Genomic DNA, 57,671 nt, shown 5'->3' on the forward strand with positions numbered 1-57,671 from the left:
AGCGCGTCGACCGGGTACCCGAGCTCGGCGCACAGGGCGACGGTTCCCTCGGTGTCCAGGTCGCACAGGACCGAGGGGCGCAGCCGGTCCATGCGCGGCGTCTGGGCGAGCAGTGTGCGGGCGAACCCGCCCCGTGCCCCGGTGATCGCGTAGCGCACGGTCGGCAGGGGCGTGCCCGTGGTGCTGGTGGCTTGCATGGTTCTCCTTCTCTCACGTCACGGTGGACACGTTGTCCTCACCCGTAACGGCAACACGCCCTGTTTAACAGGAGAGGAACATGCGAGTCAACAATTATCACGCCTCGTATCATCTGGTAACACTCGCTAGCATGGATCTGTGAACGCACTCGAAGGAGGACGATGATCCCGGCGCAACGGCGCGAACTGCTCCTGAGAGAACTGCGCGGCACGGGTGTGCTGAGCGTGAAGGAGCTCTGCGACATCCTCGGTGTCTCGCACATGACGGTCCGCCGCGACATCATGACCTTGGAAGAGGAAGGGCGGGTCCGGTCGGTCCCCGGCGGCGTGGAACTCGCCTCACAGGTCCGCTCCGAGCCCTCCTACCTGGACAAGTCCCGTGTGGACCTGGACGAGAAGCGCGCGATGGCCCAGGCCGCCGCGGCCCTGGTCGAGGACGGCCACACAATCTACCTGGACGCCGGAACGACCCTGGGACACCTCGTGCCGTCCCTCTGGGGAGTGACCGGTCTCACCGTCATCACGAACGACCTCACCACGGCGGCCTCCCTGTCCGACCACCCCGACCTGTCCCTGTACTTCGTCGGGGGGCAGATCGACCGTGAGAACCGCTCCGCGGTGGGCGACATGGCCGCCGAGACCGTCGCGGAGTTCAACATCGACGTGGCCTTCATGTCGACCAGCTCGTGGGACATCGGACGCGGTTCGACCACGCCCTCACGGTCCAAGGTGGCGGTCAAGCGCGCGGCCATGGCGGCCGCGTCCTCGTCGGTGCTGGTCGCCGGGGCCGACAAGTACGGCGCGTTCGGAACCTTCAAGGTGGCAGCGTTGGAGAGCTTCTCCATGGTGATCACCGACGACCGCCTGGCCGAGTCGTCCGCGCGCGCCATACAGGAGGTCGGCGTCAGCCTGGAGATCGTGATCCCCCAGAGCGCCTCCGACGAGGTGGCGCGACTCGACCCCACCGTGTGAGCCGTGTGTCCGGGGGCCGCCCCCGGCCCCACGGAGGGTGCCCCGCGGGTTGAGGGGCGCACGCCGGAGTTCGCGGTCGGGCCGGTGTTGACACCGGCCCGTGCCCGGCTCGATGAGCGCGGCCCCCGCGCGCTCCGAGGGTGCGCGCTCCGAGGGCGCGCCCCCCGGGTCCGGGTGGAACCGCCACGCCGGGCTGGGGCCAGCTCAGGCGCGGGGTGTGCGGAAGTCGCGGGAGCCCGGAGCCAGGGCGGCCAACGCCGGGGCCAGGACGCACAGGGCGGCGCAGGTGAGCAGCACGTTCTGCGCCCCGAAGGCCTGGGCGGCGGGGGCGATCAGGGCCAGGCCGACCGGGGCCAAGCCGTAGGCGAACAGGAAGTCCAGCGACGACACCCGGGCCAGTTTGTCCGGGGCGACCTCGCGCTGGGCGGCGGTGAACCACGGGACGTTGAACAGCTCCACGCCGAGGCCCACCACGGCGTAGGCGGCGAACACCCAGAGCCCGCCGACGGGGAACACCAGGCTCAGCGGGGCGAGGGCGTACAGGCCGAGGCCGAACAGCGCCCACCAGCCCTGGGCGCGCGGCTTCCACCGGGCCACCAGCAGCGCTCCGACCAGTGCCCCGGCCGTGTAGGCAGTCAGCGCGCCGGCCAGGACGGCCTCGGTCCCGTAGTGGTCACGGCTGGCCAGGGGAAGCAGGACGTTGGTCGCCGAGTACCCCAGGGCGATGACCACAGTCAGCGCGCCCAGACCGGCGAGGAACCAGCTGTGGCGGCGAGCCTCGGTGAGCCCCTCGGCGAACTCCACGTGGAAGGGGGCCCGGGCGGGGCGCTCGGCGGGCGCGGCGTCGCCGCCACGGGGCAGCAGGGCGGCGGCCAGCCACAGGGCGGCCGTGACCAGCAGCAGTACCTGGGGGCTGGTGACCGTGGCCAGCAGGGCGGTCAGCCCGGGAGCCAGGAAGGTGACCCCGCGAACGGAGAAGGTCAGGGCCGCGTTGGCCTGCTGGCGGTCCTCGACCGGCACCACCTCGGCGGTCAGGGCCTGGAAGGCGGGGCGGCAGGCCCCCTGGCCGACGCCCACGACCGCGGCGGCCACGGTCATCAGCGCGATCGAACCGCCCAGCCCCGCCGCCAGGACGGGGCTGGCGACGGCTGCGGCGAGCCCGGACCAGAGGACCACCGCCCGGCGGGAGTGGCGGTCGGCGAACAGACCGCCCAGGGGGACCGCGACCAGGAAGCCGGCGGTGCGGGCGGCCAGGACCAGTCCGAGCCCCACCGCGCTGAGCGAACCGTGCAGGACCGCCAGGCCCAGGATGAACGGCATGGCCCAGGTGGCCAGGCCGGACGCGGTGGTCGCGCACCACAGGCGGACGAAGGTCGGCCGGAGCAGTGGTGCGCCGCGGCGCTCCTGGGGGCGGGTCGTGTTCGGCGTCGTGGACACGAGGAGTACTCATCTCGGTTCGGGGTGGGTAGGGTCTCACTCTATTGAAAACGATTATCAGTTGCGTCGCTCTTCGCGAAACTGGAGCGACGCGGCGGGGCGGTTTGCCTGCGGCGCGGTGGATGTCCGCTTCTGCGGGGGTTGGCGCTCGCGGTAACGGGGCAGCGACTCCCTGGAGTGAAGAGCTTCTGGTGACAACGATTATCGTTTTCGCTATGGTCGTCGGAACCGGTACCCCCCAGGACGTACCGACCGGTGCCCCCTGCCCGCAGACAGCCCGAAAGGCCCCGCGTGGACCCCCATCAGATCGCCCAGCTGCCCCCGCCCCTGCCGCCCGAACAGATCATCGGCCTCAACCAGCCCAAGGTCGACCTGCACACCCTGCGCTCCTACACCTGGAACGGGTGGGAGTTCGACGTCCCGCCCGAGGTGTTCCTGCCCGGCGCGACCAGCCGCATGATCCACCAGCGCATCCTCGACGACGACATCGACGTGCGCGGACGCGTCTACGCCGCCATGGGCGCCGGGCTCGGCGTGGAGGCCGCGGTGGCCGGACTGCGCGGCGCCGCCCGGATCCTGGCCGCGGACGTCCACCCGGCCAGCGTGAGGGCCACCGAGCACAACTACCGACGCGTCGTCGGAGCGGGGGAGTCCCACCAAGGGACCGAGTTCGTCCCGCTGGTCTCCGACCTGTTCGCCGAGTTCCCCTCCGAACCCCGGTTGGACGTCGTCACCTTCAACCCGCCAGCGGTCAGCCAGCCCGTCAGTGACGATCCCGACGTCGTCCGCAACGTCTGCGCCGGGCGCCCCGTCACCGACGCCTTCTTCACCCAGCTCGCCGAACGCGACCTGCTGGCCCCCGGCGGCCAGGTCTACTTCGTCGCCTCCAACACCGCGGACCTGCGCGGGATCATCGGCCACGCCGCCGACAGCGGGTTCACCGCACACGTCCACCACCTGCACGACTGGAACGACGGAGTCCTGACCTACCTGTTCCGCCTCACCCGGGAGAACGCCAAGTGAGCCACCCCCAGCGCACCCTCGACCTCCGGGCCCTGCACCAGTCGGTGCTCGACACACCCGACCTCCCCGTCGCCACCAGCGTGTTCTGGGTCCATCACGGAACCCGCCTGGCCGGAGGCGACGTCACCTACCTCAACCAGTACGTCCTGGTGCGGATCGGCCGGGCCTTCGGCGCGTGCTCCTTCGAACCGGGCCAGCTGGACCCCGGGATCTGCGCGGACCTGTCCGGCAGACCCCTGGCCGACCTCCTGAGAGCCCCGGCCCCGGTACGGCTGGCCGCGCTGGACGCCTACCTGGGCCATGCCCGACCCCACTCCGAGGACCCCCGCGCCGAACGGGTCGCCCTCCCGTACGGCACCCCGGAGGAGCGCGCCGTCGCCCGTGACCGCGCCATCGCCGGACTCCTGCCCGAACCCGACGGCAGGCGGATCGCCCTGATCGGGGTGGTCAACCCCCTCGTGGCCGCGATCCGGGAGCGGGGCGGCCGGTGCCTGCCCTGCGACCTCAACCTGCGCCGCACCCAGTGGGGCGACCCCGTCAACCCGGACATGGAGGAGGTCCTGGCCGAGGCCGACGCGGTCGTGGCCACCGGCATGACCCTGGGCAACGGCACCTTCGACCGCATCCTGGAGCGCTGCCGCGAACGGGACCTGCCGCTGGTCCTGTACGCCCAGAGCGGGAGCGCGGTCGCACGGGCCTTCCTCGGCTCCGGCGTCACCGCGGTCTCGGCCGAACCCTTCCCGTTCTCACAGTTCAGCGCCGAACCGACCCACCTCTACCGCTACCGAGAAGGAACCCGAGAGTGACCGTAGGAACTGGACAGGCGACCTGCCACCACGGCGAGATCCTCCAGGGCGTGTTCCTGGACGAGCGCGGACGCCCCACCCGTGGTCTGGTCACCCTGCCGATGGCCGAGCCCCGCACCCGGGCGGTGTTCACCCCGTTCTCCGCGAGGGCGCCCCGCCACGTCGTCGTGGACCCTCCCGACCGGGCCAAGGCGGCCCGCGCGGCCGAACTCGCCGTGCGGGAGTGCGCGCGTGTGGCCGGGGTCCCGTGGGTGGGCGGCTTCCTCAGCGTCCGGGGCGGGGCCCGGCCGGGCCTCGGCATGGGGTCGTCCACCAGTGACGTGACGGCGGCGGTGCGCGCGGTCGCGGCGGGGCTCGGCGTGGAGCTGCCGCCGGAGTCCGTGGCCAGGGTGGCGGTCGCGGCGGAGGGCGCCAGCGACCCGGTCATGTTCGGCGACCGCCCCCTGCTGTTCGCCCAGCGTGAGGGTCGGGTCCTGGAGGAGCTGGGCCCCGCGCTGCCGGAGATGGCGGTCGTGGGCTGCCTGACCGGAAGTGGCCAACCCGTCGACACCCTCTCCCTGAAGGGGAACGCACGACGGGGGGACATCGCCGTCTACGAGAGGTTGCGTGCCGCGCTGCGTACCGCGATCACCGAGGCAGACGTGGCCGGGGTCGGGCACGTCAGCACCGAGAGCGCCATCCTCAACCAGCGTGTGCTGCCCAAGGACGAGCTGGGCACGCTGCGGGAGGCCGCCCGCGAGTGCGGTGCGGTGGGCATCCAGGTGGCGCACAGCGGCAACGTGGCCGGTGTGCTCTTCGACGCGGCCGCTCCCGGTCTCGTGGAACGCCTCGAGGCGGCCGTCGACCGTCTCGAGGCCGCTGGGCTCACCCCCCACCGCGTGTTCTCCACGGCCACGGGGTCCGGCGCCCTGCCCGCCGTGGCGGACCCCTCCGCGCGGCCGGTCCTCACCGGGGTCACCTCGACCCCGACCCCCTCCACACCGGCCCCTCCACCCTCGATCACCTCGGAGCCACCTTGGACGACCACGTTTCCGAAGCCATCGCCAGACCCGACCTGATCGACCTCGGCGGGGGCCTGCTGTGCCTGCGCTTCGAGTCAATGAAGGTGGCCTCCGCGCTCGCGGCCGTGCGCCACCTGCTGGACACCGGGGTGGTCCGCCCCGGTGACACCCTGATGGACAGCTCCAGCGGCATCTACGCCTACGGCCTGGCCCTGGCCGCGCACCGGTTCGGCCTGCGCTGCCACATCATCGGCTCCACCACCGTCGACCAGCCCCTGCGTCTCCAGCTCGCGGTCCTGGGCGCCACCCTGGAGCAGATGCCGCCCTCGGACGACCTCCGGCTGGACCAGGACCGCCGGGTCCGACGGGTCAGACAGGTGCTCCGCGAGAATCCCAACTACCACTGGATGCGCCAGTACCACGACGTCGTCCACGGCCTCGGCTACCGCGCGGTGGCCGACCAGATCCGCAAGGAGGCCGGAGACGGTCCGCTCACCCTGGTGGGCGGGGTCGGATCCGGGGCCTCCACCGGGGCGCTCGCCCGCTACCTGAGGGGGGGCGCCCCCGACACCCCGCTCGTGGGGGTGCAGCCGTTCGGCAGCGTCACCTTCGGCAGTGACCACGTCACCGACCCGCAGATCATCATCGCGGGGATCGGCAGCTCGATCCCGTTCGGCAACGTCGACCACACCCTCTACGACACCGTGCACTGGACCGGCTTCGACGCCGCCCTGGCCGGGAGTACGGACCTCCTGCGCCGCCACGCGGTCTTCGCCGGGCTCTCCACGGGCGCCGCCTACCTGGTGGCGCGCTGGGAGGCGGCGGCAGCCCCGGACCGGCGGGTGGTGTTCGTGGCCCCCGACACCGGGCACCGGTACGTGGACACCGTCTTCGCCCGTCACGAGGAGGCCGCCGACGTCGCCGACCTCTCCCCCCGGGAGATCGGTGACCTCAAGGAGCTGTCGCCGCCCTGGTGCCGGATGGACTGGGGGCGTCAGCCCGCACCGGATCAGGCCGTCCACCGCGACGACTGAGCCAGAGGCCACGCAAGGCAGGGGCCGCCGCTCACAGAAAGGGCAGGGCCCCTGCCTTCCGGGCTCCGCTGGTTTGACGGGTGGATCCGTCAACGACTCCGATGACTGGTCGGAGGGGCCCGCCACGTGTGACACATGGAGAACACCTCGTCACGGGTCATCGACCGTGAGGCAGTCGCCACCAGCGGTGCGCGCTACCTGTCAGAGCCCGCTCAGGCCTCTCCCGGACCGGAACGGGGACGTCGGTGCTGATGGTCGGTGTCGCCTTGGCGGACGAGGTCGAGGACCGGGCGCAGACTGGCCGGACGGGCATGCACGGGGAGGTGGTCGACCAGGTGAACGGGGCAGCCGAGGGCCAGAGCACCGGTGTCGGCGTGGCGGTCGTCGCCGACCATCAGCACCACCTCGGGCGCCAGGCCCAGTGTGTCGCAGGCGATACGAAACAGCCCGGGGTCGGGCTTGCGCAGGCCGTGCTCGTAGCTGAGGACGAACTCCTTCACCGGCTCCGCGATGCCGTGGGCCTTCAGCACCGGGCGCAGGTCCCATCCGATGTTGCTGACCACCGCCACCGGGATGCCGCGTCCATGTAGCTCGTCCAGGACCTCGGAGGTGTCCGGGTAGGGGCGCCAGGCGTCCGCTGTCATGTGGCGGGTGTACAGGGCGTCGTACACGGCCCGGCCCCACGGCAGGTCCGCTTCACGGGCCAGAGCGGTGTACGTGGCGCGGTGGGCTGACGCGGACAGGTCGCGTTCGTCCCACAAGCGGCTCAGGCGGGACGGCAGAGCCGTTGGGTCGGACCCCCCGGGCTGCGCCCCGCAACGATCCAGCCGGGCCGCGTACTCCTCGATCTCCGCGTCGGTGGCGGCGATTCCGACATCAGTCAGGACCGCGCGCAACCAGTTGGTGACGGGCTCGATCCGCATGAGTGTGCCGGAGAAGTCGAACATGCACCCTTCGACGGTCACCGGAGCACCTCCCCTTCGGGAGGTTCGGGGGCGATGGTGTCCTCGTCCACCTCCACCTTGTCACCGGGGACCTTGGGCAGGTGGTGGACGATGAGTCGAACCGGGTGGGGAACCGGCAACGCGCCGTGAACATCGTTCGGCTCCAGGACGAGTACGTCGCCGGAGGCCAACCGGACCACAGTGCCGTTGACCCAGTAGTCAGCGCTGTCCAGGAAGTAGAACACCTCGTGGAGGTGCTGGTGGTAGTGCCTGCGTTCGGTGAAGTCGGCGGGGTGCACAACGTGGAGGATCGCCGCGCGGTCCACTGACGGACCAAGGGGAAGGTCGAGTAGGGGCAGCACGGTCCGGCCATCGGGGCGTCGGTCCGGATCCAGTTCGGAACTGCGAATGACCTGCATTTTGCGGGGGTACCTCTCTGCCGGGTCTGTCGGTTGGGGACGGTGGTCAGCCGGAGCGGTCCACGAGCGCTGCTCGTCGGGGCTCTGCCCGGATCCTGGCCTGGATGGGTCGAGGGCGGGCGGCCATCAGGTCACGGTGGAGGGCGTTGAACAGCTCCACCCCGCGCGCGTAGCAAGCGAGCGCGACGGACTCGCGCTGGTCATGGGCGATGTGGAAGGGCATCACACTGCACATGTGGGCGGCCTCGGCCAGACGGACCTTCAGCATCCAGTGCGGGTCGTCCTGGTGCCAGCCGGTCGCGGTGAGCCATGCGTGAACGCGGTCGCGGACCCGGTGGTAGAACGCCACGAGACGGGGGGAGGTGAACGCGTAGTCGATGCCGTCCTCGCCTGCAGAGGCCTCCACGTGGCCCCCGTGGATCAGGTCGTACAGGGAGTTGACGGAGTGCCAGACCTTTCCCAGGTCATAGGCCGGATCGTAGCCCGCGTTGCCCCTGGGGTCGATGAGGACGAACCGATGGCCCTGTCGGTCGATGAGGACGTTGTCGAAATGCGGGTCGCCGTGCGTACGAACCAGCCGGTTCGGGGTGAGCATGCGCAGCGCCTGCCCGTCGTGGGCGATCTCGGTGACAAGGGCACCCGGGTTGCGCAGGCGGACACCGTTGATCAGGAGGCTGTCGGATTTCCACAACGTGCGCCGATCCGGCAGCGCGGCGGCGGTCTCGGCCAGTCTGGTCTCGACGCGGTTCAGGTGGGTGCGGCGCACGTAGTCGGTGGGGGTCGGCCTGGAACCGGCGGGGTAGACGTCGCGGCGCAGGGCGGCGAGGACTCGGTGCGTCCACAGGGCCGCCTCATCGGCGTCGATCTCCTCGCTGAGGATGAGTCTTCGCAGGGTGGGTAAGCGGTGGAACCTCAGGTCCATGGAGGCGCGGCCGGGCTCGACCCTGGACGCGACGACGTCGGCGAAGTGTCGGCCGGCGTCGGGATCCAGACCGCGCAGCCACTGGATCTCGTCATTGAGTTTGCCGAGGCCGACGCCGGTGGCCTCTTTGCGGACCGTTTGGTTGCCGTGGTCGTCGGGCAGACGGATGTAGGTGCGGGCGTGGGAACCGCCGGCCAGCCACTCCCCGATCACCGCCTCGTCGCCGTGGACGTCGCGGGCCAGCTCCGCGCACAGGACTCGGGTACTTCGGGCCAGAGTGTCGAGCGCGTCGTGCCAGGGAGGAGGGGACGCGGCATCGCGGTGATGGCCGGAACGGGATTCGAGTATGTCGGCGAGGAGCCCGCGGTCCGCCGCACCGCCGACCAACAGGGCACCGAGGTAGGTCATGGGTCTTCGGGTGTTCTCCGTGGGCAACCGCCCATCCGACCGGATCAGGCTCTCCAGTCGCAGGTGCCGACCCTCGCGACGGGTCGCGGCCGTGGCGGTGGCTGGGTGGCCGGGGTCATCGGGGCGCCCGGTCACCAGTGCTGTCGTGCTGGCCAGATCGGCGAAGGCTTCGACGGTACCGGGCCGGATGTCGCAGGCGCAGTCGAGCACCAGTATGCTTCCCGCTCCTCGGCGCAGGATGGCCGCGAGCAGCCAGTCGCGCTGCCGTTCGAGTGCGGGGACCGTCCATTCCACGACACCGGCCCACCGGGTCGGCGCCTCGTTGTCTGTCGCGGCGGTCTCGGAGGCCAGGACGCTGACGCGGCTGAGAGTGCCGTTCAGGACCGCGCCGCGGACGCGGTCGACCACCCCGACGGGTGCCTTGGAGTGTCGTCGGCACGTGGTGCTGCACACGATGGCTTCCACGAGAGATCTCCTTCTGCGAGTGGTTGCGCCGGACGTGGGACGCCCGCGCCCTCAGTGGGAAGACCGCGCTCGGGCCCCCGTCGAGTGCAGGTAGTCGACGGCTCGTCGGCTGATCCCGGGGGGCGGTAGCAGGCCGAGGGATTCCAGTCGTTCGGTGCGCAGCCAGGGACGTTCGGGCCGGACGACCCCGCCGGGGGCAGGCTGGGTGGGGCGCAGTAGATCCGGGGACAGTCCGGCGGCCTCGGCGACGATGCGGCCCCACTCGTATTTGGTGGCGCCCTCCTGCGTGGCCACGTGCAGGACCCCCGTGAGGTCGTCCGCGATGGCCCGCGCCAGGATCGCGGCCACGTCGTGGCTCCAGGTGGGTTGGCGCTCGTAGTGGTCGTCGAGGTCGACGGAGTGGCCCTGGCCCAACGCCTCCAGCATGGCTTCGAGCCAGGTGGGGGCGCGGTGTGGGACCGGATCGCCGTACAGCACGGGCAGGCGGACCGTGAGCGCACCGGGGGCCAGGGCGGCGTGATGCTCTCCGAGGAGTTTCGTCTCGCCGTAGGTCTGGAGCGGAGCGGGGGTGTCGTCCTCGCGGTACCCGTCGCTGGCCGATCCGTCGAAGACGTACTCCGTGGAGATGTGGACGAGCTTGGCGCCGTACCGTTCGCATGCCAGTGCGACATTCTCGGTGGTCTTGGCGTTCAGCAGGTGGGCCGTGCGCGGGGCGCGCTCGCACACCTGGACGTCGGGTGCGGCGACACAGTGCACACACACCTGTGGGGTGTGATCGGCGAAGTAACGGTTGACCTGTTCCGGGGACGTCGCGTCGACTCTGTGCAGCCCTGGGGCGTCGTTGCGGTACGACCAACCCGTGACAGTGTTCACAGTTTCCGGGAACTGCGTATCTTCCGGAACTCCTGTGCGGAACGCCCGCATCACCCGACTGCCCAACATTCCACTGGCGCCGGTTACGAGAATGTTGCGTGACATGTGATGACCCGTTTCAAAAAGGCTTGGGTTGTCCGGAAAGACACCAGGTCTGCCTCGATTGGCGAGCGGTAGGTGCAAGAGTGGTTGGCTCACCTTGTGGGTATTGGGGGATGTTCTTCGGTGGTGAGACCGTGGGAGTGTTCGCGCCTGGGCCGCCGAGGCCTCTGCCTGTGCGGATCGCGCACCTCGTGACTCTGTCGCCGTCGGCTGTATAAATTCAGATCAGAAGCGTGGAGGCGTGCCTGCGGGGGTGGATTCTGCGGCCTGGGGGGTGAAGGGAAAGGATTCGGAGTGTGAATGTATCAGTTGATATCCGAGGAGGAGTTGCGGTGGCGTAAACAATTCACGCGAGAATCGAATAGAAACTTGGGAGCGCTCCCAATGCTTTCTGGGGAAGATTAACTGTGCGATCGATGCGCTGTCAACCACTTCCCTGCGGTGCGGTCCTGTTGTATGGTCGACGACCAGTCGTATCTTCCCTGGTTGCAAGAAGTCATCACGATGTGGGAAATGGTCGGTGGCCAAAGCGCGAACACTGGTGGTGGCAACGACCGTTGGTGGTAAAACGCCCTGCTCCTGACGACCGGTTGTGTCGTCGGCTGACTACTCGCCCCCTCCCCGCGACCAAGATCGTCGGTTCAGGAACCACGTCCTGACGGGGCCTTCGTGTGTCCGTCCGCGCGGACGCGATCCAGGGCCCACAGGTGGCGACCGGACGTGCTTGGCCGCTTCCTGCGGGCCCTGGGCGTACCGCTGGAACGAATTCCCGCCGGGGAGGAACCACGTGCGGAACCGTTCCGACCGGTGCGGGCCGACCGGCCGACCGCGCCTCAACGGTTCCCGTGACTTTCATCAGGGCCACCGCACCCTCGCGGTCAGGAACCCGCTCTCCTGCGGTCAGAGACCGACCAGCAGGTAGGCCAGGGGACCGGCGATGAGCACGCTGAGGATGACCCGCTGGAACCAGATCACCACGAGCTGGCCCACCGTCAGCGGGATGCGCGTGGCCAGGACGCAGGGGACCAGCGCGGAGAAGAAGACGATCGAGGACACCGACACGACACCGACCACCAGGCGGAGCACGAGGTCCTCGGACCCGGCGGCCACGGTCGCGGGCAGAAACACCTCGGCGATCCCCACCGAGAGCGCCTTGGCGGCCAGCATGGGGTCGGAGAGCCCCACCACCCAGGTGAACGGGACGAACACGTAGGCCAGCAGGTCGAAGACCGGGGTGGAGTGCGCCACCACCAGGCCGATGGTGCCCACGGACATGATCGACGGAAGGATGGACATGCTCATCCGGACCCCGTCGGCGAAGTTCACCCACACGTTGCGCGGCAGCGACGGCGCCGCGAGCAGGGCCCCTCGGGCCTCCTTCCAGGCGTGGCCGAGGCGGTTCCCGGTGACCTCCTCCTCCGGCTGCGGCGTCGCCCCCGGGAAGTGGTCGTCCGGGATACGGCTCAGCGGGGGGACGCGCACGAGGATCGCGGTGACCGCGTAGGTGACGAAGAAGGTCAGGAAGAAGTAGGTCAGCCAGATACCCATCAGGTCCAGGGTGTTGGCGATGACCACCATGAACGTGACCGAGACCGTGGAGAACCCGATCGCGATGATCGCCGCCTCCCGGCCCGTGTAGCGCCCGGACTGGTAGACGCGGTCCGTGATGAGCAGCCCCAGCGAGTAGCTGCCCACGAACGAGGCGGCGGCGTCCACGGCTGAGCGCCCGGGAGTGCGCCACACGGGTCGCATCACGCGTTGCAGCAGGACCCCGACGAACTCCATGAGCCCGTACCCCACCAGCATCGCCAGGAAGATCGCGCCGACCGGGACCAGGAGTCCGACGTTGACGGCCACGGCGTTGAACAGGAAGGGCGCGAGATCCTCGCCCATGAACCAGTCCGGGCCGACGTCCAGGATCACCATGGAGGCCACGGCCAGGCCCACGATGTTCAGCAGGGCGAACACCAGCTTCACCCTGCTGTGCCGCCACGTTCCGGTGACGAAGGGGACCACCGTCCCAGCCGCGATGAGCAGCCAGATCACGTAGGGCAGCGCGGGCCCGAGCGCGGTCTGGAGGAGGGTCACCAGATGGTCCAGCGGGATGGCGTTCCGGCCCTCGAAGGTCACCGGAACGAAGAACATGAAGATGCCGATACCGCTGTAGACGACCAGGCGCCACGTCCCGGCCGCCTTCGAAGCGGTCGCGTTGTCGCTCACGGGGGGCTCCTCCTGCCTCTGAAATGGGAGTATTCCGGGAATCGAAGCAGAAAGTGACGCGGAACACCCGGGTCCGAGAGGAGAAAGAGTCCGAGATCTCGGACATCCGGTTCCGGTCCGGCCCGCGTCTGCTGGCGTCGACCGCTCCCCGCACCTGCCCAGAGCGAGGGCGGGCGACCGCCTCGCAGGAGGCCTGCTCGGCGCATACGGAGCGGTCGGGCCGCGCGGCCTCACATCCGGGATCTCAGCACGTCGACCTCACAGCCCGGCGCGAACGGATCGAAGCCGTGCTCCAGTAGCCAGCGAACCCCCAGGAGGCTGCGCAGGGACCACCACGCGCGGATCACGTCGAGATCGACATCGGTGCCGTAACCGGTGAGGACCTCGTCGAGGCGCGCCTCGTGTCCGAGCGTCAGGGTGGCGAGGTCGAACAGCGCGTCACCCCTGCCCGCCTCGGACCAGTCGATGATGCCCGTGACCTCGTCGCCGTCGACGAAGACGTGCTCGATCTGCAGGTCGCCGTGGGTGAACCTGGGTGTCCACGGCCGGATGGCGGTCTCGGCGAAGCGGCGGTTGCGGGTGACCAGGTCGGCGGGCAGAATCCCGTTCTTCACGAGTGACTCGCACTCCTCGTCGAGCTCCGCCGCCAACTCGTCGGGGTCCCGGCGGCGTCGGCCGGGCCAGGGCGGCAGAGGTGCCTCGTGCAGTTCCCGGACGGCGGCGCCCACCGCGGCCCACGCCGTGGACGACGCGGTCGATCGCCCACCGAGACGCCCGAGCGCTGTCCCGGCGAGCGCGGAGACCGCGAGCACCGGCGGTTCGCGCCACAGGACCTCCGGGGTCGGGACCGGCGCCAGGGACATCGCCTCGCCCTCGACGTCGACCCGCGCCTGATCGGCGTCCACCTTCAGGAACACGTGCCCGACGCGCAGGGTGGCGCGCTCGGAATGGGCGGCGACCACTTCGACCTCATCCATAGGCGGCCAGTATCCCCGGGGACGGGCACCGACGTCACCGGGTTTTTCGCCCACTGTGACGCGGGGCCGCCTCGGCACTCCTCACCGGGACGGCCCCGTCGGGTACTCAGCCCAGCTCGCGCAGGTACTCCGCGAACTTCTCCAGACCGTCGATGTTCCTCGGGCCCGAGATGCCCTCGTTGTAGTCCAGCACGAAGAAGTTCTCCTCGGTCACGGCCGGGACCCCCGCCATGGCGGGGGAGGAGGTGAGGAAGTCGATCTTCTCCTGGGCGGGCTGGTCGCCGTAGTCCAGGATGATGATCACCTCCGGCTCCGCCTCCACCACCGACTCCCAGCCCACCTGGGTCCAGCGCTGCTCCAGGTCACCGAAGATGTTGGCGCCCCCGGCGTGCTCGATGATGTCGTGCGGCGGGACCTGGTTGCCCGCCGTGAAGGGCTGGTCGGTGCCGGAGTCGTAGAGGAAGACGGAGGCCGGGTCACCCTCGGGCACCTGCTCCTCCACCGCCGCGACCCGTTCCCGGTAGTCCTCGACCAGCTCGGTGGCGCGCTCCTCCACTCCGAAGATCCGCCCCATGCGCTCCAGGTCCGTGTACAGCCCCTCGAACGGCGTCACCCGTTCGGGGTGCCCGGGGTAGTTGAAGCAGGACTCTGAGTGCATGAAGCTCTGGACGCCGATGCCGTCGAGGATCTCCGGGGTGATGCCCCGCTGGTCGCTGAAACCCGAGTTCCAGCCCGCGACCACCAGGTCCGCCTCCGCGTCCACCACCAGCTCCCGGTTGAGCAGGTCGTCGCTGAGGAACTCCACCGCCGCGTAGTCCTCGGCCCACGGCGACTCCTCCACCGGCGGGTTGGCCGGGGGCATCACGTAGCCGTGCACGTGGTCGACCAGCCCGAGCGCGAACAGCTTGTCCGCGCTGCCGCCCTCGTAGGCGACCACCCGCTGCGGCGTGGTGTACTCCACCTCCTCGCCGCAGCGCTGGACGGTGACCGGTCCGGCACCGGCCTCGGAGACGCCCTCGACCTGGGCGCCGCAACCGGCGAGCAGGACCGAGACGGTCACGAGGGGGACCAGGGAGAGGGGGCGGAGCGGGATTCGGGGATTCATCGGTGGACCTTCCTTGAGGGTGGGAGTCTGTAGAGCAGTTGAGGGCCCCCGGTGAGGGGGTGGGGCACGACGGAGGCCTCCACGCCGAAGACCTCGCGCAGCAGACCCGGGGTGAGGACCTTCTCCGGGGTGCCCGCGTCCACGAGCGCACCCTCGGAGAGCACGCCGATCACGTCACAGGCCGAGGCGGCCAGGTTGAGGTCGTGCAGGACCACGAGCACCGTCACGCCCACGTCCCGCAGCAGGGAGAGCAGGTCGAGCTGATGGCGCACGTCCAGGTGGTTGGTGGGCTCGTCCAGCACCAGCACGCGCGGTTCCTGGACCAGGGCGCGGGCCACCAGGACCCGCTGGCGTTCCCCGCCGGACAGCTCGAGCACGCCGCGCCCGGCCAGGTGAGCCACGTCCAGCAGCTCCATCGAGCTCCGGCACAGCTCCCGCTCACGCGCGCTCAGCGGCTGGTTCCCACGTAGGTGGGGGGTGCGTCCCAGTGCGACCAGCTCCGCCACCGTGAAGTCGAGGTCGCTCCCGTTCTCCTGCGTGAGCGCCGCGACCCGCTGGGCGCTGGCACGCGGGCTCATCGAGGTCAGGTCCTCGCCGCCGAGCAGGACCCGGCCCGCGCTGGGTCCCAGGGCCCGGTACACGCAGCGCAGGGCCGTCGACTTGCCGGAACCGTTGGGTCCGACGAGCCCGACCACCTGCCCGTCGGGGACGTCCAGGGTGAGCCGTCGCACGATCCGGACGCCGCCCAGGTCCACTGACAGATCGTCGATGCGCAGGTCCATCAGCGTCCTCCGAACAGGTAGCCACGACGGCGCATCAGCGCGATGAACACGGGAACGCCGACCAGGGCCGTGATCACGCCGAGGGGGAGCTCACGTGGGGCCACCACCACCCGGGAGACCAGGTCCACCCAGACCATGAGCACCGCGCCCGCCAGCGGCGCCACAGTGAGCACCCTGCGGTGGTCGGCGCCCACGAGGATGCGCACGATGTGCGGCACCACCAGGCCGACGAACCCGATCGCGCCGCTCACCGCCACCATCGCGCCGGTCATGACGGCGGTCAGGACGAACAACCACCGGCGCAGACGGTCCGCGTCCACCCCGAGGCTGGCGGCGGTCTCGTCGCCCAGCGCCGTCACGTCCAGTGAGCGGGCCCGGGAGCGCAGCAGTAGCACGCCCAGCACCACGGCGGCCGCGACCACGGGCAGCGAACCCCAGGTGGCCGCGCCGAAGCTGCCCATGGTCCAGTACAGGACGGTGCTGGTGGCCTCGTTGCTCGGGGCGAGGTAGACGATCACGCTCATGACGGCCTGGAAGCCGAAGGACAGCGCCACACCCGTCAGGACCAGACGCAGCGGGGTGACGCCCATCCGCGAGTAGGAGACGGTGTAGACGAGCAGGGTCGCCGCCAGGGCCCCGGCGAAGGCCCCGGCCGAGACCGCGTGCACACCCAGGGCCGAGACGCCCAGGACGCCGACCAGGACGGCGCCCACGGAGGCCCCGGAGGAGACCCCGAGGATGTAGGGGTCGGCGAGGGGGTTGCGCACCATCGCCTGGACGGCCACGCCGACCGCGCCGAGCCCGGCGCCCACGATGGCGGCGAGCAGGACCCGGGGGGTGCGGATCTGCCAGATGACCTGGTAGCGCGTGAGCTCGTCGGCCTGGATACTGCCGCCGCTCAGGGCGGCCCAGAGGTAGCGGACGGTCTCCTGCGGGGGGATGACCGACGAGCCGAGGCCGATCGCCAGGACGGCGGAGACGACCAGCGCCAGGGTGAGGACCAGGGCGGCGGTCGTGGTGCCCGCCGGTGTGGTCAGCCAGCGGACCCGGGGGGCGGGTTCGGGGCCGGGATCGACGGGCGGGGTGAGGGGAGCGGGGGGAGCGGGGGCGTGCCGCATCCGATCTCCCTTCCTGTGAGGGCGGGGAACGAGTGGATATGAAAACGGTTTTCATTCTAAGCACAGACTTGGGCACTCGCGTCCACTTTCGGAGAAGGAGAGCCGACCGGACACACGAAAGAGCCCGTCGGCGGTCCCGTGCCGACGGGTTCGTTCGAACCGCGGGCATGGGACCACCGACGGGCGGATCGGTCCTGGTGGGAAGGGTCAGACGGCGTTGAGCTGGATCGCCAGCTCGTCCAGGCTCCTCGCGGTCAGGTCGAAGGAGTCGGTCTCGGCGGGCGGGTCTCCGCCCGGGCGTTCGACGTAGGCGGTCCGCAGGCCGAGCTCACGCGCGCCGCGCAGGTCCCACGCGTGGGCGGCGACCATCAGCAGGCGCTCCGGAGCGCACTCCGCGTTGGCGACCGCCAGCCGGTAGACGTCCGCGTGGGGCTTGTAGGAGCGAGCGTCCTCGGCGGTGAGCGCCCGGTGCCAGCGCAGCCCGGCGTGCGCGCTGACGCGGGTGAGTGCCGCACCGCTGGCGTTGGACAGGCCGACCACCGAGTAGCGCGAGGCGATCCGCTCCAGCGCCCGAACGGAGTCGGGCCACGGCTCGAGGCGCAGCGCGGCGTTCGCCAGATCGAGGACCGCCTCATCGTCGTCTATGCCCGCCTCGGCCGCCACGCGCGCGGCCGCCTCCAGAACGAGCTCCGTACCGTTCGCGTAGGGGACACCGCCCGCGAGGATCTCGCGCTGGCGGCCCTCGACGTGCTCGGACCACACTTTGAGGAGCCGCTCCACCTCCTCCCCGTCGGTGTTCGGCAGGGCCGTGCGGATGCCGCGCCTGATCCCGTCGGGCTCGTCGACCATGGTTCCGAGGACGTCGAAGACGATCGTGTCGAGGTCGGGGAGTGAGGTCACGGGAGGACTCCTGTGGGTCTTCGGCCGCGCCACCCGGGGCGCGCGGGCTCGGTCGTCGGACACGGACGGGGCGGCTCTCGTGCCCGCCCCGCATCCGCCGGGCCCAGCGAGCATAGCTCGCCGGACCCGCTCCGGTCCGTCCCGGTCCGCCGTGTCCGCCCCGGCCTCAGGCGGCGTCGTTGACCGGGGCGAAGGGCCCGCCGGCGCCGAAGGCGAGCTCCGCGAACCGGGTGCCGATGCGGTGGTGCGCGGCGGTGTCCGGATGGATGCGGTCGGGCAGTGGCAGCTCCGCGTGGTCCGCCTCGCCGTAGAGGTCGCGCCCGTCCAGGTAGGACAGGTGCGGGTCCTCCACCGAACGCTCGCGCACGATCCGGGACAGCTCCTCCCGGATCGACGAGAGCGTGAGTTTGCCCGAGGCGCCCTCCCCGGGGTCGCCGGTGGCCCGGAACAGCTTCCGGCCGGCGCGCAGGGCCTCGGTGTCGAAGGCGGCGGGGCCCGGGGTGTGCTCCTGGATGGGGCACAGGATCGGTGAGACGACCAACAGCGGTGTGTCGGGATGCCCCTCGCGGACGGTGTCCAGGAAACCGTGCACCGCCGGGCCGAGGGCACGCATGCGCATGATGTCCCCGTTGGCCAGGTTGATGCCGATCTTCACGCTGATCAGGTCGGCCGGGGCGTCCCGCATGGCGCGCGCGGTGAACGGGTCGAGCATGGCGCTGCCGCTCAGCCCCAGGTTGACCAGGTCCACGGGTTCGCTCGCGGCCGCCACGGCGGGCCAGATCGAGGTCGGACTCGTCGCGTCGGAACCGTGGCTGATGGAGCTGCCGTGGTGCAGCCACACCCGGCGGCCCCGGTCCGGGACGGGCTCGACGGGGGCGTCCGTGCGCAGGGCGACCAGTCGCGTGGACTCGTCGTGCGGAAGCCAGATCTCCACGTCCTTGACGCGGTCGGGCAGGTCGGTGAAACGGGCCGTGCCCACGGGTCCGGGCCGGTGGTCCACGGCGCCGGTGGCCATGTCGAAGGTCAGGGTGTCGCCGCCGGACACGGTGGTCCGGGCGGTGAGTCGGCCGTCCACGAGCAGGTCGTACACCCCGTCCGGGCGCGTGGGCAGACCCGCGTGGACCCGCTTGGTGGGCAGGGCGTCGAGTTCGATCACGGTCGCCCGGGTGCGCAGGAGCAGCCGCACGCCCGAAGGCTGGGACTCGGCCAACGCCAGCAGCGGTTCGGTGTTCTGGGCGCGTGCCCGCGCGGGCAGCCGGTGCGGGATCAGGCCTCGCTCCGTCTGCTCCCACTCGGTGGCACCGAACAGGAACTCCGTGGTCAGGGGTGTGGTGGTCCAGTGGTGTTCGGTGTGCATGGTCCTCCCTCTGAGCCGTACCGGTTCGGGCCGGTCCGGCTTCCCGGACGAGGGTAGGGCGAACCGAGGGATTCCGCGACGCCCGGGTGCGCCAGGGGGCAGGGAAAACACCTGCCAGGATCCGGAACGCCCCGCGTATGGATGGCCAGCACGGCGAGGGTGACGGACGGGCGGGGGCTCGGTCCGTCATCGCAGGGGTGGGGACCAGCACCAATGTGCTCCTTGGTCTCCAAAGCCACGGCGATCATGAACGGGGCCTGCGAGCCGCGTCGCGCTACGCCGCGTCCTCCGGAGGTGACGAGGCCTGGGCGCGTGAGGAGGGCAGGAGCAGGAGGGCGAACGTGGCCCAACAGACTGCCGCGGCCAAGAGGAAGGGGTCCGTGAGGGTGGTAAGGAGATCAGTGGCGCTGTCCGCGGCGACAAAGGATACTCCCGCAGCCAGGAAGAAGGTGCCGACGCCGCCCTGGAGGATCAGGGCTGCCCGCCACTGCCGTTTCAGTCCGGGCTGTAGCGCGATGGCCAGGCCGAAGGCGGCCGAGGCCAGAGCGGCGATGGGGAACGCCCACACCAGGGACCACAGGTCCAGGGGCCAGTCCGCGAACACGGAGATCACGAACCAGAACACGAACAGGGCGCAGATCAAGAAGCCGGGCAGCGCCTGGAACAGCATGATCACCTTGGCGCACGCGATGCCCAGGGGTAGTGGTGGAGCCGGTTCGAAGGGAACCTGGGGGTGGGACATCCGTTCCTCGTTTCCCGGAGGGGAGGTGTACCCGGATCCTACGGCCACCCCCCTGGGAACGGCAGGAGGGGCCGGGGTGGCGACCCCGACCCCTCGCGAGGCCTTCGGTGGAACGCTCCGGTTCCCGCGCTGACTAGTCCTCCAGGGTGTCCTGGATGATCGGGACGATCTCGTCCAGCGCGTGGTTGATGCCCAGGGTGGATCCGCTGGAGAAGGCGTTGGCCAGCTCCGGGTCGTCCAGGACGATCAGGCGCCCGGCCTCGGCGGAGGGGATGCCCTGGAGGACCGGGTCCTCCTTCAGGAACTCGGTGGTCTCGGCGTCACCGATCGGGAAGACGATCGTGAGGTCGGCGTCCAGCTCCTCCACGAGCTCGGCGCTCAGATCCGTGTAGAAGGCGCCGTCGGCCATCTCGACCAGCTCCGGCTTGTACTCGAAGCCCAGCTCGGTGAGGACGTCCACCCGGGTGTCACCGGGCACGTAGGCCCCGTACTGGCCGTCGAAGTAGGCGCCCACGGCGATGGTGAGGTCGGCGAACTCGGGGTTGTCGCCGCGCAGCTCCTCGAAGCGGCCCTCCAGCTCGGTGACCAGTTCCTCACCGCGCTCCTCCTCACCCAGGACCTGGGCGACCTGGCGGGTCTGCTGCTGCCAGGTGGTGCCGTAGGTGACCTCGACCTCCGGCGGCGGGCCCACGACGGGGGCGACCGGGGAGAGGAGGTCGTGGCGGTCCTGGGAGTTGTCGGAGCGCGTGTCCAGGATGACGTCGGGCTCCAGGGAGGCGATCGCCTCGATGTTGGGCTCCATGGTGCCCAGCTGCGAGGGCTCGGAGTCGAAGAGGTCGGCTGCCCAGGGGCCCACGCCGGTGCCGCCGTAGGCCTGCCAGTCGGCCACCCCCACCGGCTGTACGCCGAGGGCGAGGGCGGTCTCGGCGTCGGACCAGCCGAGCGCGGCCACGTTCTGGGGCCGGTCCTCGATCTCCACGTCGCCGAAGAGGGTCTCGACGGTGACGGGGTAGCCCTCGGCGGCCTCGCCCGAGGAGTCGGAGGAGGCACCGGAGCCGCCGCCACCGCACGCGGCGAGCAGGACCGTGGACAGGGCACCGGCGGCGACCAGGCCGAAGCGGGTGGACGGACCGGGGTTCATGGGACCTCGCTGGCGATGATGAGCTTAGCCTTGCCTAAGCTGGGATGGTCCAGATTAGCGTGGCTTGGGGATGGTGTGACCAGTGGGGGAGGGGTGGCGTGAAACACGCGGTCGGGGCCACTCTCGGCGGCCCCGGAACGGGGTGCTCAGTCGACCCCGGCGACGCCCGCGCGCCAGTAGCCCACGAAGGTGATGTCGTCCTTGGACACGGCGCGGTCGCGCACCAGGGCGCGGCGCAGGCCGGTGGGCAGGGCGTTCTCCCCGGCCACCCAGCAGTAGGGGCGGCCCTCGGGTAGGTCCGCCGCGCTCACCGTCTCCAGAGCCAGACGCCCCGGAGTGGCGTGGGCGTCCTCGCGCGGCAGCCAGTGCACCTCCACCCCCGGCGGCACGTCCAGCTGCCGCACGTCCTGCGGGGAGGGGACCTCCAGGTAGACCTTGGCGCGCAGGTCGCGCGGGGCCTGCTCGACGATGGACAACAGGGCGGGCACGGCGCTCTCGTCGCCGACGAGCAGGTGCCAGTCGGCCTCGGCCGGGGGCAGGTAGTAGATGCCCTCGGGGAACAGGCCCACCTCGTCGCCCTCGCTGGCAGAGATCGCCCAGGTCGAGGCGGGGCCGCCGTCACCGTGCGCCACGAACTCGATGTCGAGTTCCAGTGCCCGGGGGTCGAACCGGCGGATGGTGTAGTTGCGGACGTAGGGGCGGGTGTCGTCGCCCATGTCGCGGTACTGCGGATACCAGCCGTCGTCCTCGGCGTCCGGCAGGACCAGTCGTTCCTGCCCGGGGCGGCGGAGGAAGACCCGCACGCACTGGTCGCGGCCGAGGAACTCGAACCCGGCCAGTTCCGGGCCGGTGACGGTCACGGTGATGAAGTGGTCGGTGGTCCGCTCGGCGCGTGCGACCCGGGCACGGATCATCTGGCGGTGACGCGGGGGTTGGATACGCAAGCGGGTGACCCTTCGCGGAGGAGTGACGGCGGGTTGTGAGGTTAGGCTAACCAATACCATGGGTGCTCGGCAATGCCCGTATCTGCGACAAAGAGGTCATCCCGTGGTCGGAGGTCGTGTCACCGATGGCTACGCTGGACCGGGCCCTGTTCTTTGGATCATTGCGCGCCGACGACCACCGGGTGCTCTCGCTTCCACCGATGAAGCTCGGACAGCCGACCCGGGCTGGCCGTCGCTCCACGGCCTGCGAGAGAACGCCGGTCCCCGCTGTGCCACGCTGCGGATCCCGCGTAGCGGCGCACAGTAGGGGAGGCGGCCGCTCGCACCGGTGGCGGCTCCGCCATCACCTGCGAAAGCATCCAGAAAACAGGCCCCGGCCGAGACACCCCTGACGGCCCAGGGTCCACTCGCCGCCACGTCCTCCAGCCCGAACGGAGTCTCCCCGTGACCGCGGCCATCGCCAACGCCACCCCGGTCGCCGCCGAACCGGTCCCCACCACCGCGAAGGCCCTGCGCGCGCGTACCCTGCGCCGCCACCGGGCCCGGGTGACCCTCGGCGTCCTCCTGCTCTCCCTCCACCAGGTCTGTGAGGCACTGGTCCCGGTGGCGATCGGCCTCACCATCGACCTCGCCGTCTCCACCGGTGACACCACCGCCCTGCTCTGGTGCGTGGGCGGACTGGCCCTCCTCTTCACCTGCCTGGCCCTCGCCTACCGCTCCGGCGCCCGCTTCACCCTCAACGCCGTCGAACGCGAGGCCCACCTGCTGCGCCTGGAGTCCGCCCGGCGCGTCCTGCACCCCCGTGGCGAACGCAGCGGCCTGCGCTCCGGCGAGGTCCTGGCCGTGGCCACGTCCGACGCGGAACAGGCCTCCACGTTCGTGCGCGCCTGGGCCGTGGGTATCGCCCAGGTCACCGCGATCGTCGTCACCACCGTCGTCCTGCTCACCATCAACCTGCCCCTGGGCCTCGGCGTCCTGCTCGGCGTCCCGCTGATGCTTCTGCTCCTGCGTCTGCCCGCCGCCCGCATCACCCGCCGCACCGAGGCCAAACAGGCCACCGCCGCCCGCGCCACCGCCATGGCCACCGACCTCGTCGGCGGTCTTCGGGTCCTCATGGGCATCGGCGCGCGCCACAACGCCTCCCTGCGCTACCGGCGGGCCAGCGACGTCGCCCTGACCGCGTCGGTGGGCGCCGCCGCCACCAACGGCCTCTACAAGGGCCTGGTCACCGCCGCCGGCGCGGTCTTCCTGGCCTGCGTCGCCGGAGTCGCCGGATGGATGGCGCTCCAGGGGCACCTGACCATCGGCGAACTCGTCATCGTGGTCGGCCTCGCGCAGTTCCTCGCCGAACCCGTCCGGGCGCTGGGCATGGTCGGCCAGATGTTCGCCGTCGCCCGCGCCTCCGCCCAGCGCCTCGTGCGCCTGCTCAACGCGCCCGACGCCGTCGCCCCCGGTGACCGGCTCCTCCCGGACACGCTCCCCGAGGTCCCGCCCGCCGTGGAACTGCGCGGGGTCACCCACCGCAACCTCGACGGCGTGGACCTGACCGTGGCCCAGGGAGAGTTCGTCGCGGTCCTCGCCACCGACCCGCGCGACGCCGAGGATCTGGTCGACCTCCTGACCGGCCGTGCCGCCGGAGCGGGGGGATCCACCCTCGTGGGAGGCGAGCCGGTCAACGACCTCGACCTCACCTCGCTGCGCCGCACCGTCCTCGTGGAGGAGCACGGCAGTGTCCTGTTCGAGGGCACGCTCCGCTCCAACCTGGCCGTCAGCCGCGCCTCCCGCGACGACCGCGCCACCCCGGCCGCGCCCGTCACCGGGGACGACGCCCTTCTCACCGCACTGGCGGCTGCCGCCGCCGAGGACCTGGTGAGCGGCCACCCCGACGGGCTCGACCGGCCCGTCACCGACCGTGCCGCCAACCTCTCCGGCGGCCAGCGGCAGCGCGTCGCCCTGGCCCGCGCCCTCTTCGCTGACCCGCCCGTGCTGGTTCTGCACGACCCCACCACCGCGGTCGACGCGGTCACGGAGGCCGCCATCGCCCAGGGCACCGTCGACCTGCGTGCCCGGCGCTCACCCGGCGGCGCCACCCTGGTCATCGCCAGCAGCCCGGCGTTGCTGGCCCGCGCCGACCGGGTGGTGGTGCTGCGGGAGGGCCGGGTGCACGCCGAGGGCACCCACGCACGACTGGCCGAGGACGACCCCCACTACCGCGAGGCGATCCTGCGATGAGCACGCAACCCGTCACCAGGCCCGAACCCCCGGAGACCGAACCCGAGGCGCCCGCGGCGCCCGGTCCCGAACTCCTGCCCACCGCCGACGCCCGGCGCACCTGGGCCGTCCTCGGCGACGGGCTCAGGTCCATTCCCTGGGCCACCGCCCTGGCCCTGCTCACCGTCCTCGGAGGCAGCGCCGCCGGGCTGGTCGCCCCCTGGGTGCTCGGCTCGATGGTCGACGACATCTCCGCGGGAGCTGGCCTGGAGGCGATCCTGCGGTCGGCCGCGCTCATCGCCGGTGCCGCCCTGGTCGGGGGCGTCCTGGTCGGGCTCGGCGCCTGGCAGGTCAGCCGGGTCGGCGAGACCGTCCTGGCCCGGCTGCGCGAACGCGTGATGGAGCGGGTCCTGCACATGCCCGCCGCCCGGCTGGAGAAGGTCCGGATCGGCGACCTGCTCTCCCGGGTCGGCGACGACGTCGCCGTGGTCACCAACGCCATCGCGCGCAACGGGCCCGAGGTCGTCACCGCCCTGGCCATGGTCGTGCTCACCACCGTCGGAATGGCCGCCCTGGACTGGCGTCTGGGCCTGGCCGGACTGGCCGCCCTGCCCTTCTACGTGTGGGCGGTGCGCTGGTACATGCCGAGGTCGGGCCCCTACTACGCGCGCGAACGGATCGCCATGGGGGAGCGCTCGCACGCGCTCATGGGCGCCCTTCGCGGCCGGGGCACCGTGCGCGCCTACCGCCTGGAGGAGGAGCACGAACAGGTCATCGCGGACCGCTCACGCACCGCGATGCGACTCACCATCGACGTGTTCTACCTCTTCACGCGGCTCGGTGCGCGCATGAACGGCTCGGAGTTCGTCGGGCTGGGCGCCGTCCTGGTCGTCGGCTTCTTCCTGGTGCGCGGCGACCTCGCCACCGTCGGCATGGTCACCGCCGCCGCCCTGTTCTTCCACCGGCTCTTCGGCCCGATCGGGTTCCTGGTGATGAACTTCAACGACGTCCAGCAGGCCGGGGCGAGCCTGGCCCGGCTGGCCGGGGTCATCGACCTGCCCGTGGCCGAGGACCCGCGCCCCGAGGAGGGCCCGGCCGGTACCTCCCTGCGCGTGGAGGCGGTCAGCCACGCCTACGCGCCGGGAGCGCCCAAGGCGCTGGACGGGGTGACCCTCGGGGTCGCCCCCGGCGAACGGGTCGCGCTCGTCGGCGCCAGCGGGGCGGGCAAGACCACTCTGGCCGCCGTGGTCAGCGGTCTGCGGGCGCCCACCTCCGGGACGGTGTTCCTGGGCGGTGTCCCCCTGGACGAACTCGGCGAGGCGCGCGTGCGCGAGCACGTCTTCCTGGTGAGCCAGGAGACCCACGTGTTCGCCGGGACCCTCCTGGACGACCTGCGCCTGGCCCGCGCCGAGGCCGCCCCCGCCGAGGTGGAGAGCGCGCTGGAGGCCGTCGGAGCCCTGGAATGGGTGCGCGCCCTGCCCGAGGGGCTGGAGACGGTCGTCGGCGAGGGCGGGCACGCGCTCACCGCCGAACAGGCCCAGCACCTGGCCCTCGCGCGCCTCGTCCTCGCCGACCCCGACCTGGCGGTGCTCGACGAGGCCACCGCCGAGGCGGGAAGCTCCGGCGCGCGCCGTCTGGAGAACGCGGCGGTCGCCGCCACCAAGGGCCGGACCACCCTGGTGGTCGCGCACCGCCTCACCCAGGCGCAGACCGCCGACCGCGTCGTCGTCATGGACCAGGGCCGGATCGTGGAGGAGGGCACCCACGACCAGCTCGTCGCCGACGGCGGCCGCTACGCGAGACTCTGGCGCAGCTGGCAGAGCTGATCCCGCCGGTCACAGTCTGAGAGGGGGCGTTCGCTCAGGCGGACGCCCTCTCCCGTTTCGTGTGCTCAAGAGACCCGGAGCCAGCCCCAGGCCCACGGAAACTGTCCTGGTGTGGCCAACGCTCGACCTCGATGGGAATGACCGTGGTAGTGATTGCCTGTCGTGCACCGACCTGAGTGCGTGAACCGTGAGCGGACGGGAAAGATGAGCGCTGAACCACGAGACCCCCATCGTGTGGCCGAAAACGGAAAACACGAGTTCTTCGTGAAAGGCAGCGGTGCTGTCTGGAACGAGGTCCACGACGCCTCGTACATCGCACAGCTTCTCCAAGCCAGGGACGTCTACGGGAATATATACTTCGGAGACGTCAAACACCTGGAACCCTCAAGATACCCTGAGGAGTATTTGGACTACCTGGCGAGCGTCCATGTGGTCGAGAGCGAGTCCGAATTCGAGCGGGCGAGTCGGGGAATCTCCAAGCGGCGCTATGGCTACATCGTCGGAAATCCGGGGAGCGGTAGAGAGATCACCGCCGTGACCCTCCTGGTTCGTAACGGGTTCTCAGTGCGCTACCTCCTGTTGGAGGCTGAAGAGTTGGGGCAGCTTTCGCGTATCCCGCATCAGTCGGGCTTGGGATACATTATTGATCTTTCCAGCCTGGGTGAATCTTTCGATGACGCCAAGAGAAAGATCATGAATTTCTGGATTCAGGCCAAGAGTATGGGCTGCGTCGTACTGGTGGTTCTGAGGCCGGGGCAGCGTAGCAAGGAGGGCTTCCAGAGTTCACCCCTGGTGATGCAGCCCGTGTCCGGTGTTCGGGTGTTCGCCTCCCACCTGGAACACCTGACTGGGGAGTCGGCGAGCGCCTGGGTGTCTCGGCGCGATGTAGTCGAGGTCCTGGATTCCGCGACGCCTGAGTCAGCCGTGCGACTGGCTCGCATTTCCGCTGAGTGCCATCCCCGTTTCGAAGCGGATCTCGACGCTTGGGTCTCCTCATCGCTGGCCGCGCACGGGAGGTGGGGTCAGGAAATTGAGAACTGGTTCGATGGCCACCGGGGCGAGGGTGGGGTATGGTCTCGCATCGTCCTGATCTCTTGTGCCATGTTCGAGGGTTTGGATGCCGTTACCGTGCTCTCCTCCGCTGATCGTATGGCCGAGGACCTGGGGCGATCCTGCGGTGATGCCGGAGGACTGGCTGGGTCCGGTGTCGCCGCTGCCCTCCGTATGGTCGGTGCGACCTGTTCGGCTGACGGCGCAGTCGGTTTCGACGGATACCAATATGGTTCAGCAGTGCTTGACTACGTTTGGGTTCAGCATCCAAGAATGCGAAAGGAGCTCCTTGAGTGGTCCACTCGTCAGCGCACTGAGATATCTACAGAGCAGGCAGAGGAATTGGCTGCCAGGTGGGCCAAGTTGCTCATTAGAAATGGATCTGAAGAATGGGATGTGCGAGCCTTCAGGTTCTGGATGGAGAAATCCGGCACCTTGTCCATGGCAGTGGCCTTTGCTGCTCACGTGGCATCGGCGCCGACCTTTGGCAAGCGCATGAGGGCTCGCCTCTATACGATCGCTAAGAATCCTGTGATTCCCATGCAGGCGAAGGCTGTGGCGCTCGTGTGTGAGCGATTGGGTAGGGTGAATATCACCTCTGCTCTGGTTCGCCTCAGGCACCTGGCGGGTGCGGAAGACGGATCCGTGCGAGCTCAGGTCGAAAACTCCCTTGTGGCTTTGGCGGGAGTTGATTCCGCATGGTATCCACTTGTTCTGGAAGTGGTTGGATGGATCGGAGGGTCTGACGATAACAGGGAGAATGTGGCCTGTGGTTTCGTGGTTCGTGAACTGAATTCACTAGAAGAAAATGGCTCGCTTCGGCTCTTGAATCGTGCTGAATCTTCGGTGGAAGCGGATCGCGTGGGTGTGGCGATTGCCTGGATGTGGAGTGCTCTGCTGGACACGTCGAATGAGGAGTTGGTTGCCCGCGCTGCGGAGAAATGGATTCCCCTGGCCGTTCGAAGGTGTGCTCAGGGAGAAGTCTTCAGGGAACTCCTCAAGTCGGCTATCCAGGGAGGGACTCGGAGCACTCGTGCGGAGATTACTCGACGGACCGTGACCGCCAACAGGGCCGTGAGCCTCTGGTGTGCTGAGAACGCTGAACTGGCGGAAGAACATCAGGCCGCCATTCTCACGCTCCACGACATGATTCACCTGGCTGGACAGGGTAGGGGTCTGGCCGAATAGAAGGCGGGTTCGTCGCGCGACCGTCGTGGTGCTCTTCGGGGGCCTCGGCTGATGGGTAATCCCGCTCCGTGTGATGCGCCGAACAGGGGACACCGGCTCAGGGAAGGCTGGCACACAACTAGTATCTATGTTGTATCCAACCCCCGGGAGGTCCAGTGAGCGCGAGCGGTGTCGGCGGAGGAGAACCGGTGGTGGGAGCGGCCACGGAGCCGGAGTCGGCGGCGGGACGGGCCTATAACGTCCTGCGGAACCGCATCCTCGACGGGGAGTTCGAGGACGGCAGCATGCTCAGCGAGGGCCGCGTCGCCGCCGAACTGGGGATGAGTCGCACCCCCGTGCGAGAGGCCTTCCTCCAGCTCCAGGCAGAGGGGTGGATGCGCCTGTACCCCAAACGCGGCGCCATGGTGCGCCCGGTCCCGCCGCACGAGTTCCGTGAGGTCCTCCAGGCGCGCCAGATCATCGAGTCCGCGGCGGTCCGCACCGTGTGCGCCTCGGCGGGCGGCTCCGAGCGGCTGGTCCGACGCCTGCGCGAGGTGACCGAGGAACAGCGGCGCGCCTGGGAGGAGGACGACCTCGCCGCCTTCACCCGGGCCGACGTCGAGTTCCACCGGGAGGTGGTGGCCGCGGGCGGAAACTCGATCCTCCAGGGCTTCCACCAGCTCCTCCAGGACCGCCACCGGCGCATGACCACGCAGTCGATCAGCGACGACACCACCCGCGCCGAACGCGTCCTCGCGCAGCACGCCGGGCTGGCCCGGCTCATCGAGGAGGGCGACGCCGAGGGCTACGCCCGGGCCACCGCCGAGCACCTGAGCGACATCCACGGCTCCACCGTGTGACACCCGCCTCCGCCCCCGCCCCCCGTTCCCTGAACCCGAACTCCGAGGAAGCAGCAGCAGCCATGGCCACGATCGAGGCCCACAGACCAAGCCCGCACGCACGGACCGGAGCCGGGCGGCGCCGAGCCCTGCCGGGCTGGCTCGCCGTCTGCGGCACCCTCTTCGCCGTCGCGTGGGGCGGCAACGAGTTCACTCCGCTCCTGGTCATGTACCGCCTGGAGAGCGGTATGAGCGTGCAGGTCGTCAACATCCTGCTCGGCGCCTACGTCCTGGGCATCGTGCCCGCCCTCCTCGTGGGCGGGCCGCTCTCCGACCGCCACGGACGCCGCCCCCTTCTGTTCCCGGCGCCGATCCTGTGCGTGATCGGCAGCGGGCTGCTGGCCCTGGGATCGGAGTCGGTCGCCCTGCTGTTCGCCGGGCGCGTGTTCTCCGGTCTGGCCCTCGGCCTGGTCATGGCGGTGGGCACCAGCTGGGTGAAGGAGCTGTCCCAGCCGCCCCACGACACCGGCGCCACAGCCGGGTCCGGGGCGGTGCGTGCCTCGCTCGCGCTCACCCTCGGATTCCTGCTCGGCGCGGTCGTCGCGGCCGCCATTGCCCAGTTCGCGCCGATGCCGGCCGTCCTGCCCTACGCGGTCAACATCGTGATCACCTTGCTGCTCGCGGCGGCCCTGCCGCGGGTCCCGGAGACCCACGGCAGGGGGAGGGCGCCCGGCCGGCTCCTGGATGACCTGCGAGTCCCTGTCGCACTGCACCGCCGGTTCCTGCTGGTGGTCGTGCCCATGGCACCGTGGGTCTTCGGAACGTCCGCCAGTGCCTACGCGATCCTGCCCAACCTGCTCGCCCACCGGGTGCCGGGTTACGAGGTCGGCTTCTCCGGGCTGCTGTGCATGGTGGCGCTGGCCAGCGGGGTCCTCAGCCAGCAGGTGGCCAAGCGTGTGGACAGCCCGCGGTCCTCGCGCGCGATCCTCGTCGCCCTGGGCATCGCCGCCGTCGGCATGGCCCTGGCGGTGTGGGCCTCGGCCGCACTCACGATCCCGGCCGCGCTGGTGGCGGCGGCGGTGCTGGGCGCCGCCTACGGTCTGCTGTTGGTGTCCGGCCTCCAGGAGGTCCAGCGCATCGCGGGACCCGACCGTCTGGCCGGGTTGACCGCCGTCTACTACTCGCTCGCCTACCTGGGGTTCTTCGTCCCCGCGGCCCTGTCGGCGCTCACCGGATGGTTCGGGTATCCGACCATGTTCGCGGTCGGAACGGGCCTGGCGCTCCTGTGCGCCCTGGCCGTCACCGTGTCCTGGCGCCGCCACCTGCCCGGCGCGCACTGACTCAGCACTCGGGCGGGAACTCGTCGGTGCCCACGAGCGCCCCCTCACCGCTGGTGTGCGTGCCCAGGTACACGCCGTCGTCGGCGGCCAGGAGTTCCGTGTCGAAGCCCAGCGTGGCGATGTCGTGCTCGGCGTCGTTCTCCAGCGCGGCGGCGGAGGTCACTCCCAGGGTGTACTCGGTCTCCGGGGAGTCCGGCACCACCCGGTAGGCCGGTTCCCCGTCCAGGTCGGTGATGGTCCAGTCCTCGCCGGGCGCCCCCAGGTCCACCTCCAGGTGGTCGCCCTCGAACTCACGGGTGGCGTTCAGCCGCCAGCCGTGGTCCTGCGAGGCGAGGTCGATTCGCGCGGGTGGACTCTCCCCGCACCAGGACACCAGGACCACCGGGAACTGGTGGCGCGCGGAGAAGTGGCCGGTGGCCACGGCACCCACCGCACCGCCGTCGGGCACGCAGGAGGACAGGAGGAGACAGGCCGGGGGGAGGAGCGCCAGGCGTCGCAGGGCGGCTCGGTCAAGGACTGACATGCCGTGATTGTGCCAACCGCTGTGGCGTGCCGTGCGGGGCGCCCGGCGGCTTCGGGGCCGGGCAGGCGGAACACCACAGGTCACGCGAGGGTCGCGACGAATCCCGCTCACAGTGTCGCTTCGGCGTGTCCCGTCACCGCGGGTGCGTCTCCGATTCGTGATCCGCCCCGCCCTTGACCTAGGTCGCCGGGGTTGCGAAGGATGGCGAAATCGGATTTTCGGTGACTTGTGACACTTGGGGCGGTGCGTCACCGTGGACGGGGCGGCCGCCCGGAGAGGGATGCGTATGCGTTCACGGCGGTGGTCGATTGCGGCCTCGGGGCTCGGGCTCACACTCCTGGCCACGGCCTGCGGGGGCGGAGGCGGGGCCGGAGACCGGGTCGAGGTCTTCTCCTGGTGGACCGGCGGAGGTGAGGAGGCCGGTCTGAACGCGCTCATCGAACGCTTCGAGGAGCAGAACGAGGGGATCGAGTTCGTCAACGCCGCCGTCGCCGGGGGATCGGGCACCAACGCCCAGGCCGTGCTGGAGGGACGGCTCCAGAGCCAGGACCCGCCGGACTCCTTCCAGGGGCACGCGGGGGCCTCCCTCCAGGACTACATCGAGGCCGGCTACCTCGCCCCGCTGGACGACTTCTTCGACGAACAGGGACTGCGCGAGGCCTACCCCGACCAGCTGGTCGAGCAGATCTCCTACGAGGACAGCGTCTACTCGGTCCCGGTGAACATCCACCGGTCCAACGTGATGTGGTTCAACCCCTCGCTGCTGGAGGAGGCTGGGGTCGAGGGCCCGCCCGAGACCCTGGACGAGCTGGTCGAGGCGTTGGAGGCCGTGGACGCCGAGACCGACGCGATCCCCATGGCGGTGGGCGCCCAGTGGACCGTCGACCACCTGCTGGAGTCGGTGCTGCTGGGATCGCTGGGCACCGACGCCTACAACGCCCTGTGGGAGCCGGGCGCCGCCTGGGACACCCCGGAGGTGGCCGAGGCGCTGGAGACCTTCGAGACGATCATGTCCCACACCCAGGAGGAGTCGGCCGCCGAGGACTGGCAGGAGGCCTCGCGCCGGGTGTCCGAGGGCGAGGCCGCCTTCAACGTCATGGGCGACTGGGCGGCCGGGTACTTCGACGAACTGGGAGCGCTCCCCGGAGAGGACTACGACTGGGCTCCCTCCCCCGGAACGGACGGCACGTACATGTGGCTGTCGGATAGCTTCACCCTTCCTGCGGGCGCCCCCAACGAGGAGAACGCCTACTCCTGGCTCGAACTCGTCGCCAGCCAGGAGGGCCAGGACCTGTTCAACCCCCTCAAGGGCTCCATCCCGGCCCGCTCCGACGCCGACCCGGCCAACTACGCGGACAGCCCCTACCTGGAGTCCGCCCTCGCCGAGTGGCAGGCCGGACCACAGCTGGCGGGATCGTTCTGGCACGGGGTGACCGTGGGCAACCGGTGGAAGAACGACATCGACACCGCGGTGGGCCTCTACCTCCAGAGCGGGGACCTGGAAGAACTCAACGCGGCCCTGCACGAGGCCGCCCAGTCCGAATGAGCGCGTCCACAGAACCCGGGGCCGCCGCGCACGGCGGCCCCGGCCACCCGAAACGTCCCGTACCGGGAACCCGCGCGCACCCGACACGCTTCCGACGGGCACTGACCAGGGCCCGCACGTGGTTCCCGGGCCTGCTGATGGTTTCCCCGTCGATCCTGCTCATCGGCGTGTTCGTCTACGGCATGATCGGCTGGAACACCCAGCTCGCCCTGAGCGACAAGCACGCCCCGATCCAGGACGGCTCCTTCGTGGGGCTGACCAACTTCGTCCAGCTGTGGCAGGAGGCCCGGTGGCCCGCCGCCGTGAGCAACGCGGTGGTGTTCACCGTGGTGTTCGTCGGCGGCGCGCTGTTCCTGGGCTGGCTCCTGGGCCTGCTGCTGGACAAGGGCATCCGGGGCGAGGCGGTGTTTCGCACCCTCTTCCTCGCCCCGATGGCCGTCTCCTTCATCGCCACCGGTGTCGTGTGGCGGTGGCTCATGAACCCGGCGCCCGCCGAGCGCGCCACCGGGCTCAACGCCCTGTTCGTCCACCTCAACATGGACTTCCTGGTCAACGACTGGTGGACCGCGCCCGACTTCGGCATGGCGGCGATGGCGCTGCCCGCCGTCTGGCAGTTGGCCGGGTACGTCATGGCGCTGTTCCTGGCCGGGTTCCGCGGGGTGCCCGAGGAGCTGCGTGAGGCGGCCCGCGTGGACGGGTGCTCGGAATGGGGCGTGTACTGGCGGGTGGTCATGCCGCAGCTGCGCCCGGTCGTCCTCAGCGCCGTCATCATCCTGGGACACATGTCGTTGAAGGTGTTCGACCTGATCATCGCGGTGGCGGGCCAACAGATCGTCGCCGACGTCCCCGCCGTGTACATGTGGGCGATGGTCTTCGAGGTCCGCGACCCGGCCAAGGGGGCCACGATCGCGTCCTACCTGCTGTTCGCGGTGGCCGTGTTCGTCATCCCCTACCTGGTGTGGACCGTGCGCAAGGAACGGAGCGAGGGCCGATGACCCAGAGCGCACCCGAGCGGGTGGTCGCCCCCGGCGGCGGCGCGTCCGGGACCACGCGACGCGGGCAGGCGGTCAAGTTCACCGTGCTGTTCGTGCTCGCGGCCCTGTTCCTGCTGCCGATGTACGTGCTGGCGGTGACCGGGTTCAAGCCCTTCGACGAGGCCACTGCCGCCCAGGCGTGGCTGCTGCCGCGCAACTGGAGCCTGGAGGGGTGGTCGACGGCCTGGTCGTCGCTGGCCCCGGGACTGTGGAACAGCGTGCTGATGGCGGTGCCGAGCGCGGTCATCTCGGCCGTACTCGGCTCGATGAACGGCTACGTGCTGGCGCGCTGGCGCTTCCCCGGCGCGGACACGGTGTTCACGCTGTTCCTGTTCGGGATGTTCATCCCCTACCAGGCGGTGATGATCCCCCTCCAACAGATGCTGGTGAGCGCCGGGCTCATGGGCGGGCTGTTCCCGCTCATCCTGGCGCACACGGTGTACGGCATCCCGATCTGCACGCTCATCTTCCGCAACTACTACGCGAGCATCCCGGGGTCCCTCATCGAGGCGGCACGGGTGGACGGCGCGGGTCTGCTGCGCACGTACGCCCACGTGGTGCTGCCGGTGTCGGCACCGGCGTTCGCGGTCACACTGATCTGGCAGTTCACCTCCGCGTGGAACGACTTCCTCTTCGCGGTGTTCCTGACCGGGCCCAACAGCTGGCCGGTGACGGTGCAGCTGAACAACGTGGCCGGGTCCATGGTGGTGCCCTACAACCAGCAGATGGCGGCGGCGGTGCTCGCCTCACTGCCGACCCTCCTCATCTACCTGGTGCTGGGGCGGTACTTCATGCGCGGCCTCATGGCGGGCGCGCTGAAGGGTTGACCGGGATCGGCCGCCGGGGACGCCCCCCGGCGGCCGCCCCCTCAACCCCGCGCGGCCGAGTAGACGCTCAGGTGCGTGTGGGCCAGGGAGAACAGCGGGGTGGGCACCCCGAGTTCGCGGCCTCTGGCGACCAGGTCACCGACGATGTGGTCGCCCTCCACCGGGTTGTCGTGGGTCAGGTCCCAGTACATGGACGTGGAGGTGTCGCGTTCGGTGTCGGAGATGACCTTGTCGGCGAACCCCCTGATCCGGTCGCTGGGCGGGTACCCGGCGGCGGTGGCCACGGTGATGGCCTCCGCGAACGTCCCCGCGCTGAACTCGGAACCGCCCGGGGCGCGGTTGACCCTGCCGATGGGCGCGCGCATGAGGCAGGTGACGGCGCCCAGGCTGCCCAGGAAGACCCACTTGTCCCACATCTCCTGACGGATGTCCTTGGTGGGGCGTGCGGTGTACCCGGCCCCCTCCAGGGCAGTGTGGACCCGGTCCAGGTCCACCACAGGGGAGTCGGAGAGCGGGCCGTAGACGAGCTCGCCCAGCTTCCCCACCTCCACGATGCCGCCGTCCTCGTCCAGGCGGGTCATCACCATGCACACCCCGCCGTACACCCGGTCCGGGCCGAACCGATCCACCAGGACGTCCAGGTGGCGCATGCCGTTGAGGAAGGGGACCACCACCGTCCGGGGGCCCACCGCCGGGGCGAGGTCCTCGACGGCGCCCTCGAGGCCGTAGGACTTCACCGACAGCAGGACGAGGTCGTAGTCGTCGGTGAGCTCGTCCCTGGTCACCGGACGGACGGGGATGTTCTCGGTGTGGCCTTCCACGGAGCGGATGTTGAGTCCGTGCTCCCTCAGGAAGGCGGCGCGGGCGGGACGGACCAGGAAGTCGACGTCGCGACCGGCCTGGACGAGGCGCCCGCCGAAGTAGCCGCCGACAGCTCCCGCACCCACGACAAGGATCTTCATGTCTCTCCTGGTTCAGCCCAGCCCGATGGATCAGGCAAAACGTATGACGATGGGACGCAACCCCGCAAGGGGCGCCCCTAACGCCTGTGGACAACCCGGTCCGGGGCGCGGGTGAACGCGATGCTGAGCAGCAGTCCCACGCCCGCCGACATCGCCGCCACCACCGGGACCAGGCCGGGGCTCGCGGCGACCGCCGCGCCGCCGAGGACACCGCCCAGGGCGGCCCCCACGTAGACCGACCCGCTGTGTACGGCCATCGCCTGGGACGCGGCGCGCGTGCCCGCGCGGTCCAGCATGAGCGTCTGGAGACTCGGTGGCACGGCCCAGGCCGCGGCGGACCAGACCACGAGCAGGGGCGTCACCACCCACAGCGGAGCCGGGCGGGCCAGCCAGAGCAGGGCGAGCGCGGACATCGTGAGAGCGAAGAGCACCACGGAGCATCGCAGGGTGGGCAGTGCCCCGATCCGGTCCACCAGGTGCCCGGAGGCCTGCGCCCCCAGCAGCCCGCCGACCCCGGAACACACCAGCAGCACGCCGAGCACCACGGGGGTGACGCCGGAGAGCCCGGACAGCACCACCGCGACGTAGGTCTGGAAGGCGAGGTTCCCGGCCACGGTCAGGACGGTGACGGCGAGGACGATCGCCACGGTCCGGTCGACCAGGGGCCGTACCAGGTCGGTCAGCGTCCGGTGGTCCTCCTCGACGACCACCGATGGCAGGGCGAGGGCGGCCATAATCAGAGCGGCCAGCCCCAGGAACCCGCAGAAAACGAAGGTGGACTCCCAACCCCACAGGGCGCCGATCCACGTCCCGAGGGGGACGCCGAGTAGCACCGCGCCGGTCAGACCGGTCATGACGGCGGCCAGATGGCGGCCCCGGCGCTCCGGTGGGGCGAGGGTGCCCGCCAGAGCCAGGGAGGTGGGCAGGACCACGGCCGCGGCGAGCGCCGCGACCACGCGCAGGGATATCAGCGCCGGGTAGCCGTTCACCAGCGGGACGGCGACGTTGGCCGCCGCGAACACCGCCAGCGCTCCCAGGAGCGCCCTCCTTCGGGGGACCCGGGCGAACAGGACCGCCCACAGGGGCGCGGTGAGCGCGTAGACGAGGGAGTAGACGGTGACGAGCTGTCCGGCGGCGGTCTCCGAGACGGCCGCGGCGGAGGCGATCGCCGGGAGCACGCCGATGATCACGAAATCGTCCGTCTGGACCGTGAACGCGGCCAGCACCAGGGGGAGGAGCCATACGGGAGGCAGGCGGGGACCACGCATGGAGTAAGGGTAACAGTTGTTTCCTGAATGGAGTCGCGTGTTCGCGCCCCGCCTGCTTCGGTGAACACGCTCTCCCGGTCCTGTCCGACAGCGGGTCCTTGACCGGAGCTGTCCAAGACGGCGGAGCAGCCGATGATCAGGGCCAGGTGTCAGGAACGGGGGCTCCCCTTCGGCGGGGCGTCCCCCTCGGACAGTTCCGCGCGCATCCATTCCAGGGCCCCTGACAGGAGCCGGGACACGTGCATCTGCGAGCAGCCCACCTCGCCCGCGATGCGCGCCTGTTTCCAGCCGTCGAAGTAGCGACGCCGCAGGATGAGCCGCTCCCGGGGCGTCAGCCGGGTCAGGACGGAGCGGGCCGCCTGCCGGTCCACGACCAGGTCCAGACCCGGGTCGCGGACCCCCATGTACCGTTCCAGGGCGTTGGACGACTCCTCACCGCGCGGATCCGGAGCGCTGAGCGAGAACGTGTTGTAGGCCTCCGAGACCAGCAGTGTCTCCTCGACGTCGGCGACCGTCACTCCCATCTCCTGGGCGATCTCCTCGTTGGACGGTTGGCGGCACAGGCGTTGCTCCAGGTCCTGCCTGGCCTGGCGCAGGAACGGGCGGCGCGCCTGGGGTGCGCGGGGCGTGTGCACCGACCACGTGTGGTCGCGGAAGTGACGCTTGATCTCCCCGGTGACCGTGGGCAGCAGGTAGGAGACGAAGGGCTTGCCCCGGCCGGGGTCGAAGCCCTGGATGGCCTTGACCAGCCCCAGGTGGGCCGTCTGCCGCAGGTCCTCGATCTCCTCGCCCCGGCCTCCGTAGCGTCGGGCGATCCGGTTCAGCAGTGGTCGGTAGTGGGCCACGATCCGTTCCTTGAGTCGGACGGCGGCGGCGCTGCCCTCCTCCAGAGACCGCAGCTCCAGGAGGATCTCCTCGGCCGAGGCGTCCCCGGGCGGTTCCTCCACGGTTCCGGAGCCGTCGAAGGACACCGGCGCGGACCTCGTCGTGTTCGGACGCATGTGAACCTCACAACCAGTCACGTGTGTGCGGTGGAGCCAAAGCGCGGTGTTCTGCTGCTTCCTGGCGGGATCGCCTGCCTGCGGGGCCCGGCCGACCTGGTCGGCGCGCGGTACGTCACGGCCAGAGTGCCCTGGATGGAGACTTGGGAGAACCTCTCATGTCAGGACTTGAGGCGTTGTTGTGGACCTGTTGGGCGGCCATGACCGCCTGCGTGGTGGCAGTGAGGCACCCAACCCCTTCGGAGGCGGGCTCGTTCACCTCTGGAGCGATTCACGCCGGATGGGCTCCCTTGACCCGGGTGTGGGACGGGCGGGACCGCGGGCTGACAAGGACCCGCTCGGAGCCCGCGAGGAGGACCTCCGCGCGCCGCCCCGGCCGCCATGTGGCGTGGCGGATCCTCTCTCGTGAGCGGCCCGAACGCGTCCACCCGTGACCGGGTCCGAACCGGCCGAGCCGGCCGTGCCGGGTAAAGATCGCCTCCGCGCGTGTTTGGCGGGACCGGCGCCGGGTCACTCGCCAGTGGAGAGCGCGAAGGTCCGCACTCCGTCGCCAGGGGGTGCGGGCCCGACGAGCGGCCAGGGAGGGCGTATGAGCCGATCGACTCCGCCCGCACCGGTGAACGGCCGGGAGCGGACACGCGAGGAGGACGTTCCTGAGCAACACCGGCGACGGGTCGCGGCGTCGTTCGCCCGGGCCGTGCGCTCCGGAGACCTCGACCTGCCCCTGCCGGGCGGCGGGGACACCCGGCGCCGCTGGCGGGTGCTTCGGGACCTGGCGCGTGAGGATCTGTCCCTGGCCAGGCTCGCGGAGGGACACGTGGACGCCATGGCGATCCTCGCCGAACTCGGCGCCGCGCCGCCCCGGCACGGACAACTGTGGGGGGTGTGGGCGGCCCACCCTCCCGGGCCCAACGTGACGGCCCGGACCGTCGACGGGAGCTGGCGGTTGAGCGGAGTGAAACCCTTCTGCTCCGGTGCCCGGACGTGCACGCACGCCCTGGTGAGCGCCGAGGTCGACCAGGGCGAACGCCGCCTCTTCGCTGTCGCCACGGCAGGGGCGGGACCGGTGGAGGGGACGTGGGCCAGCGCGGGCATGGCGGCCAGCGACACCCTGACGTTCGGGTTCGACGACGTCCCCGCCGAGGCGGTCGGGAGTCCGGGCGCCTACGTCCGACGACCCGGCTTCCACCACGGGGGCGTTGGGGTGGCCGCCTGCTGGCTGGGCGGCGCGGTGGCGGTGAGTGCTCCCCTGGCTGCAAGAGCCGCCCGGGAGACGGCCGACGTCCACACACGGACGGCGTGGGGGAGCGTGGACCGCGACCTCCACGCGGCCGCGGCGGTCCTGGGACGGGCGGCCGACGAGATCGACGCCGACCCCGAGGACGCCCTGGAACGGGCCGCGCCCCGCACGGCCCGCGCCCGAGCGGTCGTGGCCGGGGTCTGCGGCGATGTCCTGAGACGGACCGGCGAGGCGTTGGGCGCGGGGCCGCCGGCCGCTGACCCGGAGTACGCTCGCGCCGCCGCCGACCTCGCCGTGTACCTGCGGCAGCACCACGCCGACCGCGACCTGGCCGAGCTGGGTGGGCTCTCCGCGACGAAGGAGGACGTACCCCATGAGTTCTGACACGCGCTCCGGCGTCCACCCGATAGACGCCGAGGGGACCCCGGAACGGCTCTGGCGGGAGTGGGGCCTCCTGCGACGGCTGCCCGCGTTCGCTCTCACGGGCATCGCGGACGCGGTCGTGGTCGCGCCCCACCCCGACGACGAGACGCTGGGATTCGGCGGGGGACTGGCGCTGTTGGCGGCGCTCGGCACGCGGATCACCGTCGTGGCGGTCACCGACGGAGAGGGATCCCATCCCGAGGGCTGCGCCCTCGCCCCGATGGGCCTGGTCGCGGCACGTGCAGAGGAGAGGGCGCGAGCGCTGTCCATGCTGGGAGCCGGAGACGTGCGTGTCGTGCGGCTGGGGCTCCCGGACGGTGAGGTGACGCGACACCGTTCCCTCCTCACCGCACACCTCACGGACCTGTGCGCGGGCGCCCAGCTCTGTGTCACGTCCTGGGCGGGCGATCTGCACCCTGACCACCGCGCCACCGGCCTCGCGACCCGAGACGCCGTCCGCGGCGGGGTCCAGCCGTCGAGAACCGTCCGGGGCCCGGGGCGGCCGACGCTGGTCAGCTATCCGGTGTGGATGTGGCACTGGGCCCGTCCCGCGGACGAGTCAGTGCCCTGGGAGCGGGCGCGGGGGATCGACCTGCCCCCCGGCACGCGGCGGCGCAAGGAACGGGCGCTGGGCGCCTTCACCACGCAGACCGAGCCGACCGGTCCGTCGGCGCGGGACCGGCCGGTGCTCGACGAGGGAATGCTCGCGCACTTCCGACGGGACCGGGAGGTGGTGTTCCGGTGAGTGTCGGACGGCACTACTTCGACTCCATGTACGCGGGGGCCACGGACCCGTGGGGATTCCGGAGCCGCTGGTACGAGGCACGCAAACGCGCGCTCACGATCGCGTCGCTGCCCCGCCAGAGGTACGCGCGGGCCTTCGAACCGGGGTGCGCGATCGGTGCGCTCACGAAGGCGCTCTCGGAGCGCTGCGACGAGGTCCTGGCATGGGAGGTCGTGCCGGAGGCGGCTTCCCTGGCCAGACGGGACCTGACCGGCGCCGACCACGTGGAGGTCGTCCACGCCGCGGTCCCCGAGGAGTGGCCCGGGGGAGACTTCGACCTCGTGGTGCTCTCCGAACTCCTCTACTACTTCGACGACACCGACCTCGCGACCGTGTTCGCCCGGACCGCCCGATCGCTGACCGGGGACGGCACGGTCGTCGCCGTGCACTGGCGACACCCGGTCGACGATCACGTCCGGTCCGGTGACGACGTGCACCGGGCACTCGACGCCGTGCCGGGACTGGACCGGACGGTGCTGCACGTGGAACGGGACTTCATGCTCGGGGTGTACGAGCGCTCCGACACGCGCGGGCCACGCTCCGTCGCCGAACGCGAGGGGCTGGCCTGATGGAGGCTGTCGCCGTGGTGATTCCCGCGCATGACGAGTCGGAGACCATCGTGGCCTGCCTGCGGTCGGTTCGGAACTCCCTGCGCCACTGTGGGGTGCCCCCGTGGCACCGCCGCGTGGTGGTGGTCGCCGATGACTGCACCGACGCGACAGCCACGCTGGCCCGTGAGGAGGGAGCCCACGTGGTGGAGGTCGCGTACCGCAACGTCGGAGCGGTACGGCGTACCGGCGTGGAGTTGGCGCTCGAACTCGCGCACCACCGGTCCGGGAAGGACCTGTGGCTGTCCTTCACCGACGCCGACAGTGTGGTCCCGCAGCACTGGATAGCGGCGCAGCTGGCTCTGGCCCGGACCGCCGACGCCGTGGCGGGGACCGTCGAGGTCACTGACTGGTCCGGGCGCCCCGCCGAGCTGGCCGAGCACTTCGCGCGCACCTATCCGGTCGTCCGGGGCAACGAGCACCTCCACGTCCATGGGGCCAACCTCGGGGTGCGGGCCTCCGCCTATCTTGCCTGTGGTGGCTTCGAGGCCCTGCGCCTCTCCGAGGACCAGGCCCTGGTCGCGGAGCTGGTGCGCCGGGGCCACTGTGTGAGCCGCCCCTGCGACCTGCCGGTGGTGACCTCGGCCCGGAGCTCCCCACGCGCCGCCGGGGGGTTCGGGGACTGTCTGAACCGCCTCACGCAGTCCGTGATGCGGCAGGACCACGCACTCAGCCGCCCTCCCCACCCATGGGGGAATCCTGGCTGGTGGGGGTACTGAGAGGGTCTCCCTCACGCCAGAGCCCTGGCCTACGGTGGCTGGTATGGACAACCGAGCGGAAGTGCGTGAATTCCTCATCTCGCGGCGCGCCCGGATCAGCCCCGAGGACGTCGGGCTGCCAGCCGGTGCGAAGCGTCGCGTGAAGGGTCTGCGCCGCAGCGAGGTCGCGACCCTGGCCGGTGTGAGCGTGGAGTACTACACCCGGCTGGAGCGCGGAGCGATCAGCGGAGCCTCCCCGGAGGTGCTCAACAGCCTCGTCAAGGCACTGCGCCTGGACGACGCCGAGAGGGCGCACCTGTTCGACCTCGCGCACGCGGCGAGCCCGGTGGCGCGGCCGCCCAAACGGCGGAGCGCGAAGAGCTGGACCCCGCACACCAGCCTCCAGTGGACGCTCGACGCGATCACGGCCGGGCCCGCCTTCGTCCGAAACGGACGCATGGACCTGCTGGCGGTCAACACGCTGGCCCGGGCGTTCTACAGGGACGTCTACGAGATGCCGGGGCAGCCGCCCAACGTCGCACGGTTCACCTTCCTCGACGAGCGCGCCCGGACCTTCTTCCCGGACTGGGACATGTTCGCGGAGGTGACCGTTGCGATCCTGCGCACGGAAGCGGGCCGGGACCCGCACAACAAGGAGCTGCACGACCTGATCGGTGAACTCTGCACCCGTAGCGACGAGTTCCGTCACCTCTGGGGCGCGCACGACGTCCGTCAGCACGGCACCGGATTCAAGACCTTCGAACACCCCGTCGTGGGTGGGATGACCCTGGCCTTCGAGGGGATGGAGTTGGCCGCCGAGCCGGGGCTGACCCTCACCGTGTACACCGCCGAGCCCGGGTCGGCCTCGGCCGAACGGATGAGCCTGCTCGCCTCCTGGGGAGCCAGCGAGTTCCGGGCCGAACGGTCCGTCGACGAGTCACACCCGTGAGGGCGGCCCCGCGCACCAGGGCAAAACCACGGTCAAGAGGCGGCCGCCCCGCCGTCCCGCGACGCGTCAACGGCGTACGCGGGCACGACCATGGGAACCGACCACCGCCGGACCGCACCACGGGAGGACCGTCTTGGAACACGTCACCGGCACCGCGACCCTCAGGGGACCGTCCGAACGCTTCACGGGCGACGTCTACCTGAACATGATCGAGGCCCCCGCCGAACCGGCCCGCCTGGCCGCCGCGCTGGTGCGCTTCACCCCCGGAGCACGAACGAACTGGCATTCCCACTCTCTGGGCCAGATCCTGTACGTCACGGACGGTGTCGCGCTGGTGGGCACCCGTGACGGCGCGGTCGTGCGGGCCTCGGCGGGCGAGACCGTCCGGTGCCAGCCCGGAGAGGAGCACTGGCACGGCGCCACCGACGAGGCGTTCATGTCGCACCTGGCCCTGGTGGTCGGGGACGGCCACGGTGACGGCACCACCTGGCTGGAGCCGGTCACCGACCACCAGTACACAGCGGCCCTGGCCTTCGCCACCAGCACCAGCCGATCGAAGAAGGAGACGTCATGAGCACGATCGCGATCATCGGCGCGGGTCCCGGCCTCGGCGCCGCCACCGCTCTGAGGTTCGGACGCGAGGGGTTCTCCGTCGCACTGGTCGCCCGCAACCAGGAAGGACTCGACCAGCTCGCACGTGACCTCGCCTCGGAGGGGATCGAAGCGCGCGGCTACGGGGCCGACGTGCGGGACCGGCCCTCCCTGACCCGTGCGCTGGAGTCCGCGGCCGCGGATCTGGGGGCGATCGAGGTGCTCCAGTACAGCCCGGTGCCCAGCCGCGAGTTCCTCCGCCCGGTGCTGGAGACGACCCCCGAGGACCTGGCCGCGGCGGTGGAGTTCTCCGTCCTCGGCCCGGCCACCGCCGTCGGCCAGGTGCTGCCCGGAATGGGCGAGCTCGGCCACGGAACGATCCTGCTGGTCAACGGCTCCAGCGCCGCGACGCCCAACGGGAACGTGGCCGGTACGTCGACGGCGTTCGCGGGGGAGTCCGCCTACGGACACATGCTCCACGAGGCCCTCGCGCCGGTGAACATCCACGTCGGACAGCTCATCATCCCCGGAGCGATCGGAGGGGGCGACCCCCGCTACGCGCCCGAGGCCCTCGCGGACCGGTTGTGGACCATCCACGACGAGCGGGGCCCCTTCCGCACGACGGTGTGAGCGGGGGAGCCCCCCGAGCTCAGGCTTCGGGGATGTCACGCCCGAAGGCCTCGGGGGTGACCGACACGGGGTCGGGGCCTCCCCGGACACCCGTGTCGAGTGCGTCGATCGTGGTGAGCTGGTCCGTCGTGAGCTCGAAGTCGAAGACGTCGAAGTTCGCGGCGATCCTCTCGCTCCTGACCGACTTCGGGATCGCGGACCGGCCCTCCTGCAGGTGCCAGCGGAGCATGACCTGCGCGGGCGTCCTGCCGTGGGCCGCCGCGATCTCCCGGATCACCGGGTCGTCGAAGGTGGACCGCTCACCGTGGCCCCGGTAACTGGTGATGCCGCCCATTGGTGACCACGCCTGGGTCAGGATTCCCTGCTCGGTGTCCGCGGCCTGGGCGTCGGACTGCACGAAGTAGGGATGGACCTCGATCTGGTTCACCGCGGGTACGACGTCGGTCCGTTCGAGCAGGTCGGCCAGGACCCCGGGCATGAAGTTGCTGACGCCGATTGCCCGGACGCGCCCGTCGTCCAGCAGCGTCTCCAGTGCCCTGTAGGCCTCGACGGTGTCGTCGAACCTCGTGGGGACCGGCTGATGGAGCAGCAGCAGGTCGATCTGCTCGACGCCGAGCTTGCCCGCGCTCTTGTCGAAGGCGTGCAGGGTCCGGTCGTAACCGTAGTCACTGATCCAGACCTTCGTCTCGACGAACACCTCGGACCGGTCCAGGCCCGAACGGCGGATGCCCTCGCCGACCTCACGCTCGTTGAAGTACGCGGCGGCGGTGTCGATGAGCCGGTAGCCGACGCTGAGGGCCTCGGCGACGGACGCGGCGGTGACCTCGGGCGGGGTCTGGAAGACGCCGAAGCCCAACGCGGGCATCTCCACACCGTTGTTCAGGGTCAGGTTCATGTTCGTTCTTCCTTCGGTCGTCCGATCGGGGGGACCGCGTCGACCCTCCGTGATGCCCGGTGCCCGTTCATGATGTCGAAGGAACGTGGGGATCCCCTCCAACGGTCGGGGGTGTGTCGCCAGGTGAGGGGCCCCGCTCCTGGACGAACGGCCGCCACACCCGCACCTGACCTCTCTGCCGAATAACAGACACCATGGAATTCAGTAATGCCCGTTGCGCATCATTTTTTATGCAGATTGCCCCAAAATAGTATGTGATCTGCGTAATGTGACGCGGCGGCGGCCCGATGTGGCCAAGGCTTTTTCTTTCCATGCTCGAGCTTCTCGCCTAACGTCAATGGTGAACACGAAGGAGTGCGATCGGTAAATGCCGGTCGTGGCAGTTGTCGGTGTATCCAACCAAGGGAACCCCATGTCTGTCAGGAAGCGATTGTTCACCGCCGCCGCAATGGTGGCCGCCCTCGCCGTCGCCGGTGTCCTCGGCACGGCTCCGACGGCCTCGGCCGCGAGCGTCCCCCTGGTCGAGGCGCAGGCCACCTACATCTACCTCTACGAGCACGACAACTTCAAGGGCGGGTCCTGGCGGACCTCCGGCAGCGACAGCAACCTGGCTGGCAACTGCTGGAGCGGCTCGGGCTGCCGTAGCGTCAACGACAACGCCAGTTCCATGAAGAACCAGAAGTCCAGCAACGCCTCCTTCTACGAGCACGCGAATTACAAGGGGCCCTCCTACTACGCCCAGAAGAACTCGTCCGACAAGGACCTGACCGACAACGGATTCGACAACAAGATCAGCTCCGTCCGGGTCTGGTGATCGGTGTGCCGGGAGAGTCGGGCGCCAGCGCGGCCTTCTCGGCACCATTTCCGGTGGAGAACCATGAACAGACTTCTTCGGGTGACCGGAGCGCTGTGCGTTGCCGTCGGTCTCGCCGCCTGTGGCGTCCAGGACGACGGGGGAGGCGGGGAGCGCTACCTCCCCGCTGAGGAAGGGGTACGGTCGCTGTCCCTTCCCTTCGACGAGTACACGCTCTCCCCCTTCGAGATGCGCACGCTCGACTACGCGCAGGACCTGCTCGTGCGCGACTGCATGCGCCAGCACGGCATGGACTGGCGAGTGCTGCCCGACCCCGAGGAGGAGGGGACCGACCCCCCGCACCGGGGTCGATACGGAGTGATCGAGTCGGAGGTGGCCGAGCGGTACGGGTACGGCGCGCCGCCCGGGTCAGCGGACGAGGCCCTCGTGGAGGAGGTACGGGAGGACCGGCTCACCCTCCTGGCCACCGAGCACCGGGTGGCCTACGGGAGCGAGAGCGCGGCCGGGTGCCTCCCGGAGGCGGGCCGGGACATCATGGCGGGTGTCCCGGACATGGACCACGACCGGTTGAACTCCTTCATCCAGACCGGCTTCGAGACCTCTCGAAGCGCACCCGAGGTGGTCGACGCCTTCGCTGCCTGGAGCGCGTGCATGGCGGACCGGGGCTTCGACTACCCCACGCCGTCCGAGGCACCGATCGACGCGCGCTGGAGTGGCGGGGAGGGCGATCCGTCAACGGAGGAGACCGAGGTGGCGGCGGTGGACGTGGCCTGCAAGGAGGACGTCTCGGTGGTCGAGATCTGGCGCGACGCGGAGGCGGTGGCACAGGAGCGCCTGATCGAGGAACACCCCGAGGACTTCGCGCTCTTCGCCCAGGTGAGGCAAATCAGACTGGAGACGGCACGAACGGCGATCGAACGGTTCGGGGCCTAGCGGGGCCGCCGCAGGAGCGGCTGCCTGGGAGGTCGGGATCCACCCACCACCGTGCGGAGCCGGAGGAGGCCGCGCCCGGTGGGAGCCTGATCGGCGCCCGCGACCGGGTGATCCGGGCGATACTGCGCGGAGGCAGGTCAGAATCGCCTTGAGGGCGCCACGCCGGGTGGTCGACGTCGTCGAACACCGACCAGGCCGGAATCACGGCGCCACGTCTTGCCGGTCTGACGCGTGGGGCACGAGGATGGCTTCCGTGTGCGCGGCCCGGCTCCCACCGGGCCGTACCTACGGGAAGAGACAGGTGCCATGACCGCATTGACGACCTCCAGCCGTGTGGACGACATCCTCCGGCGGAGCGCGACCAGAACCCCCGCGAACACCGCGCTGGTCTTCGGCGACCGAGAGTGGACCTACGCCGGACTCGACGACGCGGTCACCCGGGCGGCCGCGCGGCTGCTGGCGACGGGCGCGGTCAAGGGGGACCGCGTCGCGGCCTACGGCAGGAACTCCGACGCCTACCTGATCGGCTTCCTGGCCTGTGCGCGGGCCGGGCTGGTGCACGTGCCCATCAACTTCGCCCTCAAAGGCACGGAGCTCGCCTACCTGCTGGAGCAGTCCGGCAGCACCGTGGCCCTGGTCGACCCCGCGCTGCGCTCGGCCGTGGACGAACTGCGCACCGAGACCGGCGTCGAGCAGGTGCTGGAACTGCGCGACGCCCCCGGCTCGCTGCTGGAGGAGGCCACGCGGGGCCCGGTTCCCGATCTGGACGCGGAGGTGGTCGACACCGACCTGGTCCAGCTCCTGTACACCTCCGGCACCACCTCCAGACCCAAGGGCGCCATGATGTCCCACCGGGCGCTCGTTCACGAGTACCTCTCGTGCCTGGTGGGGCTGGACCTGGACGCCGGGGACAACCCGCTGCACGCGATGCCCCTGTACCACTCCGCTCAGCTGCACGTCTTCCTCCTTCCATGGCTGGCGGTGGGTGCCCGCAACACCCTGGTGGAGGCACCCGACCCCAGGGACCTGCTGAACCGGATCGAGGCCGACGGGCACGGGGCCTTCTTCGCCGCCCCCACGCTCTGGGTGGCGATGGCCAACCACCCCTCGTTCGACGACCGCGACCTGTCCAGCCTGCGCAAGGCCTACTACGGCGCCTCGATCATGCCCGGACCGGTCCTGGACCGGCTCCGCGCTGCCTTGCCCGACCTCGGCTTCTACAACTGCTTCGGCCAGAGCGAGATCGGCCCGCTGGCCACCGTTCTGCGCCCCGAGGAGCACGGGGCCAGGCCCGCCTCCGCGGGGCGTTCCGTCCTGTTCGTGGAGCTGCGCGTGGTGGACGAGAACGGTGAGGAGGTCGCCCCGGGTGAGCTCGGGGAGGTGGTCTACCGGTCACCACAGCTGTGCCTGGGCTACTGGGACAAGCCGGAGGAAACCGAGGAGGCCTTCCGGGACGGGTGGTTCCACTCCGGTGACCTGGTGCGCGCCGACGCCGAGGGCTACATCGAGGTGGTCGACCGGATCAAGGACGTCATCAACACCGGCGGAGTGCTGGTGGCCTCGCGCGAGATCGAGGACGTGCTGTTCGCGCATCCCGGGGTGGCCGAGGCCGCTGTGGTCGGGACCGCTGACGAGAAGTGGATCGAGGCGGTGACGGCCCACGTGGTGCCCGCGGCGGACGCCGACACCGAGGCGCTGCCGGAGCAGTTGGTGGCGCACGTGCGACGCCACCTCGCGCCGTTCAAGGTGCCCAAGACGGTGCGGCTGGTCAGCGAGCTGCCCCGCAATGCCTCGGGCAAGATCCTCAAGCGCGAACTCCGCGACCGCCCCGCCTGACCCCGCGCGGCCCTCCGGTCACGCCGTGACCGCCCCCCGGAGGGCCTTCCAGCCTCGACCACGTGGTGCTCCCGGGTGAACGTCCCGCCCGTGGCGAACCGGAGGAACATGCGCCCGTCCCGCTCGGAGCGGGCCAAGGAACGTCGTTCCCCGGTGTGGAGCGGCCTCCATGAGCCGCCACCGCGCCTCGCTGGACCGTCGCCCGCCACCAGACGAAAGCACACGGGCCCCGGACACGGATCCCCGACCAGCGCGGACCGGTCGTCGGCGCGGAGCAGATCCGGCATGTGCCAGTTGAACGCGTCCCGGAATGTGCCGGTGAACGCGTCAACGGAGTCTGGGTGGATGGATCGAGCCGAAGCGATCGAGGGGTTCGCAGACGAAAGGGCAGCCTGCCTGCGGTGTCCCTCGGTTCTCCAAGGGGCCGGAATGCCCACAAGGGGTGGGCATCTGCCCGGAGGGGTGGTGGGGATGTGGCGTCCTGGCGTGCGGGGTCGGAGAGCACGCATACCTCCCATCCGTCCGTTCGGGTCGGTTTCCCCTATGGTTGGGGCGAACGGCTTCTGGCTGGGAGGTACCGCCGTCCCGAGACGGTCGGAGACCGCCCGGCCGCGTGGCGCGGCCCCCTGCGTGTAGAGGTAGATGCTCCTATGTCCGACGGCTCCTCCCAGCCCCCCGCCGGCGGTTTCGACCGGCCCTCTCCCATCGACACCACCCGGACGCACTCGGCCCGGATCTGGAACTACTGGATGGGCGGCAAGGACCACTACCCGATCGACCGCGTCGCGGGTGACCAGGTGGCCGAGTCCTTCCCGGAGATCGTGGACCTGGCCCGCACCAGCCGGGAGTTCCTGAACCGCGTGGTGACCCACCTGACGGAGGAGGCGGGGATCCGCCAGTTCCTCGACATCGGCACCGGGATGCCCACCGCGAACAACACCCACGAGGTCGCCCAGGGGATCGCGCCCGAATGCCGGGTGGTCTACGTGGACAACGACCCCCTCGTGCTCGCGCATGCGCGCGCCCTGCTCGTGGGAACCCCCGAGGGCGTCACCGACTACATCGACGCCGACCTGCGTGACCCCGAGGCGATCCTGGAGCGGGCCGCGAAGACCCTGGACTTCGATCAGCCCATCGCCCTCATGCTGATGGGCGTGCTCGGCCACGTCCCGGACGAGGAGCTCCAGCCGATCGTCGGGAAGCTGCTGGACGCGCTGCCCTCCGGCAGCTACCTGGCCAGTTACGACGGCACCAACACCAACGAGGCCTACAACGAGGCCATCGAGGCGGGCAACAAGCACGGCGACGACCCCTACCGCCTGCGCAGCCCGGAGGCGGTCGCCGCTCGCTTCGAGGGCCTGGAGCTGCTGGAGCCGGGTGTGGTGCCCTGCCCCCGGTGGCGCCCACTGGAGGGTGAGCTCAGCGCCCGCCGCGGTTTGGACCAGTACGGCGGAGTGGCCCGCAAGCCCTGACAGCCCGGTTCCCCGGTCACGGCGTGAACCGCCCCGGGGGCACCCAACAGGTGCCCCCGGACCCGGGATCAGGTGTTCAGGTGTTCAGGTGCCGCCAGCGGACCGGGTCGGGGTGGGCGCGGATGCCCTCGCTCCGCGGTAGGTCACCGCGTTCGGAGCACTCCAGGACCAGCATCTCCTCGTCCCCCGGGTCGAAGGCGTACTCCACCGGCTCCACCCGCGAGGACACCCCGCAGTCGGCCAGGAACTCCCGCATGCGGTCCAGCGCCGGATAGCGCGTGAAGTCCGCGTGCTGGAACAGCGGATACAGCCGCACCTGCCAGCGGGACAGCCGCACCAGCTCCAAGAGCGCCTCCCGGTGGAACTCCTCGTCCAGCTGCCTGCCGTAGGAGAACAGCAGGTGGGAGCTGAGCACCAGGTCGAAGGAGTGGTCGGGGAAGGGCAGGTGCGGCAGGGAACCCTCCACGTAGCGTTCCGGGTGCGCGGTCACGTCCGCGCCGAACCTGCGCGCCGACACCGAACGCAGCCGCGTGTACTGCTCCGGTCCCTCGAACCACGTCCACACGAAGTCCGACTCGTGCTCTACCAGGTCGGCGTGCTTGTGCTCGTTCTCCAACAGGGCCAGCTCGGCCAGCTTCCCCCGGTTCTCCCCGTACTCGGGGTCCACCGCCGTGACGTCGGAGCCCCGGGCACGGGCCTCGGCCGTGAAGCTCGCGGCGCCGCCGGGGCAGTCCAGGATCCTCAACGACAGGTCGTCGTCGCTGAGCCCGAACATGGACCGGTACTCCGCGAAGTCGCGCGCGCTGACGAACATCCGCTCACCCCCGCCCGACGAAGGGCATCGAGGTGGGCAGCACCGTCAGGTACTGCACGTTGCTCCCCGGCGGCATCGACGCCATGAGGAGCAGGGCCTCGACGAAGCGGTCCAGGGGGAGGGTCTGTTCCACGGCCGAACTCCCGTCGGCCTGCCGGGCCGGGGGTTGGGGACGCCCGTCGGAGGGCTCCACGTTGCCCACGTCGATCTGCCCGCAGGCGATGCCGTGCTCGCGCCCGTCCAGCGACAGCGCCTTCGTGAGGCCCAGGACCGCGTGCTTGGCCGTGGTGTAGGCGATGGCGTTCGGCCGGGGCGCGTGCGCGGAGGGCGCTCCGTTGTTGATGATGCGCCCGCCCCGGGGCGACTGCTCCCGCATCGCGCGGAACGCCTCCTGGGCGCACAGGAACGTGCCGGTCACGGTGGTGTCCATGATCCGGTTCCAGTCCTCGAACCGGACGTCCTGCACCGGCACCCTGGGCACGACCGCCCCGGCGTTGTTGAACAGCAGGTCCACCCGGCCGAACCGCTCCCGCACGGCGGCGAACAGCGCCGTCACCTCCTCGGGACGTCCGATGTCGGTCGGGACGGTCAGCATCCGGTGCGCGTCCCCGCCCGCCAGGGCGACCGTCTCCTCCAGTGCCTCCTTGCGGCGACCGGCGATCGCCACGGACCACCCCTCCGAGAGCAGGGCGAGCGCCGCGGCGCGCCCCAGCCCGCTGCCGCCCCCGGTGACCACCGCGACCCCGCGCTCCGGGGTGACTCCCTCGTTCACCGCGCACCCGCGCTCATCCAGGCCCGCAGCACGCGGCGGCTGCCCGGGCCGGGCACGTCCACGTAGGGGGACCGCCCGTGCAGGACCCGGGAGTTGCGGATGACCAGCAGGTCACCGGCGCCGAGCAGGAGCTGGAAGGCGATCTCCGGCCGGTAGAGGACCTCGTCGAGGACGTCCAGGGCCTCCCACTGGCGGTCGGTCAGGGGTGGGCCGCCCCGCTCCGGGGAGGTGCGCACCGTGCGGGTCTGGTAGTAGCAGCCCACGGTCCCGTCCTCCTGCGTGAACAGGATCGGGGAGACGATCACCTGCTGTCCCGCCCGGCCGGTGCGGTCGAAGGTCCAGTCCTCCTCCAACGTGGCGAGCACGTCCGGGCGCTCCCCGCCGATGATGCTCCGCACGTGGCGGGCGCTGGCGAGCTTGGTGTACCCACCTCCCCGTACCGCGGGCTGGAGGCACAACAGCACCAGGAGATCGCAGGTGTCGCAGTGGAACCCGAGTTCGGTGTTCCCGTCACCGTCCTGGTCCCGAAGGACCCGGAACAGGTCTCCCTCGGCGTTCTGCGGGATGATCTCGCCGAAGTCCCGTAGGACGAAGGAGAGCGCCGAGACGATGTCGGCCTCGTCCGCAGCCGGGTCCATCAGGTTCGGGACGTGCGCGAAGCCCACCGAACGGATGCTCTCGGAGCTGAACGAGCGCAGCCGCTCACGCACCCGTGAGGCACCCTCCCACCGCTCCGCCCGGGCGTCCCGCCACAGCAGCGCGCGCTCCTCGTCGGAGAGCGGCATCGACCACAGGTCGCGACGGGTGTCCAGGGTCGTGCTTCCCCAACCGATCTCGGTCGTGGTGTTCTCGGTCATCTGGCGGGCCGTTCCCTTCGTCGTGGGATTCACTGGGGCGGTTCGGGGAGGAAGCCGACGGCCGTGGCCCAGGCCATGGCCGCCGACCACCACTCGCGGGTCGGCGGCGCGAAGCGCACGCCGACGCGATCGAGCGCGGAGGTCGTGTGGGAGCTGTCGACCACCACGTTGCGCGATCCCAGCTGGGACCAGGCGGAGGCCAGCCGGGCGGCGGTCGGATGGGTCCGCTCCACCCGGGACAGCGCGGCGCCGAAGGCGTGGTCGTCGGTGAGTCTGACCGGATGGCCCAAGGAGACCAACCAGGCCACCAGTTCGTCGTGCGGCACCGTGTACGGGGACTCCACGTGGTACACGCCCGGCGCCGCGTGGGCGTGGGTCACCATCGCCGCGATCCCCGCCGCCACCGTGTCCACGTGGGAGAACGCGAACGACTCCGAGGGACGGCTCGGAGCGGCACCGGCCAGCACGTAGCCGCGCACCAGCTGGTAGATCCGGTTGTCCTCCACGTTGCGCTGGAAGGCACCGGTCCGGCTGTGCGCCGCGACGTGGCCGCTGCGGTGGACATAGCACTGGCGTCCCGAGGCCGCCCACGAGCGGACCTCCTCCTCCGCCGCGAACTTCGTCCTCTCATAGGGGGTGCGGAACCGCTGCCCGATCCGCAGGTCGGCCTCGCTGAACCGGCGCGGGACTCCGTCCACGCCCCCCGCGACGGCGAGCGTGGACAGGTGGTGCAGGCGGGCGCCGGGCACCTCGGCGTCGATCCACGCGAGCAGGCGGCGGACCCCCGCGACGTTGGTGCGTTCCAGTTCGTCGGGGGGAGCGACCAGGCGCACGTCCGCCGCCGCGTGGACGACCGCGCGCACGTCCCGGACCCGTTCCAGCCCGTCCCGTGACAGCCCCAGGCCCTCTCGGTTGACGTCACCGGCGATCACGTCGAACCCGCCGACCCGTCGGTCCGCGCCGTCGATCGCGGAGTCGAGCCGCCGCGCCGCGTCCGCGTCGTCCCCGCCCCGGACCAGGCAGGTGACGTGCGCGTCGCGGTCCAGGAGGGCGGCCAGCAGGTGGCGGCCCAGGTAACCGGTGGCCCCGGTGAGCAGCACGCGGACCGGTTCCCGGACCCGCGCGCTCGTGCGAGCGGTCCCGGACTTCGGGGCGCCGGTGAGCAGCAGCTGGCCCGAGGTGGAGACGGCGCTCCTGTCGGGTTCAGGGGGAGCGCTCCCGACCTCGCTGGCCACGGTCCCGCCGAAGGCGGAGACGATCCCGTGGGCGTCCTCGTGGGACAGCCACGGCCAGGCGTACACGAGGTCGGCCACCAGCCTGCCCTCGACGATCCGCGTGGTGAGCCGCAGTCGGTGGTGCGGGTCCCCGCTGGGACAGCGCGCCGCCCCGCCGCTCTCGGGGGCGACGGACCAGGCCAGCGACGGTTCGTCGGGCAGCTCGAAGGTGCCCAGGAAGTTGAACCCGGCCTCGGGCAGCGCGACGTCGGCGTCCATCGGCACCTGCTGGGCCTCCCGCACCAGGTGCTCGACCCGCGCGGTGGTCTCTGCCGAGGAGGAACGGACCACGGTCCGCACGTCCACGGCTCCGCCGACACTCCCGGAGCCGGTGGCGGACCCCGGGTCCGTGCCGGGAGCCGCCACGGTCACGTGCTTGACCGCCGTGAACCAGCCCACGGTGTCCATGTACGCGTCGCCGCGACTCGTGGTGTCGCGGCCGTGGGTCTCCACCTCCACGGTCAGCCGCGGCCGACCGTTCCGGCGCAGGACGGCCTCGGAGAAGGCCGACAGCAAAAACGCCTCCAACCGCTGGGAGCGCCCGTGACGGCGGACCAACCGGTCGGTGTCGCCTTCGTCCAGGGCCCAGGTCAGGGCCGCTGGTTCCAAACCGGGATCGGCGGGCGGCCGCGTGCGGAGCGGAGCCGCCCGTTCCGGTGCGGGGGGCGCGGCGGTCGCCGCCCACCGGTAGAAGTCGGCGGTCACGGGCATACGGTGCGGGCTCCCCGTGAGCGCCGCCCGGTAGGCGTGGGCGAGGTCGTCGAGCAGGACCCGCCAGGAGAGCCCGTCGATGGCCAGATGGTGCACGATGACCGCTAGCCGGTCGTCGCCCCCGGGCCCGGAGAAGTCGCCCCCTGCTCCGGAGAACAGGTGGATCCGGACCAGACGGCCCGACTCCGGGTCCAACCCCCGGTGCAGCTCGGTACAGGTGGCCTCGACCTCCTCCGAAACCCGGGCGGGGTCGAAGGGGAGCCGGGAGAAGGTCATCGCGTCCGTCTCCTCAGCGGGGCGGGGGAGACCCGGACCGCCCGTCGCCACGGGCTGGCGCAGCGCGGGATGGCGGCGCAGCACCTCCACCACGGCGCGGGAGAGCGCGGCCGGGTCCACCGGGACCCCGCACCGCAGGACGGCCGACTGGTTCCAGTGCCTGGGGTCCCGTACCCGCTGCTGGAAGAACCAGCGCTGGGCCGGTGCCAGCCTCCCGGCCCCGGCGGCGCCCGCGTCCTCCGTCGGGTCGGCGGCCTCCCCCGAGAGCGGGGCGGCCGCCTCCGCCAGTAGCGCCGCGGTGGGGTTCAGGTAGAAGTCCTCGAACGCGACCCGGTACCCGGACCTGCGCAGCGCCGTGACCGTGCGCATGGCCAGGATCGAGTCACCGCCGATCTCCAGCACGTCCGTGTGTGGGGCGACCAGGGGCAGGCCGAGCGCGCCCGCCCACAGGTCGGCGATGGTCTTCACGAGGGGGTCCCCGGCCGGTGCGCCGACCGTGTCCGGGGGCGCCGACACGTCGGGGGCGGTCTCGGGATTCCTCCCCCCGAGTTCCAGGACCCGGTCCACCAGCACGGACAGGCTGTCCCTGTCCAGCTTGCCGTTCGGGCCGGTGGGGAACTCCGGCACCACGACCAGCGGCTGGGGGACCGAGTACGCGGGGAGCCGGTCCAGCAGGTACGAGCGCAGGGAGGCCACCAGGCTCGCCTGCGCTCCGCCGTCCTCGCCGACCACGGGTCGCACCGCCGCCAGGAGCTGGGCCCCCGCGGGGTTGCGGCGCACGATCACCGCGGACCGCGCCACCCCGGAGAAGTCGTCGATCACCCGCTCCACGTCCGCCGGATCGACCCGGTAGCCCCGGATCTTCACCTGGCGGTCGGTCCGACCGGCGAAGACGAGGTCGCCGTCCGGGCGGCGGCGACATCGGTCACCGGTCCGGTACCTCGGTCCGTCGTCGTGCGGGAGGAAGCGGCGCGCGGTCTCCTCCGGGCGCCCGAAGTACCCCGGTGTCACACCTGGACCGCCGATGAGCAGCTCGCCGTCGGCGCCGTCCGGTACCGGACGGCCCTCGGCGTCCACCAGGTACAGGCCGTTCCGGCCGATGGCCGTCCCGATGGGGACCGTCGCCTCGTCCTCGGGAAGTTCGGAGGGGGAGACGGCCACGAAGCAGCTCGCGCCGATGGTGGCCTCGGTCGGACCGTAGTGGTTGACCACCCGACCGGCCACACCGTCCTTCAGGAGCCCGGCCGCCAGGGAACGGGGCAGCGCCTCACCGCCCAACAACAGGGTGTGCAGTCTCGGAGCCCGACGCGGCCGCCCCTCCAACAGGGCGGTCATGTGGGAGGGGGTGGTCTTGAGCACGGACACCCCCGCCGCGGACAGACAGGACCAGAAGGCCTCCGGGTCGCGGGACCGGTCGTCGGGCACCACGTGGACTGACCCGCCGGTCGCAAGTGCCAGGAGCCAGGAGGTGTGCCCGAGGTCGGCGGCGAGCGTGGTGACGTGCGCGACGCACGGCGCGTCCTCATGGGTGAGGCCGAGGCGGTCCCGCAGGGAGAACGCGTAGTGCACGGTGTTGGCGTGGGTGACCGTGACCGCTTTGGGTTCCCCGCTCGAACCCGAGGTGAAGGAGAGATAGGCCGGGTCGGAGGCGCGCACCCGTGGCGGGGTCGCGCCACGGGGCTGGCCGCCGGGGCGCCCGACCATCGCGTCCAGGTCCACGACCTCGGTCCCGCGCGCCCCGGGCGCGGTGTGCCCGGGATCGGAACTGAGCACGTGCCCCACGGCGATCGCGTCCAGACGCCTGCGGACGTCGGGGCCGCTCCATGCGGGATCGACGACCACGGCGGCCGCTCCCGCGCGCAGGACCCCGTACAGCAACACGCACACCCGGATGTCGCGCGGGCCCAGCACCGCGACCCGGTCACCCCGCCCCACACCCTGATCGGCCAGACGGGCAGCCACCCGGTCGGCGGCGGCGAGCAGCCCCCCGTAGTCGAGGGAGCGAACCTCGTCGGAGAGCGCCGGTCGGTGCGGGTGGGAGCGCGCGCCGCGCGCCAGCAGGTCGGAGAGTGAGAGGTCCGGGATCGTCGTACCTGTCAAGGGGGTGGGTCTCCAGTTCAGGCGGTGTCTGCTTGGGACGGCCCGGCACCTGTCCCCCTGGGCCTTCGTCCCCGCCCGTCACCGGCGAGGGAGTTCAGGAGAACAGGACCCGTCTCACCCGGCCGGTGCGGTGTCCGGGGCGCCCGCCACGAACGCCTCGGTGCGTTCGTCGGGTGACAGGCGCTCGTGCAGGGCCCAGGCGACGGTCCGGTGTAGCCCGTCCAGGTGGATGAGTCCGGTCCGCACCTCCAGGTCGGAGTAGTCGGTGTGCGGCACCGGGCGGGTGCTCAGGTAGACGGGGGTCAGGGGCCGCTCCCCGAACAGCTGGAGCTTCTCCGAGCAGATCGGGTTGGCCGCGGCCATCTCCGCGCCGCCCGACCGGACCAGCTCCGCCGCTTCGCCCACCGTCCGGCCCGACCGGGGGACCAGTTCGCGTCCCCCGCCCTCGCTCAGGTGCCAGGGCAGCACGATGCCGAGGACCTCGTCCCGGGACAGCAGGACCCGGTGCCAGGTGCCAAGGAGCTCGTCCGCCATGTGCAGGACGTCCTCCCCGTCCTGGTTGGTGTTGGAGACGTGGGCGCGGTCGACGGGGTGGTCGCCCCGGTAGACCTCCAACACCTCCGCGAAGGGCACCGTGCCGATCAGTTTCATGTGGTGGAGTCCCGTCCCGTCGTGTACTCGGTGAAGTGCCGCTCGGCGAACAGCTCGGGCCAGCGCCCCCCGCTGAGGTCGAGCTCGCGCGCCCGAGCGAGCATATGTCGCCAATAGGGCTTCACCGGATGCCATCGCGCGTCCGCCTGGCAGTAGGAAGCGTCCACGAAGTAACGGGGGTGCGGGTCGCCCTCGCCCTCGGGGGCGGGCCTGCGCGCGTGGAACAGGGAGGAGTTCATCAGGACCGTCGAGCCCGGGGGGAGACGGTCGATGACGGCCTCTCCCGGTAGCTCCTTGGTGCCCAGGTGAGCGCGGGACTGTTTGGAGGCGTGTTCCAGGTGGGAGCCGGGCAGGACCGCGAGATGCCCGACGCTGGGGTCGAGTCCGCCGAGGTAGTGCAGGGCGTGGACCATCAGCAGGCTCGGGTCCTCGCGGTCGTTGGCCTCGTGGTCGTGGTGCCAGGCCTTGCCGCCGGTCGACTCGCCGTGCCGGTCGCTGTGCAGGTGGTGGAAGACGAAGGAGGGCCCCATGAGTTCGGCGATCACCCGCATCAGCGGTTCGTGGGTGAGGAGTTCGCCGTGTGCGGGAAGCTCCAGTTCCAGGACCGGGGGCGTGCCGTGGGTCTCCGGGTCGACGCAGGCGGAGATGGAACGCGCGCGCAGCCCCTCGTCCACCCACCGGTCCACCTCGGGCAGGAGACGGTCGACCAGGTGCGCGGGCAGGAAACCGGGGAGGACGAGGTAGCCGGAGTCCGTGAACTGTCTCCGTCGCGCTGTGGCGCCGTCGAGTTCCGGGGAAAACGTGTGGGTCAAGTCTTCGCCCCTTGTTCGTGCTCGGGTGTCGGATCGGTCTTCCGGGGC

51 protein-coding genes (1 of these 51 cut by a window edge) are annotated in these 57,671 nt (G+C 70.8%); 24 read left to right on the forward strand and 27 right to left on the reverse strand.

The genetic code is table 11. The features are described 5' to 3' along the window. Positions 1-197, reverse strand: the beginning of a protein-coding gene (locus KBX21_RS12570; protein WP_210841995.1) for a homoserine dehydrogenase. It extends 1,195 nt beyond the left edge of the window; 197 of the gene's 1,392 nt are visible here — the first part of the coding sequence; it begins with the start codon at positions 195-197; the stop codon falls past the left edge of the window. Between the two features lie 162 nt (positions 198-359). On the opposite strand from KBX21_RS12570, the gene KBX21_RS12575 reads away from it, so the two are divergent. After that, the gene (locus tag KBX21_RS12575) at positions 360-1,169 is read left to right on the forward strand and encodes a DeoR/GlpR family DNA-binding transcription regulator (RefSeq protein ID WP_210841996.1); all 810 of its coding nucleotides are present in this window, start codon (positions 360-362) and stop codon (positions 1,167-1,169) included. A gap of 204 nt (positions 1,170-1,373) precedes the next feature. On the opposite strand, the gene KBX21_RS12580 is transcribed toward KBX21_RS12575, so the two are convergent. Then, on the reverse strand, positions 1,374-2,606 hold the full coding sequence (locus tag KBX21_RS12580) for an MFS transporter (RefSeq protein WP_210841997.1): 1,233 nt from the start codon (positions 2,604-2,606) through the stop codon (positions 1,374-1,376). Positions 2,607-2,897: 291 nt separating this feature from the next. On the opposite strand from KBX21_RS12580, the gene KBX21_RS12585 reads away from it, so the two are divergent. The 4 genes from KBX21_RS12585 to KBX21_RS12600 are packed head-to-tail and all read left to right on the forward strand — an operon-like array spanning position 2,898 to position 6,470. Next, positions 2,898-3,629 carry a methyltransferase gene (locus KBX21_RS12585; protein WP_210841998.1) on the forward strand — a complete coding sequence of 244 codons (732 nt, stop codon included), beginning with the start codon at positions 2,898-2,900 and terminating at the stop codon, positions 3,627-3,629. Beyond that, positions 3,626-4,435, forward strand: coding sequence for a Rossmann-like domain-containing protein (locus KBX21_RS12590; RefSeq protein WP_374225721.1), 810 nt, complete (start codon positions 3,626-3,628; stop codon positions 4,433-4,435). Before KBX21_RS12585 ends, KBX21_RS12590 begins: the two co-directional genes overlap by 4 nt. Next, positions 4,432-5,493 (forward strand): GHMP kinase, encoded by a 1,062-nt coding sequence (locus KBX21_RS12595; RefSeq protein ID WP_210841999.1) that lies wholly within the window; start codon positions 4,432-4,434, stop codon positions 5,491-5,493. Before KBX21_RS12590 ends, KBX21_RS12595 begins: the two co-directional genes overlap by 4 nt. After that, positions 5,451-6,470: a pyridoxal-phosphate dependent enzyme gene (locus KBX21_RS12600; protein ID WP_210842000.1), complete on the forward strand. Its 1,020-nt coding sequence runs from the start codon at positions 5,451-5,453 to the stop codon at positions 6,468-6,470. The genes KBX21_RS12595 and KBX21_RS12600 overlap by 43 nt, the downstream gene beginning before the upstream one ends. 212 nt (positions 6,471-6,682) lie before the next feature. Here the strand turns inward: KBX21_RS12600 and KBX21_RS12605 are convergent, their stop codons facing one another. The 14 genes from KBX21_RS12605 to KBX21_RS12670 all read right to left on the reverse strand — a co-directional run bounded on the left by KBX21_RS12605 (position 6,683) and on the right by KBX21_RS12670 (position 21,859). Further along, positions 6,683-7,435: an HAD-IA family hydrolase gene (locus KBX21_RS12605; protein WP_307869198.1), complete on the reverse strand. Its 753-nt coding sequence runs from the start codon at positions 7,433-7,435 to the stop codon at positions 6,683-6,685. Continuing rightward, the gene (locus KBX21_RS12610; protein ID WP_210842001.1) at positions 7,432-7,833 is read right to left on the reverse strand and encodes a hypothetical protein; all 402 of its coding nucleotides are present in this window, start codon (positions 7,831-7,833) and stop codon (positions 7,432-7,434) included. The genes KBX21_RS12605 and KBX21_RS12610 overlap by 4 nt, the downstream gene beginning before the upstream one ends. Positions 7,834-7,879: 46 nt before the next feature. Beyond that, positions 7,880-9,628: a phosphotransferase gene (locus KBX21_RS12615; protein WP_210842002.1), complete on the reverse strand. Its 1,749-nt coding sequence runs from the start codon at positions 9,626-9,628 to the stop codon at positions 7,880-7,882. A 51-nt stretch (positions 9,629-9,679) separates the two neighbouring features. Continuing rightward, a complete protein-coding gene (locus tag KBX21_RS12620) occupies positions 9,680-10,606 on the reverse strand; it encodes an SDR family oxidoreductase (RefSeq protein ID WP_210842003.1) in 927 nt (308 codons plus the stop codon). An 897-nt stretch (positions 10,607-11,503) separates the two neighbouring features. After that, positions 11,504-12,823, reverse strand: a complete 1,320-nt coding sequence (locus tag KBX21_RS12625; RefSeq protein ID WP_049570186.1) for a YjiH family protein — start codon at positions 12,821-12,823, stop codon at positions 11,504-11,506. Positions 12,824-13,053: 230 nt separating this feature from the next. Then, positions 13,054-13,800, reverse strand: a complete 747-nt coding sequence (locus KBX21_RS12630) for a phosphotransferase family protein (protein ID WP_210842004.1) — start codon at positions 13,798-13,800, stop codon at positions 13,054-13,056. A gap of 106 nt (positions 13,801-13,906) precedes the next feature. Then, the gene (locus KBX21_RS12635; protein ID WP_049570191.1) at positions 13,907-14,905 is read right to left on the reverse strand and encodes an ABC transporter substrate-binding protein; all 999 of its coding nucleotides are present in this window, start codon (positions 14,903-14,905) and stop codon (positions 13,907-13,909) included. Beyond that, the gene (locus KBX21_RS12640) at positions 14,902-15,687 is read right to left on the reverse strand and encodes an ABC transporter ATP-binding protein (protein ID WP_049570193.1); all 786 of its coding nucleotides are present in this window, start codon (positions 15,685-15,687) and stop codon (positions 14,902-14,904) included. Before KBX21_RS12640 ends, KBX21_RS12635 begins: the two co-directional genes overlap by 4 nt. Then, complete coding sequence (locus KBX21_RS12645; RefSeq protein ID WP_210842005.1) at positions 15,687-16,805, reverse strand: iron ABC transporter permease; 1,119 nt, start codon at positions 16,803-16,805, stop codon at positions 15,687-15,689. Before KBX21_RS12645 ends, KBX21_RS12640 begins: the two co-directional genes overlap by 1 nt. A 207-nt stretch (positions 16,806-17,012) precedes the next feature. After that, complete coding sequence (locus tag KBX21_RS12650) at positions 17,013-17,705, reverse strand: haloacid dehalogenase type II (RefSeq protein WP_049573314.1); 693 nt, start codon at positions 17,703-17,705, stop codon at positions 17,013-17,015. A 166-nt stretch (positions 17,706-17,871) separates the two neighbouring features. Beyond that, positions 17,872-19,062, reverse strand: coding sequence for a GDSL-type esterase/lipase family protein (locus KBX21_RS12655; RefSeq protein ID WP_049573318.1), 1,191 nt, complete (start codon positions 19,060-19,062; stop codon positions 17,872-17,874). A 274-nt stretch (positions 19,063-19,336) separates the two neighbouring features. Then, positions 19,337-19,804, reverse strand: a complete 468-nt coding sequence (locus KBX21_RS12660; protein ID WP_210842006.1) for a hypothetical protein — start codon at positions 19,802-19,804, stop codon at positions 19,337-19,339. 133 nt (positions 19,805-19,937) lie between these two features. Further along, positions 19,938-20,945, reverse strand: coding sequence for an ABC transporter substrate-binding protein (locus KBX21_RS12665; protein WP_210842007.1), 1,008 nt, complete (start codon positions 20,943-20,945; stop codon positions 19,938-19,940). Positions 20,946-21,091: 146 nt separating this feature from the next. Further along, complete coding sequence (locus KBX21_RS12670; protein WP_199776592.1) at positions 21,092-21,859, reverse strand: siderophore-interacting protein; 768 nt, start codon at positions 21,857-21,859, stop codon at positions 21,092-21,094. Positions 21,860-22,333: 474 nt separating this feature from the next. On the opposite strand from KBX21_RS12670, the gene KBX21_RS12675 reads away from it, so the two are divergent. The 5 genes from KBX21_RS12675 to KBX21_RS12695 all read left to right on the forward strand — a co-directional run bounded on the left by KBX21_RS12675 (position 22,334) and on the right by KBX21_RS12695 (position 30,322). After that, a complete protein-coding gene (locus tag KBX21_RS12675; protein WP_307869199.1) occupies positions 22,334-24,121 on the forward strand; it encodes an ABC transporter ATP-binding protein in 1,788 nt (595 codons plus the stop codon). After that, the gene (locus KBX21_RS12680; protein ID WP_210842008.1) at positions 24,118-25,926 is read left to right on the forward strand and encodes an ABC transporter ATP-binding protein; all 1,809 of its coding nucleotides are present in this window, start codon (positions 24,118-24,120) and stop codon (positions 25,924-25,926) included. The genes KBX21_RS12675 and KBX21_RS12680 overlap by 4 nt, the downstream gene beginning before the upstream one ends. A 234-nt stretch (positions 25,927-26,160) precedes the next feature. Continuing rightward, a complete protein-coding gene (locus KBX21_RS12685) occupies positions 26,161-28,164 on the forward strand; it encodes a hypothetical protein (protein WP_210842009.1) in 2,004 nt (667 codons plus the stop codon). Positions 28,165-28,319: 155 nt separating this feature from the next. After that, positions 28,320-29,003 carry a GntR family transcriptional regulator gene (locus tag KBX21_RS27120; RefSeq protein WP_049573336.1) on the forward strand — a complete coding sequence of 228 codons (684 nt, stop codon included), beginning with the start codon at positions 28,320-28,322 and terminating at the stop codon, positions 29,001-29,003. Positions 29,004-29,065: 62 nt separating this feature from the next. Further along, positions 29,066-30,322, forward strand: a complete 1,257-nt coding sequence (locus tag KBX21_RS12695; RefSeq protein WP_049573340.1) for an MFS transporter — start codon at positions 29,066-29,068, stop codon at positions 30,320-30,322. A gap of 1 nt (position 30,323) precedes the next feature. Here KBX21_RS12695 and KBX21_RS12700 read toward each other — a convergent pair whose 3' ends face one another. After that, positions 30,324-30,845: a hypothetical protein gene (locus tag KBX21_RS12700; protein ID WP_049573343.1), complete on the reverse strand. Its 522-nt coding sequence runs from the start codon at positions 30,843-30,845 to the stop codon at positions 30,324-30,326. 286 nt (positions 30,846-31,131) lie between these two features. On the opposite strand from KBX21_RS12700, the gene KBX21_RS12705 reads away from it, so the two are divergent. The 3 genes from KBX21_RS12705 to KBX21_RS12715 are packed head-to-tail and all read left to right on the forward strand — an operon-like array spanning position 31,132 to position 34,252. After that, positions 31,132-32,391, forward strand: coding sequence for an ABC transporter substrate-binding protein (locus KBX21_RS12705; protein ID WP_049573346.1), 1,260 nt, complete (start codon positions 31,132-31,134; stop codon positions 32,389-32,391). Then, positions 32,388-33,386 (forward strand): carbohydrate ABC transporter permease, encoded by a 999-nt coding sequence (locus tag KBX21_RS12710; RefSeq protein ID WP_049573351.1) that lies wholly within the window; start codon positions 32,388-32,390, stop codon positions 33,384-33,386. Before KBX21_RS12705 ends, KBX21_RS12710 begins: the two co-directional genes overlap by 4 nt. Further along, on the forward strand, positions 33,383-34,252 hold the full coding sequence (locus KBX21_RS12715) for a carbohydrate ABC transporter permease (protein WP_017547151.1): 870 nt from the start codon (positions 33,383-33,385) through the stop codon (positions 34,250-34,252). The genes KBX21_RS12710 and KBX21_RS12715 overlap by 4 nt, the downstream gene beginning before the upstream one ends. Positions 34,253-34,293: 41 nt before the next feature. On the opposite strand, the gene KBX21_RS12720 is transcribed toward KBX21_RS12715, so the two are convergent. From KBX21_RS12720 to KBX21_RS12730, 3 genes are all read right to left on the reverse strand, one after another. Continuing rightward, complete coding sequence (locus KBX21_RS12720) at positions 34,294-35,214, reverse strand: ketopantoate reductase family protein (protein WP_210842010.1); 921 nt, start codon at positions 35,212-35,214, stop codon at positions 34,294-34,296. Positions 35,215-35,291: 77 nt separating this feature from the next. Next, positions 35,292-36,482: an MFS transporter gene (locus KBX21_RS12725; RefSeq protein WP_210842011.1), complete on the reverse strand. Its 1,191-nt coding sequence runs from the start codon at positions 36,480-36,482 to the stop codon at positions 35,292-35,294. A 149-nt stretch (positions 36,483-36,631) separates the two neighbouring features. Continuing rightward, positions 36,632-37,483 (reverse strand): sigma-70 family RNA polymerase sigma factor, encoded by an 852-nt coding sequence (locus KBX21_RS12730; RefSeq protein ID WP_210842012.1) that lies wholly within the window; start codon positions 37,481-37,483, stop codon positions 36,632-36,634. A gap of 589 nt (positions 37,484-38,072) precedes the next feature. Between KBX21_RS12730 and KBX21_RS12735 the strand changes: the two genes are divergently transcribed. The 7 genes from KBX21_RS12735 to KBX21_RS12765 all read left to right on the forward strand — a co-directional run bounded on the left by KBX21_RS12735 (position 38,073) and on the right by KBX21_RS12765 (position 43,406). Continuing rightward, a complete protein-coding gene (locus tag KBX21_RS12735; RefSeq protein WP_247665631.1) occupies positions 38,073-39,107 on the forward strand; it encodes an acyl-CoA dehydrogenase in 1,035 nt (344 codons plus the stop codon). Next, entirely contained in the window at positions 39,097-39,891 is a 795-nt protein-coding gene (locus KBX21_RS12740) for a PIG-L deacetylase family protein (protein WP_049573365.1), read from the forward strand. The genes KBX21_RS12735 and KBX21_RS12740 overlap by 11 nt, the downstream gene beginning before the upstream one ends. Further along, a complete protein-coding gene (locus KBX21_RS12745; protein ID WP_210842013.1) occupies positions 39,888-40,499 on the forward strand; it encodes an SAM-dependent methyltransferase in 612 nt (203 codons plus the stop codon). The genes KBX21_RS12740 and KBX21_RS12745 overlap by 4 nt, the downstream gene beginning before the upstream one ends. After that, complete coding sequence (locus tag KBX21_RS12750) at positions 40,499-41,257, forward strand: glycosyltransferase family 2 protein (RefSeq protein WP_049573368.1); 759 nt, start codon at positions 40,499-40,501, stop codon at positions 41,255-41,257. The genes KBX21_RS12745 and KBX21_RS12750 overlap by 1 nt, the downstream gene beginning before the upstream one ends. A gap of 43 nt (positions 41,258-41,300) precedes the next feature. After that, a complete protein-coding gene (locus KBX21_RS12755) occupies positions 41,301-42,185 on the forward strand; it encodes a helix-turn-helix transcriptional regulator (protein ID WP_049573370.1) in 885 nt (294 codons plus the stop codon). 133 nt (positions 42,186-42,318) lie between these two features. Beyond that, positions 42,319-42,759, forward strand: a complete 441-nt coding sequence (locus KBX21_RS12760; protein WP_210842014.1) for a cupin domain-containing protein — start codon at positions 42,319-42,321, stop codon at positions 42,757-42,759. Then, positions 42,756-43,406, forward strand: a complete 651-nt coding sequence (locus tag KBX21_RS12765) for an SDR family oxidoreductase (protein ID WP_210842015.1) — start codon at positions 42,756-42,758, stop codon at positions 43,404-43,406. Before KBX21_RS12760 ends, KBX21_RS12765 begins: the two co-directional genes overlap by 4 nt. A 19-nt stretch (positions 43,407-43,425) precedes the next feature. Here KBX21_RS12765 and KBX21_RS12770 read toward each other — a convergent pair whose 3' ends face one another. Continuing rightward, entirely contained in the window at positions 43,426-44,301 is an 876-nt protein-coding gene (locus tag KBX21_RS12770) for an aldo/keto reductase (RefSeq protein WP_210842016.1), read from the reverse strand. Between the two features lie 412 nt (positions 44,302-44,713). On the opposite strand from KBX21_RS12770, the gene KBX21_RS12775 reads away from it, so the two are divergent. The 4 genes from KBX21_RS12775 to KBX21_RS12790 all read left to right on the forward strand — a co-directional run bounded on the left by KBX21_RS12775 (position 44,714) and on the right by KBX21_RS12790 (position 49,356). Beyond that, the gene (locus tag KBX21_RS12775; RefSeq protein ID WP_210842017.1) at positions 44,714-45,115 is read left to right on the forward strand and encodes a peptidase inhibitor family I36 protein; all 402 of its coding nucleotides are present in this window, start codon (positions 44,714-44,716) and stop codon (positions 45,113-45,115) included. A 63-nt stretch (positions 45,116-45,178) separates the two neighbouring features. Further along, on the forward strand, positions 45,179-46,048 hold the full coding sequence (locus KBX21_RS12780) for a hypothetical protein (protein WP_210842018.1): 870 nt from the start codon (positions 45,179-45,181) through the stop codon (positions 46,046-46,048). Positions 46,049-46,354: 306 nt separating this feature from the next. Beyond that, positions 46,355-47,884, forward strand: a complete 1,530-nt coding sequence (locus KBX21_RS12785) for a fatty acyl-CoA synthetase (RefSeq protein WP_049573384.1) — start codon at positions 46,355-46,357, stop codon at positions 47,882-47,884. 650 nt (positions 47,885-48,534) lie between these two features. Further along, positions 48,535-49,356 carry an SAM-dependent methyltransferase gene (locus KBX21_RS12790; RefSeq protein WP_049573386.1) on the forward strand — a complete coding sequence of 274 codons (822 nt, stop codon included), beginning with the start codon at positions 48,535-48,537 and terminating at the stop codon, positions 49,354-49,356. A gap of 76 nt (positions 49,357-49,432) precedes the next feature. Here KBX21_RS12790 and KBX21_RS12795 read toward each other — a convergent pair whose 3' ends face one another. From KBX21_RS12795 to KBX21_RS12820, 6 genes are all read right to left on the reverse strand, one after another. After that, on the reverse strand, positions 49,433-50,170 hold the full coding sequence (locus KBX21_RS12795; protein WP_210842019.1) for a methyltransferase domain-containing protein: 738 nt from the start codon (positions 50,168-50,170) through the stop codon (positions 49,433-49,435). A 4-nt stretch (positions 50,171-50,174) separates the two neighbouring features. Next, on the reverse strand, positions 50,175-50,942 hold the full coding sequence (locus tag KBX21_RS12800) for an SDR family oxidoreductase (protein WP_307869200.1): 768 nt from the start codon (positions 50,940-50,942) through the stop codon (positions 50,175-50,177). Further along, positions 50,939-51,799: a TauD/TfdA family dioxygenase gene (locus KBX21_RS12805; RefSeq protein WP_210842020.1), complete on the reverse strand. Its 861-nt coding sequence runs from the start codon at positions 51,797-51,799 to the stop codon at positions 50,939-50,941. Before KBX21_RS12805 ends, KBX21_RS12800 begins: the two co-directional genes overlap by 4 nt. A gap of 29 nt (positions 51,800-51,828) precedes the next feature. Then, positions 51,829-56,160 (reverse strand): non-ribosomal peptide synthetase, encoded by a 4,332-nt coding sequence (locus tag KBX21_RS12810; protein WP_210842021.1) that lies wholly within the window; start codon positions 56,158-56,160, stop codon positions 51,829-51,831. Positions 56,161-56,274: 114 nt separating this feature from the next. After that, a complete protein-coding gene (locus tag KBX21_RS12815; protein ID WP_049573405.1) occupies positions 56,275-56,811 on the reverse strand; it encodes a DUF6309 family protein in 537 nt (178 codons plus the stop codon). Then, on the reverse strand, positions 56,808-57,623 hold the full coding sequence (locus tag KBX21_RS12820; protein ID WP_210842022.1) for a phytanoyl-CoA dioxygenase family protein: 816 nt from the start codon (positions 57,621-57,623) through the stop codon (positions 56,808-56,810). The genes KBX21_RS12815 and KBX21_RS12820 overlap by 4 nt, the downstream gene beginning before the upstream one ends. Between the last annotated feature and the right edge of the window lie 48 nt (positions 57,624-57,671).

The organism is Nocardiopsis sp. B62, from assembly GCF_018070675.1.
Taxonomy (GTDB): Bacteria; Actinomycetota; Actinomycetes; order Streptosporangiales; family Streptosporangiaceae; genus Nocardiopsis; species Nocardiopsis prasina.

Bases quoted from the DNA above. Each gene is read 5' to 3' on its own strand.
- KBX21_RS12790 (WP_049573386.1), top strand. From the start codon at position 48,535: ATGTCCGACGGCTCCTCCCAGCCCCCCGCCGGCGGTTTCGACCGGCCC.
- KBX21_RS12725 (WP_210842011.1), bottom strand. From the start codon at position 36,482: ATGCGTGGTCCCCGCCTGCCTCCCGTATGGCTCCTCCCCCTGGTGCTG.
- KBX21_RS12715 (WP_017547151.1), top strand. From the start codon at position 33,383: ATGACCCAGAGCGCACCCGAGCGGGTGGTCGCCCCCGGCGGCGGCGCG.
- KBX21_RS12815 (WP_049573405.1), bottom strand. From the start codon at position 56,811: ATGAAACTGATCGGCACGGTGCCCTTCGCGGAGGTGTTGGAGGTCTAC.
- KBX21_RS12805 (WP_210842020.1), bottom strand. From the start codon at position 51,799: ATGACCGAGAACACCACGACCGAGATCGGTTGGGGAAGCACGACCCTG.
- KBX21_RS12780 (WP_210842018.1), top strand. From the start codon at position 45,179: ATGAACAGACTTCTTCGGGTGACCGGAGCGCTGTGCGTTGCCGTCGGT.
- KBX21_RS12665 (WP_210842007.1), bottom strand. From the start codon at position 20,945: ATGAACCCCGGTCCGTCCACCCGCTTCGGCCTGGTCGCCGCCGGTGCC.
- KBX21_RS12770 (WP_210842016.1), bottom strand. From the start codon at position 44,301: ATGAACCTGACCCTGAACAACGGTGTGGAGATGCCCGCGTTGGGCTTC.
- KBX21_RS12765 (WP_210842015.1), top strand. From the start codon at position 42,756: ATGAGCACGATCGCGATCATCGGCGCGGGTCCCGGCCTCGGCGCCGCC.
- KBX21_RS12720 (WP_210842010.1), bottom strand. From the start codon at position 35,214: ATGAAGATCCTTGTCGTGGGTGCGGGAGCTGTCGGCGGCTACTTCGGC.
- KBX21_RS12730 (WP_210842012.1), bottom strand. From the start codon at position 37,483: ATGCGTCCGAACACGACGAGGTCCGCGCCGGTGTCCTTCGACGGCTCC.
- KBX21_RS12750 (WP_049573368.1), top strand. From the start codon at position 40,499: ATGGAGGCTGTCGCCGTGGTGATTCCCGCGCATGACGAGTCGGAGACC.
- KBX21_RS12630 (WP_210842004.1), bottom strand. From the start codon at position 13,800: ATGGATGAGGTCGAAGTGGTCGCCGCCCATTCCGAGCGCGCCACCCTG.
- KBX21_RS12705 (WP_049573346.1), top strand. From the start codon at position 31,132: ATGCGTTCACGGCGGTGGTCGATTGCGGCCTCGGGGCTCGGGCTCACA.
- KBX21_RS12740 (WP_049573365.1), top strand. From the start codon at position 39,097: ATGAGTTCTGACACGCGCTCCGGCGTCCACCCGATAGACGCCGAGGGG.
- KBX21_RS12645 (WP_210842005.1), bottom strand. From the start codon at position 16,805: ATGCGGCACGCCCCCGCTCCCCCCGCTCCCCTCACCCCGCCCGTCGAT.
- KBX21_RS12785 (WP_049573384.1), top strand. From the start codon at position 46,355: ATGACCGCATTGACGACCTCCAGCCGTGTGGACGACATCCTCCGGCGG.
- KBX21_RS12660 (WP_210842006.1), bottom strand. From the start codon at position 19,804: ATGTCCCACCCCCAGGTTCCCTTCGAACCGGCTCCACCACTACCCCTG.
- KBX21_RS12635 (WP_049570191.1), bottom strand. From the start codon at position 14,905: ATGAATCCCCGAATCCCGCTCCGCCCCCTCTCCCTGGTCCCCCTCGTG.
- KBX21_RS12775 (WP_210842017.1), top strand. From the start codon at position 44,714: ATGTCTGTCAGGAAGCGATTGTTCACCGCCGCCGCAATGGTGGCCGCC.
- KBX21_RS12695 (WP_049573340.1), top strand. From the start codon at position 29,066: ATGGCCACGATCGAGGCCCACAGACCAAGCCCGCACGCACGGACCGGA.
- KBX21_RS12670 (WP_199776592.1), bottom strand. From the start codon at position 21,859: ATGATCCGTGCCCGGGTCGCACGCGCCGAGCGGACCACCGACCACTTC.
- KBX21_RS12575 (WP_210841996.1), top strand. From the start codon at position 360: ATGATCCCGGCGCAACGGCGCGAACTGCTCCTGAGAGAACTGCGCGGC.
- KBX21_RS12755 (WP_049573370.1), top strand. From the start codon at position 41,301: ATGGACAACCGAGCGGAAGTGCGTGAATTCCTCATCTCGCGGCGCGCC.
- KBX21_RS12620 (WP_210842003.1), bottom strand. From the start codon at position 10,606: ATGTCACGCAACATTCTCGTAACCGGCGCCAGTGGAATGTTGGGCAGT.
- KBX21_RS12735 (WP_247665631.1), top strand. From the start codon at position 38,073: ATGAGCCGATCGACTCCGCCCGCACCGGTGAACGGCCGGGAGCGGACA.
- KBX21_RS12700 (WP_049573343.1), bottom strand. From the start codon at position 30,845: ATGTCAGTCCTTGACCGAGCCGCCCTGCGACGCCTGGCGCTCCTCCCC.
- KBX21_RS12610 (WP_210842001.1), bottom strand. From the start codon at position 7,833: ATGCAGGTCATTCGCAGTTCCGAACTGGATCCGGACCGACGCCCCGAT.
- KBX21_RS12710 (WP_049573351.1), top strand. From the start codon at position 32,388: ATGAGCGCGTCCACAGAACCCGGGGCCGCCGCGCACGGCGGCCCCGGC.
- KBX21_RS12655 (WP_049573318.1), bottom strand. From the start codon at position 19,062: ATGCACACCGAACACCACTGGACCACCACACCCCTGACCACGGAGTTC.
- KBX21_RS12640 (WP_049570193.1), bottom strand. From the start codon at position 15,687: ATGGACCTGCGCATCGACGATCTGTCAGTGGACCTGGGCGGCGTCCGG.
- KBX21_RS12795 (WP_210842019.1), bottom strand. From the start codon at position 50,170: ATGTTCGTCAGCGCGCGCGACTTCGCGGAGTACCGGTCCATGTTCGGG.
- KBX21_RS12680 (WP_210842008.1), top strand. From the start codon at position 24,118: ATGAGCACGCAACCCGTCACCAGGCCCGAACCCCCGGAGACCGAACCC.